54 protein-coding genes, 1 tRNA gene, 1 pseudogene and 1 other annotated feature (2 of these 57 cut by a window edge) are annotated in these 57671 nt (G+C 42.4%); of the genes and pseudogenes, 49 read left to right on the top strand and 7 right to left on the bottom strand.

Annotation, left to right across the window (positions count from 1 at the left end; genetic code table 11):
• From LI162_RS00850 to LI162_RS00835, 4 genes are all read left to right on the top strand, one after another.
• Positions 1 to 552 carry the 3' portion of a DNA-directed RNA polymerase subunit alpha gene (locus LI162_RS00850; RefSeq protein WP_054751551.1) on the top strand. Its footprint begins 408 nt before the window's first position, so 552 of the gene's 960 nt are visible here — the last part of the coding sequence; its start codon lies off the left edge, out of view; its stop codon occupies positions 550 to 552.
• Positions 553 to 743: 191 nt separating this feature from the next.
• Positions 744 to 1262 (top strand): bL17 family ribosomal protein, encoded by a 519-nt coding sequence (locus LI162_RS00845; RefSeq protein WP_015528282.1) that lies wholly within the window; start codon positions 744 to 746, stop codon positions 1260 to 1262.
• Between the two features lie 314 nt (positions 1263 to 1576).
• Entirely contained in the window at positions 1577 to 4216 is a 2640-nt protein-coding gene (adhE, locus tag LI162_RS00840) for a bifunctional acetaldehyde-CoA/alcohol dehydrogenase (RefSeq protein ID WP_055161012.1), read from the top strand.
• Between the two features lie 426 nt (positions 4217 to 4642).
• The gene (locus LI162_RS00835) at positions 4643 to 5398 is read left to right on the top strand and encodes an aminoglycoside phosphotransferase family protein (protein ID WP_054751553.1); all 756 of its coding nucleotides are present in this window, start codon (positions 4643 to 4645) and stop codon (positions 5396 to 5398) included.
• 82 nt (positions 5399 to 5480) lie between these two features.
• Here LI162_RS00835 and LI162_RS00830 read toward each other — a convergent pair whose 3' ends face one another.
• Entirely contained in the window at positions 5481 to 6650 is a 1170-nt protein-coding gene (locus LI162_RS00830; RefSeq protein ID WP_117497856.1) for a cell wall hydrolase, read from the bottom strand.
• 180 nt (positions 6651 to 6830) lie between these two features.
• Between LI162_RS00830 and LI162_RS00825 the strand changes: the two genes are divergently transcribed.
• The 11 genes and pseudogenes from LI162_RS00825 (at position 6831) to trpS (ending at position 17132) form a co-directional block, all read left to right on the top strand.
• Positions 6831 to 7682: a Cof-type HAD-IIB family hydrolase gene (locus LI162_RS00825; protein WP_227155478.1), complete on the top strand. Its 852-nt coding sequence runs from the start codon at positions 6831 to 6833 to the stop codon at positions 7680 to 7682.
• The gene (locus LI162_RS00820; RefSeq protein WP_227155476.1) at positions 7676 to 8503 is read left to right on the top strand and encodes an undecaprenyl-diphosphate phosphatase; all 828 of its coding nucleotides are present in this window, start codon (positions 7676 to 7678) and stop codon (positions 8501 to 8503) included. Before LI162_RS00825 ends, LI162_RS00820 begins: the two co-directional genes overlap by 7 nt.
• A gap of 177 nt (positions 8504 to 8680) precedes the next feature.
• Positions 8681 to 9529, top strand: coding sequence for a transporter substrate-binding domain-containing protein (locus LI162_RS00815; protein ID WP_172675347.1), 849 nt, complete (start codon positions 8681 to 8683; stop codon positions 9527 to 9529).
• Between the two features lie 109 nt (positions 9530 to 9638).
• A complete protein-coding gene (locus LI162_RS00810) occupies positions 9639 to 10349 on the top strand; it encodes an amino acid ABC transporter permease (RefSeq protein ID WP_015528275.1) in 711 nt (236 codons plus the stop codon).
• On the top strand, positions 10333 to 11163 hold the full coding sequence (locus tag LI162_RS00805) for an amino acid ABC transporter ATP-binding protein (protein WP_020436489.1): 831 nt from the start codon (positions 10333 to 10335) through the stop codon (positions 11161 to 11163). Before LI162_RS00810 ends, LI162_RS00805 begins: the two co-directional genes overlap by 17 nt.
• A 191-nt stretch (positions 11164 to 11354) precedes the next feature.
• Positions 11355 to 12386 (top strand): annotated as a pseudogene (mutY, locus tag LI162_RS00800) (A/G-specific adenine glycosylase); the annotation flags it as partial.
• A 155-nt stretch (positions 12387 to 12541) separates the two neighbouring features.
• Positions 12542 to 13150: a TetR/AcrR family transcriptional regulator gene (locus LI162_RS00795; RefSeq protein WP_020436491.1), complete on the top strand. Its 609-nt coding sequence runs from the start codon at positions 12542 to 12544 to the stop codon at positions 13148 to 13150.
• Positions 13150 to 14070, top strand: a complete 921-nt coding sequence (locus LI162_RS00790; RefSeq protein ID WP_020436492.1) for a diacylglycerol/lipid kinase family protein — start codon at positions 13150 to 13152, stop codon at positions 14068 to 14070. Before LI162_RS00795 ends, LI162_RS00790 begins: the two co-directional genes overlap by 1 nt.
• Before the next feature lie 89 nt (positions 14071 to 14159).
• Positions 14160 to 14915 (top strand): glycerophosphodiester phosphodiesterase, encoded by a 756-nt coding sequence (locus LI162_RS00785; protein WP_278279390.1) that lies wholly within the window; start codon positions 14160 to 14162, stop codon positions 14913 to 14915.
• Between the two features lie 241 nt (positions 14916 to 15156).
• A complete protein-coding gene (locus LI162_RS00780) occupies positions 15157 to 15837 on the top strand; it encodes a phosphatase PAP2 family protein (protein WP_227155467.1) in 681 nt (226 codons plus the stop codon).
• A gap of 209 nt (positions 15838 to 16046) precedes the next feature.
• Positions 16047 to 17132, top strand: a complete 1086-nt coding sequence (trpS, locus tag LI162_RS00775) for a tryptophan--tRNA ligase (RefSeq protein ID WP_155204127.1) — start codon at positions 16047 to 16049, stop codon at positions 17130 to 17132.
• Positions 17133 to 17338: 206 nt separating this feature from the next.
• Here the strand turns inward: trpS and LI162_RS00770 are convergent.
• Both LI162_RS00770 and LI162_RS00765 read right to left on the bottom strand, forming a co-directional pair.
• Positions 17339 to 17412 (bottom strand) — tRNA-Arg (locus tag LI162_RS00770).
• A 153-nt stretch (positions 17413 to 17565) separates the two neighbouring features.
• A complete protein-coding gene (locus tag LI162_RS00765) occupies positions 17566 to 17829 on the bottom strand; it encodes a hypothetical protein (RefSeq protein WP_227155460.1) in 264 nt (87 codons plus the stop codon).
• Between the two features lie 324 nt (positions 17830 to 18153).
• Here LI162_RS00765 and LI162_RS00760 point away from each other — a divergent pair, with 324 nt between their 5' ends.
• From LI162_RS00760 to hflX, 5 genes are all read left to right on the top strand, one after another.
• On the top strand, positions 18154 to 18585 hold the full coding sequence (locus tag LI162_RS00760) for a hypothetical protein (protein ID WP_015528267.1): 432 nt from the start codon (positions 18154 to 18156) through the stop codon (positions 18583 to 18585).
• Positions 18586 to 18592: 7 nt separating this feature from the next.
• Positions 18593 to 19636 (top strand): PTS transporter subunit IIC, encoded by a 1044-nt coding sequence (locus LI162_RS00755; protein WP_117497871.1) that lies wholly within the window; start codon positions 18593 to 18595, stop codon positions 19634 to 19636.
• A 139-nt stretch (positions 19637 to 19775) separates the two neighbouring features.
• Positions 19776 to 20552, top strand: a complete 777-nt coding sequence (locus LI162_RS00750) for a GTP pyrophosphokinase (protein ID WP_020436499.1) — start codon at positions 19776 to 19778, stop codon at positions 20550 to 20552.
• Between the two features lie 257 nt (positions 20553 to 20809).
• Positions 20810 to 21370 (top strand): tetratricopeptide repeat protein, encoded by a 561-nt coding sequence (locus LI162_RS00745; RefSeq protein WP_227155458.1) that lies wholly within the window; start codon positions 20810 to 20812, stop codon positions 21368 to 21370.
• A gap of 74 nt (positions 21371 to 21444) precedes the next feature.
• Positions 21445 to 22680, top strand: coding sequence for a GTPase HflX (gene hflX, locus LI162_RS00740; RefSeq protein ID WP_055146061.1), 1236 nt, complete (start codon positions 21445 to 21447; stop codon positions 22678 to 22680).
• A gap of 162 nt (positions 22681 to 22842) precedes the next feature.
• Here the strand turns inward: hflX and pduB are convergent, their stop codons facing one another.
• Positions 22843 to 23571: a microcompartment protein PduB gene (pduB, locus tag LI162_RS00735; RefSeq protein ID WP_055161049.1), complete on the bottom strand. Its 729-nt coding sequence runs from the start codon at positions 23569 to 23571 to the stop codon at positions 22843 to 22845.
• On the bottom strand, positions 23568 to 24299 hold the full coding sequence (ymfI, locus tag LI162_RS00730) for an elongation factor P 5-aminopentanone reductase (protein WP_227155456.1): 732 nt from the start codon (positions 24297 to 24299) through the stop codon (positions 23568 to 23570). The genes pduB and ymfI overlap by 4 nt, the downstream gene beginning before the upstream one ends.
• A gap of 220 nt (positions 24300 to 24519) precedes the next feature.
• On the opposite strand from ymfI, the gene LI162_RS00725 reads away from it, so the two are divergent.
• The 7 genes from LI162_RS00725 (at position 24520) to LI162_RS00695 (ending at position 33512) form a co-directional block, all read left to right on the top strand.
• Positions 24520 to 25311: a ParA family protein gene (locus tag LI162_RS00725; RefSeq protein ID WP_117497921.1), complete on the top strand. Its 792-nt coding sequence runs from the start codon at positions 24520 to 24522 to the stop codon at positions 25309 to 25311.
• A 20-nt stretch (positions 25312 to 25331) separates the two neighbouring features.
• Entirely contained in the window at positions 25332 to 26297 is a 966-nt protein-coding gene (locus tag LI162_RS00720) for an AraC family transcriptional regulator (RefSeq protein WP_117835524.1), read from the top strand.
• Between the two features lie 245 nt (positions 26298 to 26542).
• On the top strand, positions 26543 to 27022 hold the full coding sequence (locus LI162_RS00715; protein WP_015528258.1) for a complex I 24 kDa subunit family protein: 480 nt from the start codon (positions 26543 to 26545) through the stop codon (positions 27020 to 27022).
• A complete protein-coding gene (gene nuoF, locus LI162_RS00710) occupies positions 27019 to 28887 on the top strand; it encodes an NADH-quinone oxidoreductase subunit NuoF (protein WP_015528257.1) in 1869 nt (622 codons plus the stop codon). The genes LI162_RS00715 and nuoF overlap by 4 nt, the downstream gene beginning before the upstream one ends.
• 15 nt (positions 28888 to 28902) lie before the next feature.
• Positions 28903 to 30597 (top strand): [FeFe] hydrogenase, group A, encoded by a 1695-nt coding sequence (locus tag LI162_RS00705; protein ID WP_117824840.1) that lies wholly within the window; start codon positions 28903 to 28905, stop codon positions 30595 to 30597.
• Between the two features lie 227 nt (positions 30598 to 30824).
• Entirely contained in the window at positions 30825 to 32228 is a 1404-nt protein-coding gene (gene rhaB / locus LI162_RS00700) for a rhamnulokinase (RefSeq protein ID WP_117568518.1), read from the top strand.
• Positions 32229 to 32258: 30 nt separating this feature from the next.
• Positions 32259 to 33512, top strand: a complete 1254-nt coding sequence (locus LI162_RS00695; RefSeq protein ID WP_020436510.1) for an L-rhamnose isomerase — start codon at positions 32259 to 32261, stop codon at positions 33510 to 33512.
• A gap of 91 nt (positions 33513 to 33603) precedes the next feature.
• On the opposite strand, the gene LI162_RS00690 is transcribed toward LI162_RS00695, so the two are convergent.
• Complete coding sequence (locus LI162_RS00690) at positions 33604 to 34407, bottom strand: Cof-type HAD-IIB family hydrolase (protein WP_118106323.1); 804 nt, start codon at positions 34405 to 34407, stop codon at positions 33604 to 33606.
• Positions 34408 to 34434: 27 nt separating this feature from the next.
• Positions 34435 to 35154: a phosphatase gene (locus tag LI162_RS00685; protein ID WP_227155455.1), complete on the bottom strand. Its 720-nt coding sequence runs from the start codon at positions 35152 to 35154 to the stop codon at positions 34435 to 34437.
• A 282-nt stretch (positions 35155 to 35436) separates the two neighbouring features.
• On the opposite strand from LI162_RS00685, the gene LI162_RS00680 reads away from it, so the two are divergent.
• The 22 genes from LI162_RS00680 to LI162_RS00575 form a co-directional block, all read left to right on the top strand.
• On the top strand, positions 35437 to 37968 hold the full coding sequence (locus tag LI162_RS00680) for a glycyl radical protein (protein ID WP_117824841.1): 2532 nt from the start codon (positions 35437 to 35439) through the stop codon (positions 37966 to 37968).
• An 18-nt stretch (positions 37969 to 37986) separates the two neighbouring features.
• Positions 37987 to 38781 carry a glycyl-radical enzyme activating protein gene (locus LI162_RS00675; protein WP_117540816.1) on the top strand — a complete coding sequence of 265 codons (795 nt, stop codon included), beginning with the start codon at positions 37987 to 37989 and terminating at the stop codon, positions 38779 to 38781.
• A 181-nt stretch (positions 38782 to 38962) separates the two neighbouring features.
• A complete protein-coding gene (locus tag LI162_RS00670; RefSeq protein ID WP_020436524.1) occupies positions 38963 to 39775 on the top strand; it encodes a class II aldolase/adducin family protein in 813 nt (270 codons plus the stop codon).
• Positions 39776 to 39803: 28 nt separating this feature from the next.
• Complete coding sequence (locus tag LI162_RS00665; protein WP_227155453.1) at positions 39804 to 40325, top strand: GlcG/HbpS family heme-binding protein; 522 nt, start codon at positions 39804 to 39806, stop codon at positions 40323 to 40325.
• Positions 40316 to 41704 carry an aldehyde dehydrogenase family protein gene (locus LI162_RS00660; protein ID WP_227155451.1) on the top strand — a complete coding sequence of 463 codons (1389 nt, stop codon included), beginning with the start codon at positions 40316 to 40318 and terminating at the stop codon, positions 41702 to 41704. Before LI162_RS00665 ends, LI162_RS00660 begins: the two co-directional genes overlap by 10 nt.
• A gap of 14 nt (positions 41705 to 41718) precedes the next feature.
• Complete coding sequence (locus tag LI162_RS00655; protein ID WP_015528233.1) at positions 41719 to 42933, top strand: zinc-dependent alcohol dehydrogenase; 1215 nt, start codon at positions 41719 to 41721, stop codon at positions 42931 to 42933.
• 11 nt (positions 42934 to 42944) lie between these two features.
• On the top strand, positions 42945 to 43295 hold the full coding sequence (locus LI162_RS00650; RefSeq protein ID WP_015528232.1) for a BMC domain-containing protein: 351 nt from the start codon (positions 42945 to 42947) through the stop codon (positions 43293 to 43295).
• An 18-nt stretch (positions 43296 to 43313) separates the two neighbouring features.
• A complete protein-coding gene (locus LI162_RS00645) occupies positions 43314 to 43589 on the top strand; it encodes a BMC domain-containing protein (RefSeq protein WP_009003872.1) in 276 nt (91 codons plus the stop codon).
• A 34-nt stretch (positions 43590 to 43623) separates the two neighbouring features.
• Positions 43624 to 43908, top strand: a complete 285-nt coding sequence (locus LI162_RS00640) for a BMC domain-containing protein (RefSeq protein ID WP_020436527.1) — start codon at positions 43624 to 43626, stop codon at positions 43906 to 43908.
• Between the two features lie 145 nt (positions 43909 to 44053).
• Positions 44054 to 44332, top strand: a complete 279-nt coding sequence (locus LI162_RS00635) for a BMC domain-containing protein (RefSeq protein ID WP_054751816.1) — start codon at positions 44054 to 44056, stop codon at positions 44330 to 44332.
• A 113-nt stretch (positions 44333 to 44445) separates the two neighbouring features.
• Entirely contained in the window at positions 44446 to 45099 is a 654-nt protein-coding gene (pduL, locus tag LI162_RS00630; protein ID WP_015528228.1) for a phosphate propanoyltransferase, read from the top strand.
• Entirely contained in the window at positions 45093 to 45359 is a 267-nt protein-coding gene (locus tag LI162_RS00625) for a EutN/CcmL family microcompartment protein (protein WP_015528227.1), read from the top strand. The genes pduL and LI162_RS00625 overlap by 7 nt, the downstream gene beginning before the upstream one ends.
• 7 nt (positions 45360 to 45366) lie before the next feature.
• Positions 45367 to 46713, top strand: a complete 1347-nt coding sequence (locus LI162_RS00620; protein WP_015528226.1) for an SLBB domain-containing protein — start codon at positions 45367 to 45369, stop codon at positions 46711 to 46713.
• Positions 46706 to 47254 carry a BMC domain-containing protein gene (locus LI162_RS00615; protein ID WP_015528225.1) on the top strand — a complete coding sequence of 183 codons (549 nt, stop codon included), beginning with the start codon at positions 46706 to 46708 and terminating at the stop codon, positions 47252 to 47254. Before LI162_RS00620 ends, LI162_RS00615 begins: the two co-directional genes overlap by 8 nt.
• An 80-nt stretch (positions 47255 to 47334) precedes the next feature.
• Complete coding sequence (locus LI162_RS00610) at positions 47335 to 48105, top strand: DeoR/GlpR family DNA-binding transcription regulator (RefSeq protein WP_015528224.1); 771 nt, start codon at positions 47335 to 47337, stop codon at positions 48103 to 48105.
• Between the two features lie 12 nt (positions 48106 to 48117).
• Positions 48118 to 49266 carry a 1-propanol dehydrogenase PduQ gene (locus tag LI162_RS00605; RefSeq protein WP_117579170.1) on the top strand — a complete coding sequence of 383 codons (1149 nt, stop codon included), beginning with the start codon at positions 48118 to 48120 and terminating at the stop codon, positions 49264 to 49266.
• Positions 49267 to 49454: 188 nt separating this feature from the next.
• The gene (locus LI162_RS00600) at positions 49455 to 50249 is read left to right on the top strand and encodes a glucosaminidase domain-containing protein (protein ID WP_227155449.1); all 795 of its coding nucleotides are present in this window, start codon (positions 49455 to 49457) and stop codon (positions 50247 to 50249) included.
• Between the two features lie 132 nt (positions 50250 to 50381).
• Positions 50382 to 50659 (top strand) — a binding site (T-box leader).
• Between the two features lie 136 nt (positions 50660 to 50795).
• Positions 50796 to 53441: a valine--tRNA ligase gene (locus LI162_RS00595; protein WP_226901040.1), complete on the top strand. Its 2646-nt coding sequence runs from the start codon at positions 50796 to 50798 to the stop codon at positions 53439 to 53441.
• A gap of 147 nt (positions 53442 to 53588) precedes the next feature.
• Positions 53589 to 55808: an LTA synthase family protein gene (locus LI162_RS00590; RefSeq protein ID WP_226901041.1), complete on the top strand. Its 2220-nt coding sequence runs from the start codon at positions 53589 to 53591 to the stop codon at positions 55806 to 55808.
• Positions 55805 to 57103, top strand: coding sequence for a bifunctional folylpolyglutamate synthase/dihydrofolate synthase (locus LI162_RS00585; RefSeq protein ID WP_196020170.1), 1299 nt, complete (start codon positions 55805 to 55807; stop codon positions 57101 to 57103). The genes LI162_RS00590 and LI162_RS00585 overlap by 4 nt, the downstream gene beginning before the upstream one ends.
• Positions 57104 to 57109: 6 nt before the next feature.
• The gene (locus LI162_RS00580) at positions 57110 to 57259 is read left to right on the top strand and encodes a hypothetical protein (protein ID WP_167549861.1); all 150 of its coding nucleotides are present in this window, start codon (positions 57110 to 57112) and stop codon (positions 57257 to 57259) included.
• 20 nt (positions 57260 to 57279) lie between these two features.
• Positions 57280 to 57671, top strand: partial view of a tetratricopeptide repeat protein gene (locus LI162_RS00575; RefSeq protein WP_196020171.1) — the 5' end (the start) only. The gene runs 1108 nt beyond the window's last position; the window shows 392 of its 1500 coding nt (coding positions 1-392); it begins with the start codon at positions 57280 to 57282; its stop codon lies off the right edge, out of view.

The following is a 57671-nucleotide window of genomic DNA, read 5'->3' as shown; positions in this document are numbered from 1 at the left end:
GACAGCAAGCTTTATATGGAACTTACAATCACAAAAGGAAGAGGATATGTAAGCTCAGATAAGAATAAGACAGAAGATATGCCAATCGGTGTTCTTCCAATCGATTCTATCTACACACCGATTGATCGTGTCAACCTGACAGTTCAGGATACACGTGTAGGTCAGGTTACAGATTATGACAAACTGACACTTGATGTCTGGACAAAAGGTACAATGGCTCCTGATGAGGCTGTCAGCCTTGCAGCAAAAGTGTTAAGTGAGCATCTGAAACTCTTCATCGACCTGTCAGAGGTAGCTCAGCAGGCAGAAGTTATGATTGAGAAAGAGGATGACGAGAAAGAAAAAGTTCTTGAGATGAGCATTGATGAACTTGAGCTTTCTGTTCGTTCTTACAATTGTCTGAAGAGAGCCGGAATCAACACAGTTGAAGAGCTCACAAACAAGACTCCGGAAGACATGATGAAGGTTCGTAACCTTGGTCGTAAGTCTCTCGAAGAAGTTCTTGCAAAACTGAAAGAACTCAATCTGGAACTGAACCACGGAGAAGAATAATATTCTATATCCGTACTATGATAAATTATCAGGACACTCATGTCCTGCACAGGCTGTGATTACAGTTTTGTGAATTGCAGCCCGCTGAAGATTGAATATCCTGGTGGTAAGCCCGAAGAGCACAGCAGGAGCATTTGATTAGTAAGCCCGAAGATGCATAACCAAATGTTAATTAATGGAGGAAATTTGAAATGGCAAAGTATAGAAAACTTGGCAGAACAGCAAGCCAGAGAAAAGCTTTACTTAGAAACCAGGTAACAGCACTTCTTAACAACGGAAAGATCGTTACAACAGAAGCTAAGGCAAAAGAGATCCGTAAGCAGGCAGAAAGCCTGATTGCTCTTGCTGTAAAAGAGAAAGATAACTTCGAAGAAGTTACAGTAATGGCTAAAGTAGCACGTAAAGATGCTGATGGCAAACGTGTGAAAGAAGTTGTTGACGGTAAGAAAGTTACTGTTTATGACGAAGTTGAGAAGACAATCAAAAAAGATAAGCCAAGCAGACTGCACGCTAGACGTCAGATGCTGAAAGTTCTCTTCCCTGTTAAAGAAGGCGAGAAGAGAAACATGAAAGATGTTGACATGGTTGCAAAACTCTTTGATGAGATCGCTCCAAAATATGCTGATCGTAACGGTGGTTACACAAGAATCGTAAAGATTGGTCAGCGTAAAGGTGACGCAGCTATGGAAGTTCTGATCGAGCTTGTTTAATTTGATAATATAGCTGATTTTTGACTCTCATATAGGACAGAAATGTCCTGTATGGGAGTTTTTTGCATATTAGTAAAGTGTTTTTCATAGTTAAAAATGTCAAGTGAAAATTTGCTTTTGTGAAAACTGCACAAATGATGTTAAAAAAATAACGTTAAAACTTTAACAACTGGTACATTGACAATTAATTAACGAACTAGTATACTAATACCTGTAATCGGGAAACATAAAAATAACCCGATCGGATAAAACTTGCAGGTTACGAAAACAGTGACTATAAAAATGATTTATTCAAGTACAGGAGGAATACTCAGATGGCAAAGAAAGAGGCGGCAAAAACTGTAGAGACAAAGACAGTAAACACCGGATTCATTGATAACGTTGAAGCTCTTGAAGCAAAAATGAAAGAGATGCGCGAGGCACAGAAAATCTTCGCTACATTTACACAGGAGCAGGTTGACAAAATCTTCTATGAAGCAGCTATGGCAGCAAACAAGCAGCGTATCCCGCTTGCAAGACTTGCAGTAGAAGAGACTCAGAGAGGTATTCTCGAGGATAAGGTTATCAAAAACCATTACGCAGCAGAGTATATTTACAACGCATACAAAGATACAAAGACATGTGGTGTTGTAGAAGAAGATAAGGCATTTGGAATCAAAAAGATCGCAGAGCCAATCGGACTTGTTGCAGCAGTTATCCCTACAACAAACCCGACATCAACAGCAATTTTCAAAACACTGATCTGCTTAAAGACAAGAAATGCAATCATCATCAGCCCACATCCGGCTGCTAAAGCATCTACAATCGCAGCAGCTAAAGTTGTTCTTGATGCAGCAGTGAAAGCAGGAGCTCCGGAAGGAATCATCGGTTGGATCGATGCCCCATCACTGGAACTTACAAACACAGTAATGAGAGATGCAGATATCATCCTTGCAACAGGTGGTCCTGGAATGGTTAAAGCAGCTTACTCTTCAGGAAAGCCGGCACTCGGAGTTGGAGCTGGTAACACACCGGTTATCATCGACGATACAGCAGATGTAAGAATGGCAGTTAACTCAATCATCCACTCTAAGACATTTGATAATGGTATGATCTGTGCGTCTGAGCAGTCTGTAACAGTACTTGAAAGCGTATATGAGGAAGTTAAGAAAGAATTCCAGTACAGAGGATGCTACTTCCTGAAACCAGGTGAGGAGCTTGACAAAGTTCGTAAGACAATCATCATCAACGGTGCGCTGAACAGCAAGATCCCAGGAAAATCAGCTTATGAAATCGCTCAGATGGCAGGCGTTGATGTACCGAAGAATACAAAGATCCTGATCGGAGAAGTTGAATCTGTAGATATTTCAGAAGAATTTGCACATGAGAAATTATCACCGGTACTTGGTATGTACAAAGCTAAAACATTTGATGAGGCTCTTGAGAAAGCAGCTCAGCTTGTAGCAGACGGTGGATATGGACATACATCTTCACTCTACGTACATCCGGCAGAGACAGAGAAGATCGCAAAACATGCAGCAGCAATGAAGACTTGCCGTGTACTGATCAACACACCTTCTTCTCACGGTGGAATCGGAGACCTTTATAACTTCAAGATGGCTCCGTCCCTTACACTTGGATGTGGATCATGGGGTGGAAACTCTGTATCAGAGAACGTAGGAGTAAAACATCTGCTTAACATCAAGACAGTTGCAGAGAGGAGAGAAAATATGCTGTGGTTCAGAACACCTGAGAAAGTTTACTTCAAGAAAGGTTCTATGCCGGTTGCACTGGATGAGCTTGGAACAGTAATGCATAAGAAGAAAGCATTTATCGTAACAGACTCCTTCCTTTACAAGAACGGATATGTAAAACCGATCGAAGATAAATTAGATGAAATGGGAATCCAGCATACATGCTTCTTCGAAGTAGCACCAGACCCGACACTTCAGTGTGCACGCAAGGGTGTTGACCAGATGAGACAGTTCGAGCCAGATACAATCATCGCTCTTGGTGGTGGATCTGCAATGGACGCAGGTAAGATCATGTGGATCATGTATGAGCATCCGGAAGCAAACTTCGAAGATATGGCTATGGACTTCATGGACATCCGTAAGAGAGTATTTACATTCCCTAAGATGGGAGAGAAAGCTTACTTCATAGCTATCCCAACATCTTCAGGAACAGGTTCTGAGGTAACACCATTCGCAATCATCACAGACGCTGACACAGGTGTTAAATGGCCAATCGCTGACTACGCTCTGCTTCCAAACATGGCAATCGTAGACGTAGACAACATGATGACACAGCCGAAGGGACTGACAAGTGCTTCAGGTATCGACGTTATGACACATGCAATCGAGGCATATGTATCTATCATGGCAACAGATTACACAGATGGTCTTGCTATGAAGGCTGTTAAGCTTGTATTCGAGAACCTTCCATCTGCATACGAGAACGGAGCAAACGATCCGAAGGCTCGTGAAGAGATGGCAAACGCTTCCTGTATGGCTGGTATGGCATTCGCAAATGCATTCCTTGGTGTTAACCACTCCATGGCTCATAAGCTTGGTGCTTTCCACCACCTGCCACACGGTGTTGCTAACGCAGTAATCCTTACAGAAGTTATGAGATACAATGCAGCAGAAGTTCCGACAAAGATGGGAACATTCTCACAGTATCAGTACCCACATGCACTTGCAAGATACGCAGAACTCGGACGCTTCGCAGGATGCACAGGTAAAGATGATAAAGAAGTATTTGAGAACTTCATCGCTAAACTTGAAGAACTCAAAGAGAAGATCGGAATCAAGAAGACAATCAAAGATTACGGCATTGATGAGAAGTACTTCCTTGACACACTTGATGAAATGTCAGAGCAGGCATTCAACGATCAGTGTACAGGAGCTAACCCAAGATACCCACTCATCCAGGAGATCAAAGATCTGTACCTGAAATGCTACTACGGAAAATAAATCGCATTGCATAAGCAGGCATATGACCGTTAGAATCTAAAATATACGAAGAGAGACAGAATGATGTTGAAAAGCATTGTTCTGTCTTTTTTTTACGTGAGCAACGAGCCAAAGTCTGTGCTTGCACAAGACCTTGGCGACTGCCGCGATAACTTGGAAAATACAGTTTTTGAGTTTTCCAAGTATACGTGAGCAACGAGCTAAAGCTCATGATTGTTAATAAATAGACAATGTATAAGAGGTAAAAAATCTTGTTAAAAACTGCACAAACTTGCTCTAAAGGGGTTTTATTTCTAAAAATTGTGAGATATAATGACATCATCAAAACAAAGTAAGAGCCGTAAGGCAAAAGGAACAGCCCTGCAGAGCTGAGATAAAATAAGAGCAGACAAGAAGGGGCGTTCAAGATATAAGGAGGTCTATATTATGAAGTTAGAAGAAAAAAATCTCATCGTGAAACGTGCTTACAAATCAGTCTATAAATGTGATGATTGTATCGTGAAAGTTTTTAATGAAGGACATCCGAAGTCAGATGTATTTAATGAGGCTCTGAATACTGCAAGAGTAGAAGAGACAGGTCTGGACATTCCGAAGGTAAAAGAAGTAACTCAGATTGATGGAAAGTGGGCAATTGCTATTGAGTACAAAGCAGGTAAGACACTTGAGGACATGATGGAATCTGATATGAAGAATCTGGAAAAATATATGGAAGACTTTGTTGATCTCCAGTTACAGGTTCAGAGTAAGAAATCACCGCTTCTGAAAGGAATGAAAGATAAATTAGCTCGTCAGATCAATGGATTGAAAGATCTTGATGCGACTACACGTTATGAACTTCTGACAAGACTTGAGAGTATGCCAAAGCATAATAAAGTATGTCACGGAGACTTTAATCCGAGTAATGTGATCGTAGGAAAGAATGGAAAGATGACTGTAGTTGACTGGGCTCATGCAACACAGGGAAATGCAAGTGCAGATGCAGCGATGACATATTTGCTTTTCGCACTGAAAGATCAGAAAGTAGCAGATCTCTATCTGAAATTGTTCTGCAAGAAGAGTGATACAGCAATGCAGTATGTACAGCAGTGGCTTCCGATTGTGGCAGCAGCACAGTTATCTAAAGAAAATGAACTTGAAAAAGATTTTCTGATGAGATGGATTGATGTTGTTGATTATCAGTAGAAAATAGAGTTGTTTCTAAAAAAGAAGCGCTGGAAGATGAAAATGAAATCTTCCGGCGCTTCTTAATCTTCTTTTTATTATTTTACCAACTTGTAAAGAAAACGTTATCGCCAATTACAACACCGGTTCTGCTTGTCGATGGTGCGTACAGGAAGTAATAACAGTCGGCTACGGCAGCAAGACGAGCTCCGTTGATCGCATCCTGTGCAACCTGGATAGAAAGACTTCGTGGACCTTGCTTTAATACACGGTCTAAGGAACCTGTCCATACAGGAGCAAACTGTCCTTGGGCATAGATGACATCATGAATAGAATTCGGAAAGCGACTGCTATATACACGATTCATAATGACTGTAGCAACTGCAAGCATAGAGTCGTAATCATAGTGGGCCTCACATTGCAGGATTGCTGCAAGAAGTGTAAGGTCATCAGACGCAATGGCAGATCCGGAACTATTGGAGCCACCAGAAGAACTTGAACTTCCGGAGGATGAGGAACCTGAATTGCCGGAGTTCCCAGAGGAACTGGAAGTATTCGCTTTGTTCGCACTGGCAGCAGCCTCAGCTTTTGCAGCTGCTTCGGCTTTTGCAGCGGCTTCCGCCTGTTTCCTGGCTTCTTCTGCCTGACGAGCTGCCTCTTCTTCTTTGGCTTTCTGCAGTTTTGCATTCACTTCATTCAAATTAGTAGAAGTTGCAGCAGCTTTTGCCTGTAATTGTGTCTGCTGTGTCTGCAATTGGTTCTGTAAATCTTTCATGGAAGCCTGCTGTGCTTCCAGGTCTGCTTTCTGATCGGCAATCTGCTGGTGAACATCTTTCAGATCGTTCAGAGCTTTGCGGTCGTAGTTACTTAAATTTTCAATAAAATCAGCTTTGTTTAGAAAATCTGACATATTTTCTGCTGAGAAAAGCATCTCAAGCATTGTAGCACTTCCGTGCTCATACATATATTTGATACGGCTTTTCATATCTTCATACTGCTGATCTTCGTTTTTCTGCGCTTTCTCAAGATCATCCTGTGTTTTGTCTATATCACTGTTGAGGATCTCAACCTGCATCTCAGTATCAGATATCTTCTCACTCAGGGTGAGGATATCCTGGTTGATGCCTTTTAATTCGTTCTCAAGGGCAGAGGTCTGGTTTTGCAGATTGTCTATCGTGTCTGTAGCATAGACAGGAAGTGCAGAAAATACAATTGCAAGGGAACAAATGAGCGCGGTGCCCGTATGTAGCTTGCTTTTTTTGTAAAATGCCATAATCTCAATATCCTTTCTTTAAATGACATTGCATAGTTGTCGAAAACCTATTATACTATAAAACAGAGAATTAATCAAATTTGCGCGAAACATTTTATGATTGTTTTACAAAATAATTAAAAAGATATTGCTTTTTGTAACAATTGACGGATAGAAAATACAGAAGATAAGGAAAAAAGTATGGAAAAAAAGGAAATTAAGATTGTTGGATTAGATCTCGATGGAACACTTCTTACAGATAAGAAGGAACTTCTTCCTTATACGAAGAATGTGATCGGAGAGGCACTGCAGAATGGTACAGTTGTTCTTGTTGCAACCGGAAGACCATGGACAGGAGTTCCGGAAGAATTACGTGAGCTTCCGGGGATGGATTATGCACTGACTGCGAATGGGGCAAGGATTATCGAGACGAGAACCGGAAAGATACTGGAAGAACATCTGTTATCCAAAGAAGCAGCAAAAAAAGCAATTGCAATCGGAAGAAAATATGACACTCTGTTGGAAGTTTATTTTGATGGGCAGGGATATGCTCAGAAAGATGAGATCGCGCAGGTGAGAAAGTATCATAAGAATCCGAACATGTGGGATTATTTTCTGAGAACACGAATAGCGGTAGACAGACTGGAAGATCTGCTGGATGAAAAAGAAGGAAATCTTGATAAAGTACAGATGTTGTTTGCAGATATGGAAGAGAGAGAAGAGGCATGGAAAGAGTTGGAGCGAGAAGGCGTCTTTGAACTGGTTGGCTCTCTTCAATATAATATAGAAATCAATGCAGTTGGTGTAAATAAAGGAACCGGACTTGTGAATCTTGGCAAGATGCTTGGAATCAGGCGGGAAGAGATCATGGCGTGTGGGGATGGCGATAATGATATCGCAATGCTCAAGGAAGTTGGATTTGGGGTTGCCATGGCGAATGCCGAAGAAAAGGTCAAAGCTGTAGCTGATTATATTACGGAGAGCAATAATGATGAGGGGGCTGCAAAGGCCATCGAGAAGTTTGTTCTGAAACGAGGAGGGGAATCATGTTAGAAGTATTAAAGGTTATCATTTTAGGAATTGTGCAGGGAATCACAGAGTGGCTTCCAATCAGTAGTACAGGTCATCTGATTCTGGTAGAGCAGCTGATCCAACTGAAGCAGAGCGAGGCATTTACGAATATGTTCAATGTGGTGATTCAGTTTGGATCGATCCTGGCAGTTGTAGTAATTTATTTTCATAAGTTAAATCCGTTCTCACCGACGAAGACGGAAAAGCAGAAGAAGATGACAATTCAGTTATGGATTAAAGTAGTGATCGGAACAATTCCGGCACTGATCGGAGGAGTGTTGCTGAACGATCTGATTGAATCAAAACTGAGTAATGCATATGTTGTTGCATTGATGTTGATCGTTTATGGTATTTTATTCATTGTAATTGAAAAACGTAATGAGACAAGAGAACCGAAAGTAAAAAGACTCTCTCAGCTTTCTGTGAAGACAGTTCTTCTGATCGGAGTTTTCCAGATGATGGCGATGATTCCTGGGACGTCCAGATCCGGCGCAACGATTGTCGGAGCACTGGCACTTGGGGTTTCAAGAAGTGTTGCAGCAGAGTTTACATTTTTCCTTGCAATTCCGGTTATGTTTGGAGCAAGTGCACTGAAGTTGTTTAAGTTCGGTCTGGCATTTACCCCAATGCAGGTATTTCTGCTTCTTCTTGGAATGATCATATCCTTTGCAGTATCTGTTATAGCAATCAAGTTCCTGATGAAATATATCAAGAACCATGACTTTAAGGCATTTGGATATTACAGAATCGTACTTGGAATCGTTGTATTTTTATTCTTCGGTATCCAGGCTTTATTCAAATAAGGTATGTATTATTGAATAGAGTGCAGTGTGTTTTACTGTTCACAGTTATTGTGAACAGTAAAATTTTGTATTTCCAAAAGAAATCGTGCATAATTACGTCTTGCATTTCATGAAAAGCATGTTATAATTATTAACATGTTTTGAATTTTTATGCAGAGAAAAGAGGAGGAGCTTAAGATGAAGAAGTTTTTATCAGTATTTCTTACTGCAGCATTAGCAGTCAGCATGCTGGCAGGTTGTGGTAGTAAGAACGAAACAGTAACAGCAAAGGTAATCGATATTGATCTTACAAATGAAGAATATGCATTTGGTGTGGACAAGAATCAGCCGGAACTTCTTGAGAAGACAAATGAGTTTATTGCAAAGATCAAATCAGATGGAACACTTGATGAGATCTGCAAAAAGTATTTCTCAGACGGAGAGCCGGAAGCAGTAAAATCAGCAACACTTGATACATCTAAGGATCAGTTGGTTGTAGCTACAAATGCAGCATTCGAGCCATTTGAGTATACAAAGGGTGAAGATTATTATGGAATCGACATGGAGATTGCAAAGCTTCTTGCTGATGAACTTGGAAAAGAGCTTGTAATTGAGAACATGGATTTTGATGCAGTTTGTCTGTCTGTAAGCCAGCAGAAATGTGATATTGCTATGGCAGGACTTACAATCAATGAAGAGAGAGAAGAATATGTTACATTTACAGATTCTTACTATTCAGCATCCCAGCGTTTGATCGTTCCAAGCAATGTTACAACATTCGATGATTGTAAGACAGCAGATGACGTTGCAGCTAAGCTTGCTGAGACAAAATCATCTGACCAGATCGGTGTTCAGCAGGGAACAACAGGTCAGTACTATGTTGAAGGAAGCGAAGATTGGGACTTCCCGGGACTTCCGGCAAAATGTGTGACATACAAGAGCGGATCACTTGCAGTACAGGATATGCTCAATGGAAATATTCAGTATGTGATCATTGATGCAGCACCGGCGTCAGCAATCACAGAAGCAATCAACGCAGTTCAGTAAGAGTATTTACTAAGAATTTACAGGCAGTAAAATAACAGAATTTATTAACGAGGGAAATACAGGCAGAAGACGATGCATGCATTTTCCTCTTTTTGGAGAAAGGAAACAAATGGGGAATTTTAGTCAGAAAGTAGACAAATTTATTGATATATTTCTGAATCAGAATGGCTATGTGAAAGTAGTTCAGGGACTGCACAATACTTTGCTGATCGCAATCTGCGGTCTGATTATCGGTATTGTGATCGGTACTTTGATCGCTACAGTCCGTGTGATTCCGAAATATAAAACTCTTCCGAGAGTATTGAATCATATTTGCAGCTTTTACGTTGCATTATTCAGAGGAACTCCTATGGTAGTTCAGCTCCTTATCTTTTATTATGTACTCCTTCCGATTTTTGGGGTGAAGATTACCGGAGTACAGGTTTCTATGGTTGTATTTGGTCTGAATAGTGGTGCATATATTTCAGAGATCATGCGAAGCGGAATCCAGTCTGTCGATCCGGGACAGATGGAAGCCGGAAGAGCAGTCGGACTCAGTTTTGGAACAAGTATGATGAAGATTGTGATTCCGCAGGCTGTAAAGAATATTCTTCCGACACTTGGAAATGAGTTCATTTCTCTTATTAAAGAGACATCTGTAGTAAGTTTTGTCGGTGCAGCTGACCTTTATGTTGCATTTAACTATATCGGAAGTAACAGCTACGAATTCATGGTACCGTACCTTGTAATGGCGTTAATCTACATTGCACTTGTGCTTGTGATCACATTACTTGTTAAATTATTAGAAAGGAGCCTGAAGAAGAGTGATAGACGTAATTAATCTGCAAAAAAGCTTTGGGGACAAAGAGATTCTGAAGGGAATCAATGTTACGATCAATAAAGGCGATATCGTTGCGGTGCTCGGACCATCCGGCTCCGGTAAAAGTACATTTTTACGATGCCTGAACTGTATGGAAGACCCGACAGGCGGAAGTATTATCTTCAATGGTGTTGATATCGCAGACATGAAGGTTGATATTAATCAGCATCGCCGCCATATGGGAATGGTTTTCCAGCATTTCAATCTTTATAATAATAAGACAGTTCTTCAGAATGTCATGATGGCACCTGCATATCTAAGATGTAAGGACATTGATAAGGCAAAGAAAAAGAATCGTATGATCAAATTTAAAAATATGTTCCGTGGAAGTGACAAGAAGGAAGAACTGATTCCGATCACTGAGACAAAGGAGCAGATCAAGAAAGAAGTAAAGGAGCAGGCAATGGCTCTTTTGAAGAGAATCGGATTGGAAGATAAAGCGGATGTGTATCCGTCTACACTTTCCGGTGGACAGAAACAGCGTGTCGCGATTATCCGTTCCATGGCTATGAATCCTGACGTGATTCTTTTTGATGAGCCGACTTCAGCACTTGACCCGGAAATGGTAGGAGAAGTACTTGAACTGATGAAAGATCTGGCAAAAGAGGGAATGACAATGGTTGTTGTTACTCATGAGATGGGATTTGCCCGTGAGGTTGCTTCAAGAGTTCTTTTCATTGATGACGGTCAGATTAAGGAAGAAGCTGCCCCGGCAGAATTCTTTGAACATCCGAAAGATCCAAGACTTCAGGAGTTCCTTTCAAAGATCCTGTAAAAGAAAATGCGTAGCATTTTGGAGGTTGGCTCTGAACAGTTACGAAAAAATATTTAATTTTTAATCTATAGAATATCTGTTTGGTATTGTGTTACAATATTGAACAGATATTTTTATATATAAGGAAATGGTATTGAATGAAATGTAATAGAAAGAAAAAATACGAAGCAGATGCTTTGGCATGTGAGAGGCTGCAAGAGACAGTAGAACCACTTGTTGAATGGTTTCGGGAGAATCAGAGAGATCTTCCGTGGCGGAAGCATGTGAATGCGTATCGGGTCTGGATTTCAGAGATTATGCTGCAGCAGACGAGAGTGGAAGCAGTTAAATCTTATTACACACGATTCCTGGAAGAACTGCCGGATATCAAAGCGCTGGCTGAAGTGCCGGAAGACAGACTGCTTAAGCTGTGGGAAGGACTTGGCTACTACAACAGGGCGAGGAATTTAAAGGCAGCAGCACAACAGGTAATGGAAGAATATAATGGTGTATTCCCGGATACATTTGAAGAGATAAAAAAGTTGAAGGGAATTGGCAGTTATACAGCCGGTGCGATCAGCTCTTTTGTTTATCATCAGCAGAAACCAGCGGTAGATGGCAATGTTTTTCGGGTGGTTACAAGAATTCTGGAAGATAGTGATGACATTATGAAAGCAAGTACAAGGACAAAGATAGAACGTATGCTTGAACAGGTGATTCCGGCAGAGGCACCGGGAGATTTTAATCAAGGATTGATCGAACTTGGGGCAATCGTCTGTCTGCCAAATGGAGAACCAAGGTGTGAGAGCTGTCCGATAAGGGAATTTTGTCTTGCATACCAGGATGAATGTCAGATGGACTATCCGGTCAAGAAAAAGGCGAAAGAGCGAAGAATCGAGAAAAGAACGATTCTAAGATTCTGTGATAATGAGGAAATTGCGATTCGCAAAAGGCCGGGAAAAGGACTCCTTGCAGGATTGTATGAATTTCCTAATGTAGAGGGACATTTAACACAAAAAGAAGTTATAGAATATGCAAAAGAGTCAGGTCTTACGCCGGTGCGCGTGAAGAAGCTGCCAAAGGCGAAGCACATTTTCAGTCATGTGGAATGGCATATGACCGGATATGAGATTTTGGTGGATGAGTTGGAAAAAGAATTTCAGAATCCTGAGATCATATTTGCAGGAAAGAAGGACCTGGAGAAAAATTATGCAATTCCGAGTGCATTTTCTGCATATCTATAAATGAAGAGGATGAGAATACTGTGGTAGCTGAAAAATCTGGAAAATAAAAATAGAGCGCTTAAAATAGAGTCCACTCTGTTTTATTGAAAAAAAGGGCGAAATATGTTATAATATCTCTTATAGTTTAAAATGCATACGGGAGAGTTTTAGCAGAAATGAGTACAAAAACAGAATTATCGAAGCAGCAGAAAAAATCACAGGAAACAAAGGAAAAAATCTTTCAGGCAGCGAAGAAGATTCTTCAGAAGAGCGGATATGAAAAATTGTCAATCAAGAATATCTGTGAAGAAGCAGGAGTGTCGAACGGAAGTTTCTATCATCACTTTAAGACAAAAGATGATTTGCTGTCTTATTATATAGAAGACCAGCCTACGATGGGACCGGATCTGCTGGAGACACCGAAAAGTCTGGAAGATGTAAAGGACGGAATTGTCCGTGTTTATTTGAATTATGTAGCTTATTGCCGTGAGCTTGGTGTAGAATTTATGGCAGGGTATTATGATACAAAGAATCAGGCATTGAATCCGGCGATAAGAACAGAACGTCCATATCCGATCGTGACAGTGCAGGCTTATGTAGAGCAGGCTGCGAAGGATGGGATTATTAACATTAGAGAGAGTATTGACGAATTTACAACAGATATCCGGATGATCGTGATCGGAAATGTATTTGAATGGTGTCTGAGAGAGGGAAATGCTGATTTCGAGGGCAACATGAGTCGTTCTTTAAGGCGGTATCTGGACAGTACACTGGAGGAAGGTTGATGATTTATCACTTTATTGTGAATCCGCGGGCTCGTTCAGGGCTTGGCGAGATGCTGTGGAAACAGCTGGAACCTGAGTTGTGCAGAAAAAGAATCGATTATCAGATTCATCTGACAACAAAGAAAAAGGATGCAGGAAAGATTGCATCAGAGATTACGGAAGATGGCCAGGAGCACATGCTTGTTGTTCTTGGAGGCGACGGTACACTCAATGAAGTACTAAGCGGAATTAAATCACTGGAGAAAGTGACGTTGGGATATATTCCGATTGGATCAAGCAATGATTTTGCAAGAGGAACAGGAATCCCGGGAGATCCTTTTGAAGCATTGGACACAATTCTTTCACCCAAAAGGGTTGAAAAGATGGATATAGGTGTGCTAAAAAGGGAAGGGAAAGGAAGAAGATTTGCAGTGAGTGCCGGCATTGGATTTGATGCTGCAGTTTGTCATGAAGTATGTGTTTCAAAATGGAAACGTGTATTGAACCTTCTGAAAATCGGTAAGCTGAGTTATGCGGTTGTGGCAATGGATCGTATTATAAAGGATCGGCCGGTGAAACTTGAACTGACACTGGATGATGGAAGCATGAAAGTGTTTGAGAGGACTTATTTTGCAGCATTTATGAATCTTCCTTATGAAGGAGGAGGCTTTAAGTTTTGTCCGGACGCTTCCGGAAGTGATGGATTTCTTGATATTATGGTTGTGTCGGATCTGTCGAAGCTCAAGATTCTGTGTCTGCTTCCGACCGCTTTTTCAGGAAAGCATACAAGATTTAAAGGGGTGACGATATTAAAATGTCGTAGTGTAAAGGTAGTGACAGATCGTGCACTGCCGTTACATACAGATGGAGAACCTTCCTTTTTATCAAAAGAGATAGAAGTCTCACTGGAAAAAGAAAAACTTAATGTGATCGTTGAATAGAAGAAAGGTGATGAAACAGGATGCATATAGGGATTGTTTTAGCGATTGGGTTATGTATTGTAATAGGAATACCAGCTTTCTTAATTTTTTTGCTGGCTCCAAGACTGTCGGGCAGAAAAAGAGTGCATCCGTTTCTTGGCGTAAAGTGGGCGCATAGAGGACTTCATGATAAGAAGCGTGGGATTCCGGAAAATTCATTTCCGGCATTTCGTGCGGCAATCGAAGCAGGAGATGGAATAGAACTGGATGTTCATCTGACAAAGGATGGACAGTTGGTGGTTTTTCATGATGATACATTTGAAAGAATCTGTGGAAGACGGGGCAGAGTGGAAGATACTTCATATGAAGAGATGCAGAAGTATAGACTTGCGGAGACAAAAGAGCGGATTCCACTATTGTCAGAAGTACTGCAGTTGGTAGATGGAAAGGTACCACTTCTGATCGAGGTGAAACTTCCTAACACAGATACAAAGATTTGCAGAAAATTGGATGAAGAACTGCGAAAATATCATGGCGAATACATGATCCAATCCTTTAACAGCCTGGTACTTCGCTGGATGAAGAAACATCGGAATGAAATCCCAAGAGGACAATTATCTGAGAATCTGACGAAAAACGACAGAACAACGCATTATCTCTTGAGATTTTGTGTAAAATATCTTTTGAGTAACTGTATGTGCAGACCGGATTTTATTTCTTACCGGTGGTCGGACAGAAAGAATCCGGGATTATGGCTGAACAGGGTTCTTTTTAAAACGCCGGCAGCGGCATGGACACTGCATGGAGAAAAAGATGTTAAGGCGGCAAGAAGAAGCTTTGATATGTATATTTTTGAGATGAGTTAAAGAAGAGTAAATCTGATTTCTATTGAAAGTGCTGATTCAAAAAGTAAAGGTGAACAAAAGAAGAGACAGATGTTGATAATTCATAAGAAAAAGAAAAGAAATGTTAAAAACTTATGAAGTCGGTTGAGATTGTGTTTTAAAAGTGCTATAATCGAGCCTATCAAAAAAGAGCGTTAAATGAAAATAGCGCAGAAGTAGCAAGTGCTGTATCGGTTTGATGAAAAGCGGAGGAGTGTCAGATATGAAATGGAAGACAAAGTTCATAGAGACAATAAAAAGATATAAGCATGCATGGGTGTTTTTATACGCGTTAATCTATATGCCGTGGTTTTGGTTTCTTGAGAAACATGTGACGATGAATTATCATGTGGTGCAGACAGCATTAGATGAAGAGATTCCTTTTATTGAATATTTTATTGTACCGTATATGTTATGGTTTGTATTTATCGCAGCTACATTTTTGTACTTTTTCGTTACAGATGTACAGGGATTTTACAAACTGGCGAAGATTTCGTTTGCAGGAATGACAATTTTCCTTATTATTTGTTCCGTATTTCCGAATGGTCAGGATTTACGACCGGTTGTGTTTGAGCGGGATAATATTTTTGTAGATGCAGTTCGGATGCTGTATCGGACAGATACTTGTACGAATGTATTTCCAAGTCTTCATGTGTTTAATACTCTATGCGCATGTATTGCAATCCATAAGAGTCAGGCACTTAAGAAACACAAAGCTGTTTGTATTGGAGCATATGTGCTTGGAGCGTTGATTATAATGGCGACCATGTTCTTGAAGCAGCATTCCGTACTTGATGTGACAGGAGCATTTATTATGGCTTATCTGTTGTATCAGTGGGTATATGCAGAAGAGACGAAGAAAGTTCCGGGATATTCAAAGCGTCCGGTATTTCAGAATAAGTAAGAGTTAGAAAAAGAATTACAGGAAGTGCTTTTGGCTGATGAGGTCAAGGGCACTTTTTTGTATATTAGGAAAGTCCTTTCCTAATATACAGAAGTTTCTATAGAAAAGCATCTGGGGAAATGTTATAATAAAAGCCAGTGAATTACTGTGGGCAGATTAGCCTGACAGTTACGAATAAAGTATTACATGAGATTTAGGAGGACTAGAGCATGAAGAAGGTTATGCTTACTGGTGACAGACCGACAGGAAGATTACACGTAGGACATTATGTGGGTTCCCTGCGTCGTCGTGTTGAATTACAGAATACAGGAGATTTTGATGACATTTTTATTATGATCGCAGATGCACAGGCATTGACTGATAATGCTGATAACCCGGAAAAGGTACGTCAGAATATTATCGAAGTAGCATTGGACTACATGGCTTGTGGATTGAATCCGGAGAAGTCTACGCTGTTTATCCAGTCACAGGTACCGGAACTGACAGAGTTATCATTCTATTACATGAATCTTGTGACAGTCTCAAGACTGCAGAGAAATCCTACTGTAAAGAATGAGATCAAGATGAGAAATTTTGAGGCAAGTATCCCGGTTGGATTCTTCACATATCCGATCAGCCAGGCAGCAGATATTACAGCATTCAAGGCTACTGTTGTACCGGTAGGAGAAGATCAGCTCCCGATGCTTGAGCAGACAAAGGAGATTGTACATAAATTTAATTCCGTTTATGGAGATACACTGATCGATCCGAAGATTCTTCTTCCGGAGAATGAAGCATGCCTTCGTCTCCCGGGAATTGATGGTAAGGCGAAGATGAGTAAGTCTCTGGGTAACTGTATTTATCTGTCAGAGGAACCTGAAGATATTAAGAAGAAAGTATTCAGCATGTTTACTGATCCGAATCATATCCGTGTGGAAGATCCGGGAAGTCTGGAAGGAAATACTGTATTCACATATCTGGATGCATTTTGTAAACCAGAGTATTTTGCGGAATTCCTGCCAGAATATCAGAATCTGGATGAGCTGAAAGCACATTACCAGAGAGGCGGACTTGGAGATATGAAAGTGAAGAGATTCCTGAACAATGTTCTTCAGGCAGAACTGGAGCCAATCCGCAACAGAAGAAAAGAACTTCAGAAAGACATTCCTGCAATCTACGAGATTCTTAAAAAGGGAAGCGAGAAGGCAGAGGCTGTTGCAGCACAGACATTGAAAGAAGTAAAAGATGCTATGAAGATCAATTATTTTGATGACAAGGCACTGATTGAGGCGCAGGCAGAGAGATTTTCAAAATAGAGTGTTGTTGGAATAGTTATAATGTAGTTTTGAATCAGGCTAGGCGGTGCAAATTTGAGTTTGCTTATATGTGAACTTGAATCTGGCACCGCCTTTGCTTGGTTTTGGGTAAATTTTTGGGTGTCTGTTCGGAGAGGATCCTTTGAAGTGAGATTTTCCAAAGATACAAAAAAGACTGTAAGGAAATTTCCTTACAGTCTCTATAGCGTGCGATAGAAGATTCGAACTCCCGGCCTTCTGATCCGTAGTCAGACGCTCTATCCAGCTGAGCTAATCGCACATTTTGTTGTTTGCTCTTTTGTATCGCTCACAACAAAGAAGATTATATAACGGATATTGAAAAATGTCAACACTAATTTTGAAATTTTTTCAAAAAAATTTGAAGCGGATTTTAGAAGCTATTTTCAATCTATCTTTTGTACGCTACCGAGTGTTATTCTTCAATAATTTGAATCTCCAGATAGTCAAAGTCAATCTCATCGACAAAATTGTCCTGATAGAAACGCGCTTTGGCGTGGCGCTTGAACTCATTGATTGTTGAGTCGAGCCAGATCGGCTTGCTCAGATCAAATTCATAGCAGATTTTATCGAGTGCATGAAAGATCTTATGTGTACGTGTATCATCCGTCTTGTCGCAGATGACAGTGTCACGAAGCATCCGGTTGTCCTTGAATTCTTTTCCCCATAAACGAAACATAATAGACTCCTTTCCGGCAGCAGAAGAAACTATCTGATCTTCTGAAAATACCTGTCTCTTGTATCCTAACATAAGAAAAACAAAAAGTCATTTCTTTTTTAGAGACTTTTTGGTATAGTGGAACGGTAATGTTACTGTTCACTCCCGTGTCAATCACTCCGCTGATTGACACGGAGGATGCGTGTTTTGACTTGAATGCATCTCGCCCCATCGCCAAAGGCGATTTAAAATGGCGAGATGCGTTGCTGGTCGCACATCGTGTGAACAGTAACACGGTAATGATAACAGCAATATAGTAATTGATAGAATGATTGGAGAGCAGTTATGATTAGAGAATGTACAGAGACAGACAGAGAAATACTGGGAAGTTATCTGGAAGAAGACAGTTATGGACAGGCAATCTTTCATCTGATTGATGAATTTGGATTTGAACAGAAATTCCAGTCCGTTTATATGGATATTGAAGAAGAACAGTGCAAAGGTGTTTATCTTATGATTTACAAAAATGTACTGCTTTATTCGAAAGAGAACCAGGTGGAAATTGATTTCCTGGAGCAGATGCTCTCTGTGCTTGTGCCGGAGATGGTGATTGGACGAAAGGATAATGTGAATATTGTAAGCTGGCTTCTGACAGACTACCGGATGGATACCGTAGATCAGATCCCGGAGCTTTGTGATGAGGAAGGCAATGCGTTGAAGAGGGACACCCGGAAGAAGGAAGGACAGGAATGGGGCGTCCTGTATAAGGAGGACTAGAAGAGCGATGAAGAGAATATTTATTGACGGACTCAGCGGAATGGCGCAGGGCTTGTTTGCAACATTGATCATAGGAACAATCATCCAGCAGATAGGAATGTTTGTTGGAGGAAATTATGGAGATTTAATTTATTTGATCGGGAAAGTTGCTGCAGCGCTTACAGGAGCAGGTATTGGTGTCGGAGTAGCAAGGAAGCTGGAGGCTCAGCAGCTTGTTACAGTTTGTGCAGCTGTTGCCGGTATGATCGGAGCATTCGCGGGGAAAATTCTGGCAGGTCAGGTACTTGTAGATGGGAATATTGTATTAGCCGGACCGGGGGAACCACTGGGAGCTTTCGTGGCAGCTTATGTGGCAATTGAGATTGGAATTTTAGTTACAGGAAGAACAAAACTAGATATTATCCTGACACCATTGATCTGCATTGGAGTTGGTGGAGTTGTTGGATTGTTTGTCGGACCACCGATTTCTTCCTTTATGAACTGGCTGGGTTCTTTGATTAACTGGGGAACAGAACAGCAGCCGTTCCTTATGGGAATTGTAGTTTCGGTCTTGATGGGAATGATCCTGACATTGCCGATCAGCTCCGCGGCTTTGGGGGTAATCCTGAATCTGTCAGGTCTTGCAGCTGGAGCAGCTACGGTTGGATGTTGTTGCAATATGATTGGATTTGCAGTTGCAAGCTACAGAGAGAATAAGATTGGTGGATTTTTGGCACAGGGAATTGGTACTTCTATGCTTCAGGTACCGAATATTATGAGACATCCATTGATTTGGATCCCATCCATTTTGTCAAGCGCAATTTTAGGACCGGTAAGTACAATGTTACTCCATATGACGAATAATGCAACCGGATCTGGAATGGGAACAGCCGGGCTGGTTGGTCCGTTGATGACGTGGCAGGTGATGATCCAGACAGAAGATCCGATGATTGTTCTGGTGAAGATCATTGTGATCCAGTTTGTACTTCCGGCAGTGATCACACTTGGGATTTCAGAATTTATGAGAAAGAAGGGCTGGATTCGCCAGGGAGACATGAAACTGGAGCTGTAGGCAGAAAATGGATTACAGAGATTGGAAAGATACTATTACAGTAACACTAAAATATCTCTAAAAAAGAAGTGAATTCTGTGACAGAAAAATGGGAGTATGTTATACTTAATATATATAAACAGACCGGGGGAAGACTGTTATGAGAAGTGAACAACAGGTAGAAGCTGCGCTAAAGAGTTATGAAGATGTTGACAGCTGGAAGACAATCATTTTCCTGTATAATGCAGCGTTGAAAGAAGTTGGTACAAAGCTGGAGATTCTTAATGATGAATTTCAGCATGTACATCAGTATAATCCAATTGAACATATTAAGACAAGAATCAAGACACCGGACAGTATTGTGAAAAAGCTGAAGAGGTATGGACATGAGACGTCCATAGAGAACATGGTTCGCTATGTGAATGATATTGCAGGAGTAAGATTGATCTGTTCATTTACATCAGACATATATCGTCTGGCAGAGATGATAGGGAATCAAAGCGATTTGAAAGTTCTTTCAATTAAGGATTATATTAAGAATCCCAAAGAAAGTGGATATAAAAGTTATCATATGTTAGTTTCTGTGCCGATATTCCTTTCGGATAGTGTAGTAGACACGAAGGTTGAGATTCAGATCCGAACCATTGCAATGGACTTCTGGGCAAGCCTTGAACATAAGATCTACTACAAATTTGAAGGGAATGCACCGGAGTATATCAGCAAGGATTTGCAGGAATGCGCAAAGATGGTATCAGAGCTGGATGATAAGATGCTTTCATTGAATGAGGCAATTCAGGAATGCATTGCCCAACAGGATAAGGATCAGATTCGGATGAATGAAGAACTGATGAATGATGTGTGCAGAGATGTTCTTGGAAATAACAAAGAATATAAAGATTCGAAAGTACAGGAAAAAGTGACAGAGATTGTAACATAAGACAGTAATCTGTAGAAAATATAAAACTGTAATAAACGAAGTGAGCTGTGGGAAATGAGAGATTCATATTTTCACAGCTCTTGTTGTTAAAAGTGATTGTGTTACTGTTTACACGATGTGCGACCAGAAACGCATCTCGTTATTTCAAATCGCCTTTGGCGATGGGGCTTGATGATTTTCTATAGGTTCGGTATACTATAGCAATAGAAGAATGGAAAATATGAAAGATGTTTAGCATAGAAAGATGAGGAAAATAGATGATGATAAGAAAAAAACTGGCAGTTTTGATGTTGGCTGGTGTGACTTGTTTAGCATCCGGCTGTGGAAATGTGGTCAAGGACGGAACAGAGGCGCTTGGTGAAGGAAGATATGATGCGGCAGAGACGGCATTTGAAGAGGCAACTAAGAATGAGAATAAAGAAGTTGCGGCAGATGGATATCAGGGACTTGGGATGACTTATTACGAGCAGAAAGAGTATGACAAGGCATTGGAAGCATTTCAGACCGCATTGGATCAGGGAGCAGAGCAGACGCAGGAACTTCATAATCTGACCGCAGTTTGCGCAATGAAGACGGAAGATTATGCGAAGGCACTCGAATGTTTCCAGGCTGGAATCGCACTTGCAGAAAGCAAGACAGGAGATGACAAAACGAAAGCAGATACAGCACTTCTTCAAGAAATGGAATATAATGTGATTGTCTGCTACGAACAACAGGCAGACTGGGAAAATGCAAAGAGTGCGATGAAACAGTATCAGGAAGATTTCCCGGAAGATGATTCTGTGAGTAAGGAAGCAGAGTTCCTTCAGACAAGATAAAAAGGTTACTGCGGTCAGTAGCAAGGCAGGTTGCATATTAGCAGATCATGATAAGTAGATAAGGAAAAGAAAATATGATATCAATGGATGAAATAAAAGAGAGGGTAATTCTCGTTGCGGTAGATACGGATGGATCTGATCAGGCAGAACGATCCCTGGATGAGCTTGGAGAGCTTGCGAAGACAGCAGGTGCAGAAGTTGTCGGCCGTATGATCCAGCCAAGAGAAAATATCCATCCGGGAACTTATATAGGAAAAGGAAAAATTCTGGAATTAAAGGAATTATTGTGGGAGACGCACGGAACAGGAATTATCTGTGATGACGAGTTGACAAGTGTGCAGATGGGGAATCTGGAAGCAGAACTGGATTGTAAAATCATGGACAGAACACTTCTGATTCTTGATATATTTGCGGCCAGAGCAGTGTCAGGAGAAGGTAAGATCCAGGTAGAATTAGCACAGTTAAAGTACCGTGCTTCAAGACTGGCCGGACTTGGAAAATCACTTTCCAGACTTGGAGGAGGAATCGGAACAAGAGGACCGGGAGAGAAAAAACTGGAGATGGACCGCCGTCTGATCAGAGAACGTATCAGCAGACTGAAGAAAGAATTGAAAGATGTAGAGCGCCACAGAGAATTGATTCGTGGACAGAGAAAGCAGTCCGGACTGAAAGTAGCAGCATTAGTAGGTTATACTTCAGCAGGGAAGAGCAGTATTGAGAATGCACTGACACAGGCAGGAGTATTGGAGGATGCGATGCTTTTCTCAACATTGGATACAACAACGAGAGCTTTGACACTGGATAACACACAGGAAATTCTTTTGACAGATACGGTTGGATTTATCAACAAGCTGCCGCATCATTTGGTAGAGGCATTTAAGAGCACACTGGAAGAAGCAAAGTATGCGGATATTATCGTGCACGTAGTTGATGCTTCGAATCCACAGATGGATGCACAGATGCATGTAGTTTATGAGACACTCAGACAGCTTGGAGCCGAAGGAAAACCGGTCATTACACTGTTTAACAAGCAAGATAAGGTTGAGAATCCGGTTAATCACAAAGATCTTCAGGCAGATTATTCCATTGCGACATCTGCGAAGACCGGGCAGGGGCTGGAAGAGTTTAAACAGGCGTTATTGGAGATTATCCGTAAAGAGCAGATTTATATTGAACGCTTATATGATTTCAGTGAAGCGGGCAAGATTCAGCTGATCCGCAGTAAGGGGCAGCTGTTATCCGAAGAATATGTGCCGGAAGGAATTGAGGTTAAGGCATATGTGCCGCAGGATATTTATGGGAGATTATAAATGCGCCCTAAATTTTAATGTTATGGAATAAGAAAATAGATAACAAAACCGTAAGAGAAGCAGGAAATGAGCTTCATCTTACGGTTTTTCTTATAAGAACAGCGGAAAGACTGTTCTTGGAATTGTGTGTGATATTATATGGTGTTTCTGTAAAGTTATATCCTACTGTAGATACGGTGTTGCCGGGCTCTCTGGGTAACTTCCCATGGAGACAAGCAGCTGAAGCCCTACATCTCTTGCGGTGAGGACTGCATTCTTAACAGCATCCGCATCACCGGTTACCGCTACGATCACTTCGTTCGAATGGCTTGTTCCCTGGTCCGGGGTCATATACTTGATGACTTCAACCGGGGAAGACTTCACCGCAAGGTCAGCCATGACAAGTCCAATAGCAGCAGGGGAACCACAGAAGAATCCAAATGGTTTTCCAATCGGGGCGTTGAATGCCATATGAAGTGCTTTGTCTGCACAGGCAGAGAAAGTGAACTCCAGATGTCCGGCCTGGCTTATGTAGAGTTCACCGGCATATTTGCCGATATATTCAAGTGCAATGTCAACCGCACGGCGCACGTCAGAGACATTGTCTCCGCCAATCACGATGAAACATCCGTGTCCGCCCCAGCCTTTTGTATCACGAGGAAGCTCAATAGAGACAATCTCCGTGTTCGTTGACTTGACAGCTTCGTCTGCTGCATTGATCTGTCCGGCTGCACCTGTTCTTGAACTGATCAGGCCGAGACTTTTATATGCCTTCTTCAGATTCATCTTCTCAAGAAGAGAAGGGTCAATTCCTGGAATTACAAGTCCGATTGTATCCAAAACGGTTGTTCCAACGAATTCAGTAAGGGAACAATCCTGTGAAATCTGTTCAATGTGATGTACGTCTATCATATGAATCCTCCATCTATTCCAATAATCTGTCCGGTCATATAAGCCGGCGTATCTGTGAGCTTCAGTGCAAGCTCGGCAACTTCCGCCGGATCGGCAAAACGTCCGGAAGGAATCTCATCCATAAGGTCTTGGCGTTCCTCTTCGTTCAAACGACCATTCATTTCTGTGTCAATCACACCGCAGGCGATTGCATTCACCTGAATATTACTCGGTGCAAGTTCCTTGGCAAGTGCTCGTGTCAATCCGTGTATTCCGGATTTTGTTGCGGAATAAGCAACTTCACAGGAAGCACCGACAGTTCCCCACATAGAAGAAATATTCAGAATCTTTCCACATTTTTTAGATACCATGTATGGAATGGCTGCGCGGCTGCAGTAGAAGACGGAAGAAAGATTCGTGGCAAGAATCTTATCCCAGTCATTGTCAGTCATGTCAGTCAGAAGTCCGAACCAGGCGATCCCGGCATTGTTGATCAGAATATCAACGCCACCACACTCTTTTTCAATAATCTGAAAAATCTTCCGGACTTCGTCGGGGTTACTGACATCTCCGGGAACTGCTGTACAGGAACCACCGTCTGAGAGAATCTCATGTGCGAGTTCTTCTAAGCGTTCTACCTGGTGGACACAGTTGAGAAATACGTGATAACCGGCCTTGGCGTATGCTTTCGCACAGGCACGCCCGATGCCGCGGGAAGAACCGGTGATCAGTATGGATTTTTTATTCATAAAAGAAAACCTCAGTCTTTCTGAGCCCTTAAATAAGCGGCTGATTTGGAGAGTAATCATGATAAAATTCTAATGATTACTCAGATACAATAACTATAACATAAAATGGATTGGATTTCATTGTCTTTCGTAAATGGATATGCTAAAATTTTAGAAAAGGGCGTTACTGGATACAGTAATTAGGATAGATTTGATGATTTCGGAAGAAGGAGAGAACACAATGGCAAAGACAAAGGTAATCTGTTTTACGAATAATAAGGGAGGAAGCGGAAAGACCACAACTTGTTCAAATGTTGGATTTGGTTTGAGAGAGCTTGGGAAAAAAGTTCTGATGATCGACGGAGATATGCAGCTGAATCTCTCCCTTTCTTTGTTTGACGAAGATACAGTGCTTGCATATGCACAGAGTGAAAAAAATTTGTATGAAGCAATCAAGCGACAGGATGATCTGACAGATTATATCGTGAATACAAAATACGAAGGACTTGATCTGATTCCGTCTTCTACATTGATGAGTTCGATTGAATACGAACTTTTTACAAAATGGCAGAGAGAGTATATTTTGAAAAAAGGATTGAAGAAGATCCGCGAGTCAGAGGTTTATGATTATATTCTGATCGATGCACCGCCGACACTTGGGGGATGGGTGATGAATATTCTGTGTGCGTCCGATTATGTGATTCTTCCGGTAGAGGCATCTCCATGGGGACTGTTTGGTCTTGGAAATATGTTCGAATTCCTGGACAGTGTAGAAGAAATTGCACCGGATCTCAAGCTTGGTGGAATTGTGATCACAAAGGTTGATACAAGAAAGAATTATTTCAAACAGACATTAGAGACTCTGCAAGAGTTAGATGATGTGAAAGTATTTGATACTTACATCCGTGTGGACAGTGGAATTGAGTGGTCGCAGGATAATAATGCACCGGTGATCGCATATAAGAAGAGCAGTAGAAGTGCGAAAGAGTACATGGAATTAACGAGAGAGATTGCAGCTACATTAAAAGGATAAACCAGAAAGGCAGGCAATAGATGCATCAGGAACTGATCCGGGAACTGGCGATGATCACAGATGAGGAACGCCGGATCCTTGAAGGGAAACAGGAGATCGATCCACAGCTTTATACAGAAAAGAAGGAAATGGTTGTGGACAGTGCGAAACTTCTGAAGAAGGGGAAGTTGATCCAGGTCAGACCGCATACTCGCTTTGTACATTTCCCGGCGCATACACACAATTATATAGAAGTAATTTATATGTGCCAGGGAACAACGACACATATCGTGAACGGCAATCAGGTTGTGCTCGAACAGGGTGACCTTCTGTTTCTGAATCAGAATGCAGTGCAGGAGATCCTTCCGGCCGGAGAGTATGATATTGCAGTGAACTTTATTGTCCTGCCGGAGTTTTTTAACACAGCATTCTCTATGATCGGGGCAGAAGAAAATCAGCTGAAAGATTTCCTTGTCGGGGCGTTGTGCGGAAGAGATGAAGAGACGTCTTATCTGTATTTTCATGTGGCTGATATTCTCCCGGTGCAGAATCTGATCGAGAATATGGTCTGGACGATCTTCTATGATATTTCCAATAAACGAAGCAGCAATCAGATCACAATGGGACTTTTGTTTCTTCAGTTGTTGAATTATATGGATAAGATGGAAGCCGGCGGACGCAAATTTGACACAGAGATTATGGCGAATGTGTATCGCTATATTGAGGATCATTTTAAAGAAGGCACGCTGTCAGAACTGGCGGTAGAGATGAAAGTGGATGTCTATTGGCTGAGTCGTGAGATTAAGAAGAAATCAGGGAAAACATATAAAGAACTTCTTCAGGAAAAGAGGATGCAGCAGGCAGTGTATCTTCTGATAAACAGCAGGATTGCGGTGTCGGACATTATAGAAGCAGTTGGATACGACAATACAAGCTATTTTTATAGAAAATTTAAAGAACGCTACGGAATCAGTCCGAAAGAATATCGGATTGAAAACATGAGTTAAGGATAAAGTATAGAGAGGATGCTATTTTTCACAGATGGCATCTTCTTTTTTTACGCGAATAGTAAACCGAAGACTATACTGAAGTGAGAGTTGGCAATTTGCATCAGTAACAACGTATGGAAACAGATAAAAATAAAAAAACGACGAAATAAAATTGCAAAAATAATATCAAAATAGCACTATGCACAAAAGAAGATAGGATGTATAATGAAACATATGTGAAAAATACAAAAAGGAGGGGCACGATGTTAGATATATCCTATTACGAAAAAACAGATGAGATTATTGCACAGTATACATGTGAAGAAAAGTCTTTGATCCCGATTATACAGGGGATTCAGGAAGAATATCGCTATCTTCCACCGGAGCTTTTAACTTATGTTGCGGAGAAACTGGGAATCTCCGAGGCGAAAGCTTACAGTGTAGCAAGCTTTTATGAAAATTTTTCTTTTGAGGCAAAAGGAAAATATGTGATAAAAGTATGTGATGGAACAGCCTGTCATGTGCGCAAATCTATTCCGATTCTGGAAGGACTTTACAAGGAACTGGGGCTTGGGAAAAAGAAACACACAACAGATGACCAGTTGTTTACAGTAGAGACGGTTTCATGCTTAGGCGCATGCGGACTGGCACCGGCCGTAATGGTCAATGATGAAGTACATCCGAAAATGACACCTGAGAAAATGAGCGAGCTGATCAAGAAGCTGCGGGAGGAAGAGGAATGAGGATAGAAAACAGAATGCAGCTCCAGTTATGGAGAGAAGAGTGTAAGGAAAAGCGGCAGAAAGAAAACTGCTGTATTCTGGTCTGTGGAGGAACAGGATGTCTGGCAGGTGGTTCAGATAAAATATATGCCCGTTTGAAAGAACTAACTTCCAATATGGATCATGTAACAGTCAAAATCGGTGAAGAAATCGCTCATGTGGGACTTAAGATGAGCGGATGCCATGGATTCTGTGAGATGGGTCCGCTGGTTCGTATTGAACCTTATAACTATCTGTATCTGAAAGTAAAACTGGAAGACTGCGAAGAAATTTTTGAAAAGACGATTCTTCATGGAGAACCGGTTACAAGATTGATGTATGAAGATAATGGTCATGTATATCAGACACAGGAAGAAATTCCATTCTATGCCAAGCAGACCCGTCTAGTGTTGAGAAACTGCGGTCATATTGATGCAGAGCATATTGAAGATGCAATGGCGGTAGGAGCATATGAGTCTTTCGAAAAAGCTGTGTTTGAAATGACTCCGGAAGCAGTGATTAAGACGGTTACAGATGCAGGTCTTCGTGGAAGAGGCGGAGCAGGATTTCCGGCGGGAAGAAAATGGTCACAGGTAGCGAGTCAGCCGGAAAAGATCCGTTATGTAGTCTGCAATGGTGATGAAGGAGATCCGGGTGCATTTATGGATCGAAGCGTTATGGAAGGTGATCCTCACCGAATGATCGAAGGTATGATGCTGGCAGCTTATGCAGTACAGGCCCAGGAAGGATATATTTACGTTCGTGCAGAGTATCCGCTGGCAGTACGAAGACTGCAGATCGCTATCGCTCAGGCGGAAGAGAAAGGACTTTTGGGAGATAATATCCTTGGAACAGGATTCAGCTTCAAATTACATATCAATCGCGGAGCAGGTGCTTTTGTATGTGGGGAAGGTTCCGCACTTACAGCTTCGATCGAAGGCAAGCGAGGCATGCCGAGAGTAAAACCACCGAGAACAGTAGAACAGGGATTATGGGAGAAGCCAACCGTATTGAATAACGTAGAGACTTATGCAAATATCCCGATGATCATTAAAAACGGAGCAGACTGGTACAGCCGTATCGGTACACCGCAAAGCCCAGGAACGAAAGCGTTTGCCCTTACCGGAAATGTAAAAAATACCGGATTGATCGAAGTGCCTATGGGAATAAGTTTACGTGAAATCATCTTTGATATCGGAGGCGGCATCAAGGACGATAAAGGGTTCAAGGCAGTTCAGATCGGTGGTCCATCCGGTGGATGTCTGGTAGAATCCCAGCTTGACAGTAAGATGGATTTTGACTCACTGTCAAAGATCGGCGCCATGATCGGTTCCGGTGGACTTGTTGTTATGGATGAAGACACCTGTATGGTAGAGGTTGCAAGATTCTTTATGAACTTCACACAGAGAGAAAGTTGTGGAAAATGCGTTCCGTGCAGAGAAGGAACTAAGCGTATGCTGGAGATTCTGGAACGTATAGTTGCCGGAAACGGAGAAATGAGCGACCTTGATGAACTGGAAGAACTGGCAGACATGATTGAAAATACTGCCTTATGTGGTCTTGGAAAGAGTGCACCAAAGCCGGTTGTAAGTACGATTCATGCATTCCGAAAAGAATATGAAGAGCACATAATAGATAAGAAATGTCGTGCGGGAGTCTGTTCTAATCTTCGTGTGTTTAAGATTGATCCGGAGAAATGCAAAGGATGTTCGAAATGTGCGAAGAACTGTCCGGTAAATGCAATCACAGGAAAAATAAAATCACCATTTACAATTGATAATTCAAAGTGCATCAAGTGTGGAAGTTGTATCGATAACTGCCCATTTGGAGCTGTTTATACAGAGTAGGGAGGATAGAGATTTATGGGAATTATGACAATTGACGGACAGGCCATTGAGTTCACGGATGAACCTAATGTATTGTCTGTAATAAGAAAAGCCGGGATTGATATCCCTACCTTGTGTTATCATTCGGAATTATCTATCTATGGTGCCTGCCGATTATGCACGGTAGAAGATGACAGAGGGAAAACATTTGCCTCATGTTCAGAAAAGCCGAGAGACGGAATGATTATTTATACAAATACACCAAGGCTGATGCGCTACCGGAAACTGATACTGGAACTGCTTCTGGCTGCTCACTGCAGAGATTGTACGACGTGTATCAAGAGCGGCGAGTGTCATCTGCAGGAACTGGCGCACCGTATGGGAGTTCATGAGATCCGCTTTGAAAATGTAAGAGAGATACAGCCAATTGATACAAGTTCACACGCAATTATCAGAGATCCGAATAAATGTATCCTGTGTGGTGACTGTGTCAGAATGTGTGATAATGTACAGAATATCAATGCAATCGACTTCGCGTATCGTGGAACTGATGCACAGGTAATACCGGCATTTAATAAGAAGATTGCAGAAACAGACTGCGTAGGTTGTGGACAGTGTCGTGTTGTCTGTCCGACCGGTGCAATCAGTATTCATACCAATATTGATGAAGTGTGGGAAGCTTTGGCAGACAAGAATATAAAGGTGATCGCTCAGATCGCTCCGGCTGTACGTGTTGCAATCGGTGATAATTTTGGTTATGCCAAAGGCGAAAATGTAATGGGTAAGTTAGTAGGAGTACTGCATCGTCTGGGATTTGATGAAGTATATGACACATCCTATGGCGCAGACCTGACAGTTGTGGAGGAATCCAAAGAGTTTATTGAGAGATTTACTTCCGGTGAGAAGATGCCACTCTTTACATCCTGTTGTCCGGCATGGGTAAAATATTGTGAGAATAAATATCCCGAATTCGTGCCGAATCTTTCAACATGCAGATCACCGCAGCAGATGTTTGGAGCAGTTGTAAGAGAGTATTATAAAGATCCTGAGAAAAATGAAGGAAAGAAGATCGTATCTGTATCTATCATGCCTTGTACGGCGAAGAAGGAAGAAATCTTACGTCCGGAATCTTATACAAATGGCAAGCAGGATGTTGATTACGTGCTTACAACAACAGAAATCGTAAGAATGATCCGCAAATCAGGAATTGTATTTGACAAAGTTGAGATCGAAGCAGCTGATGTACCGTTTGGTATCGGCTCCGGAAGTGGTGTGATCTTCGGTGTTACCGGTGGTGTTACAGAGGCAGTGCTCCGTAGGCTGCAGCAGGGACACAACAGAGTAGACATGGAGTCTATTAAAAAGAGTGGTGTGCGTGGGGACGACGGTATTAAAGTGCTGACTTATAATTATAATGGAAGAGAGATTAAGGCAGCAGTTGTAAATGGCCTTGCAAATGCAGATAAAGTATTGCAGCAGATTAAAAATCACGAAGCAGAGTATGATTTTGTGGAAGTGATGGCTTGCCGCAGAGGATGTATCATGGGTGGAGGTCAGCCGGTGAATGCAGGACCGAGAACCAGAAAAGCAAGAATGAAGGGCTTATATGATACAGATGTAAACACTCAGATCAAGAAATCAAATGAGAACCCAATGATTCTTTCCTTGTACGATACTTTGTTGAAGGGAAAAGAGCATGAGCTTCTTCATAGAAATTTCTCCGGTAAATAAAGTATCTGGTTGTGGAGAATTACATTTGAAATGAAGATATACATTTTCAACAAAAATAGTAATTGAAAATTGTACAAGGTGCAAAAGAGAACCCTAAAAGCAAAATATAATGCAAATAAGGACGCTGTTTTTCGTAAATAGCGTCCTTTTTTTACATAAAAAGCGTGGGTATAATAAAGTCATAAGAAATGAACAGTAATAGAAAAATAACAAGGAGGCACCAAACAATGGGCAATTATTATCTGGCAGTTGATATCGGAGCATCCAGTGGACGTCATATGCTGGCATCCATGGAAGATGGAAAGATGAAACTGGAAGAGGTTTACCGTTTTCCAAATGGAATGGATAACAAAAACGGTACTTTATGCTGGGATGTAGATCGTCTTTTTACAGAAATCAAGAACGGATTGAAGAAATGTAAAGAGCTTGGAAAGATACCGGCAACAATGGGAATTGATACTTGGGGAGTTGACTATGTGCTTCTTGATGAGAAGGATCAGATCCTCGGAGATACAGTAGGCTATCGTGACAGTCGTACGAATGGAATGGATGAGAAAGTGTATGAAAAGATTTCCCTTTCCGCATTGTATGAGAGAACAGGTATCCAGAAGCAGATATTCAATACAATCTATCAGCTGATGGCTGTAAAAGAGACTCATCCGGAGTACCTTGAACAGGCAAAAGCAATCCTGATGATTCCGGATTACTTCCATTTTCTGCTGACAGGTGTGAAGAAAAATGAATATACAAATGCGACAACAGGACAGCTTGTGAATCCGACGACAAATGACTGGGATTATGAACTGATCGATATGCTCGGATACAACAAAGAGATGTTCCAGCCGGTATCTATGCCGGGAACAGTAGTAGGCGAATTTACACAGGACATTCAGAACGAGGTTGGATTCAACTGCAAGGTTGTTCTTCCAGCCACTCATGATACAGGCTCAGCGGTACTTGCGGTACCAACCAACGATGACAATGCCATTTATATCAGCTCCGGCACATGGTCTTTGATGGGAATTGAGAGAAAAGAAGCAGACTGCTCACTGAGAAGTATGCAGGCAAACTTCACAAACGAAGGTGGATACGATCACCGTTTCCGTTACCTGAAAAATATCATGGGACTCTGGATGATCCAGTCTGTAAAGAAAGAATTCACAGAGGATCTTTCTTTTGCAGAGATTTGTGAGAGAGCTTCCAAAGAGACGATCACATCTTTAGTAGACTGTAATGATGACTGCTTCCTTGCTCCGAAGAGCATGATTGAAGCTGTGAAGAAGTTCTGCCGTGATTCCAAGCAGCAGGTGCCTGAAACAGTGGGCGAGATTGCAGCAGTTATCTACAACAGTCTTGCAAAATGTTATGGCGATACGATCGAAGAGATTGAAGCATTAACAGGAAAAAAATACACTACAATCTATGTTGTCGGTGGCGGTGCCAATGCAGGATATCTTAACGAACTGACAGCAAAATATACAGGAAAAAAAGTTTCCGCAGGGCCTTCTGAAGCAACAGCAATCGGAAATATTGTTGTCCAGATGCTACATGATGGAGTGTTTAAAGACCTGCCGGAAGCAAGAACATGTGTTGGAAAATCGTTTGATGTAAAAATATACGAAAATGTGTAATTCAAATTCACAAAAATGGAGGAAGAAAAGATGACAAGATATGAATCAGCCAAAGAAATCTATGCAAAATTAGGAGTGGACACAGACGCAGCAATCGCGAAATGTAAAGAAATTCCGGTTTCTCTTCACTGCTGGCAGGGAGATGATGTAACAGGATTTGACCACGACGGCCCTCTGACAGGAGGAATCCAGACAACAGGAAACTATCCGGGAAAAGCAAGAACTCCGGAAGAACTGTTAGCTGATATGGATAAGGCAATGAGCCTGATGCCGGGTAAAAAGAAAATCAATGTTCATGCATGCTACGCAATCTTTGAAGATGGTGAATTCGTAGATCGTGATAAATTAGAGCCAAAACATTTCCAGAAATGGGTTGATTTTGCAAAAGAAAGAGGAATGGGACTTGATTTTAATCCAACATTCTTCTCACATCCAATGGTAAAAGACGGACTTACACTTTCAAGCCCGGATGAGGAAGTAAGAAACTTCTGGATCGAGCATGGAAAAGCCTGCATCCGCATTTCACAGTATTTTGCGGAGCAGACAGGAGTTCCTTGTGTAATGAATATCTGGACAGGTGACGGATTCAAAGATATTCCGGCTGACCGTATGGGACCTCGTGTACGCTACAAAGAGTCTATCGATGCAATCCTTTCCGAGCCATTTGACACAAACCTTGTAAAACCTTGTGTAGAGTCTAAAGTATTCGGTATCGGTGTTGAGGCTTATACAGTAGGGTCAGCTGAATTCTCACTGAGCTACGCTGCAATGAACAAAGACAAATGTCTGCCACTGATGGACAACGGACATTATCATCCAACAGAAGTAGTATCCGATAAGATTCCGGCACTGCTTACATTCTTCCCGGAGATTGCTCTGCATGTTACACGTCCGATCCGTTGGGATTCAGACCATGTAGTTCTCTTTGATGATGAGACAAAAGAGATCGCAAAAGAGATCGTTCGCTGCGAGAACGGAATTGACCGTACATATATTGCACTGGATTACTTTGATGCTTCCATCAACCGTATCTCCGCATGGGTAACAGGATTCCGCAGCTTCCAGAAAGCACTGCTTGATGCACTTTGCCAGCCAAGTGAGATGCTCAAAGAGCTTCAGGATACAAACCAGATGAGTAAGAAGATGGTTGTTATGGAACAGTGCAAGACACTTCCAATCGGTGATGTATGGGAAGAGTACTGCCGTCAGTGTGGTGTAGAAGCTGAAGGATGGTTTGACGAGATTCAGAAATATGAGGATGAAGTGCTGTCTAAGAGAGCATAATAAAGAGTGAAAAAATGGGGGATATCAGGAAATTGATATGCCCCATTTTTGTTCGAAAATGCGAAGTTGGTCAAGGAATTGAGTATCCTTTTTAAATCAAATTCAGATATTCCAGCGCCTGGCGGATTCCGCCGTCTTCCAAGGCGCCGGTCACATAATCAGCCTGTGATTTCAAGTCTTTAGATCCATTTCCCATAGCAACCTTAAATCCGGCAGCTTGGAACATTGGCAAGTCATTATTGCTATCGCCGAAAGCAATAACATCCCTCTTTTCGTATCCAAGTACATTACTCATAACACTGATCGCAAGTCCTTTGGAACAGCCTTTCATGACAAATTCAATCGTTCTTCCAACAAAAGATCCACTGTGAATAATATAATCATACCATAGGGATAATTCCTGGCATAATTTCTCTGGATTACATCCGGGTGTGCGTTTGGCACTTATTTTGTTAAAGTGAAGATTATGTTCATTTCCACGAATAGGAAGCAGTTTGTCACCGAGTTCCTGAGTGATCAGATCAGCAAACCAGTCTATGTCACTTGTATATTCATCCAGATTATAGTACATATAATCATTGCCTTCCAGTACAGGGATAAAACCGTTTGCCTTAATGATCTCTACGGTATTCCATGCCAGGTCGGTTGGCATCTCACGCTCAAATACCCGCGTTCCATTATATTCGATATATGCTCCAAGATTAGCGATAAGTCCGTCAAATCCAATCTCCTTCATAAGATATTCAGGAACAAAAGCGTTTGAACGACCGGTACAGATGAAAGTCTTATGTCCGTTTTTTCTCAACTGTTGAAGTGCAAGTTTTGTATCTTCTGGTGTTCCTTTTACAATATCTAAAATTGTTCCATCTGCATCAAAGAAAAGACATTTTCCCATTGTAAGTATTCCTTCTATATTATAGTATTATCTCTCACCTAAAAATCCCATAAACTTACGTACAGAGTAATTCAGGATAAGATCCTCCGGAATGTCAGCTTTTCGAGCCAAAGCTTCGGCATACTGGAAGTCACCGATATGTTCGGTGCCGTGGCTGTCACTGGAGAACAGAACCGGATAATTAAAGTGCTTGGACAGATTCAATATTAAGAGATCAGCGTAGGTCGTATCCCCACGATATCCATTCGGACTTAAAGAACTGTTGTTGATCTCAAGCAGAACATGGTTCTCCATTGCAGCACGGAAAAGCGCAAAATAATCTACAGGGAATTTTTCGTCATCGCAATGACCGATGATATTAACATTAGGATTCTCCATAGTCTTGATATAAGCACGGGTGTTCTCATCTGCTGTTCCGGATTTAAAAATTGGACGGTGCATACTTGCTATAACATAATCCAGAGACTCTAAAATCTCATCATCAAGATCCAGTTTTCCTTCCTGATCCAGAATATTTACCTCTGCACCGTAAAGCATTCTAACACCGAGACGCTTTGGTTGTGCAAATGCAAGGCTGCGGAAATAAGAAATGCGTCCGCCACCAAGCGTTTTCGGACCATGATCGGAAATTCCAAGCATCTTAAGCCCAGCTGCATTGGCAGCTTTTGCCATATCAGTCATGGTCGCACAGGTTCCGTGCCCGCTGGCGATGGAATGTGTGTGGACATCAAATTCATAAGAAGCCATATAATCCAACCCTTCTTTCTAATCGTTCGCGCGAGAGACACAGTGTCGATTAACGTGTCATGGTCGCATATATACCTTAATTATGCGGTATTTCGAGTGAAATGTCAATTAATTCGAGGCAAAATACAGAGAAAAAACAAATAAAACACAACACAAACCATGTTGGGATTTGTTGTAACTTTAGAGAAATATAATGTGGGATGTATTGTGTTTTAATTGACTTTGGGGGATAAATAAAGTATAATAAATGTTAATATTGGAAGAAAGGAGTTTAAGAGTAAAATGGGACTTTATACTTATGACAGTACTCCCATCCCGAAGTCGGACAGAATTCCAAAACTGGTAGAAAACCTGTATGCGAAGATGCCTGAGATTGAGTCGGCGAGAGCAGTACTGATTACGGAGTCGTACAAACAGACTGAGAATGAACCAATGATCATCCGTAGAGCAAAAGCATTCCAGCACATTTTGGAGAATATTCCGATTACGATCCGTGACCTGGAACTTGTTGTTGGAAGCAGCACACTTGCCCCAAGAGGATGCCAGACATTTCCGGAGTTCTCTTACGAGTGGTTGGAGGCAGAGTTTGATACAGTTGAAACAAGAAGTGCTGACCCGTTCTACATCTCTGAGCAGACGAAGAAGGAACTGAAAGAGGCGAATGCTTACTGGAAAGGCCGTACAACAAGTGACCTGGCTACAGCATACATGGAGCCGGAGACATTACTTGACATTGAACACAATATCTTTACACCTGGAAACTATTTCTATAATGGTGTAGGACATGTGACAGTTAAGTACGGTGAAGTTCTCGAGATCGGATTTTCTGGAATTCGCAAGAAAGCAGAAGATGAGCTTGCTTCTATGAAGGTTAGTGATGGTAACTACCAGACAAAATCACGTTTCCTTGAGGCAGTGATGATCAGCTGTGATGCTGCAATTACATATGCCCGTCGTTATGCAAAGCTTGCACTTGAGATGGCGGAGAAATGTTCTGATCCGGTAAGAAAGAAAGAACTTCTTATCATTGCACAGAATTGTGCGAATGTACCGGAGAAGGGGGCGACAGGATTCTACGAAGCATGTCAGTCCTTCTGGTTTGTACAGCAGCTGTTACAGATTGAGTCCAGTGGACATTCAATCTCCCCTGGAAGATTTGATCAGTATATGTATCCTTATTATAAGAAGGATCTCGACAGCGGCAAGATCACAAGAGAGTTTGCACAGGAACTGCTGGATTGTATCTGGGTTAAATTAAATGACCTGAACAAGTGCCGTGATGCGGCTTCAGCAGAAGGATTCGCAGGTTACAGTCTGTTCCAGAACCTGATTGCAGGAGGACAGAATGAAGATGGTATAGATGTTACGAATGATCTTTCATTTATGTGTATTACATCATCTATGCATGTATTCCTTCCAATGCCTTCTCTTTCTGTAAGAGTTTGGAATGGATCACCACATGAATTCCTGATTTATGCAGCAGAACTTACAAGAACAGGAATCGGACTCCCGGCTTATTATAATGATGAGGTTATTATCCCGTCACTTGAGAGCCGTGGACTGACTTTACAGGATGCGAGAGACTACAACATCATCGGATGTGTAGAACCACAGAAGTCTGGTAAGACAAATGGATGGCATGATGCAGCATTCTTCAATATGTGTCGTCCGCTGGAACTGGTATTTTCAAATGGTGTGGACAAGGGTGTACAGATTGGTCCAAAGACAGGTAATGTTGAGGATATGAAGACATTTGATGAATTCTATGATGCTTATAAAGCACAGATGGATTACGCGATCGCACTGCTTGTTAATGCTGACAATGCCATTGATATGGCACATGCGGAGAGAGCACCGTTGCCGTTTCTTGCATGTATGGTTGATGACTGTATCAAGAGAGGAAAGACACTGGAACAGGGAGGCGCTGTATATAACTTTACAGGTCCGCAGGGATTCGGTGTTGCCAATATGGCAGATGCACTTTACGCAGTAAAGAAACTCGTTTATGACGAGAATAAGATCACGATGCATGATCTGAAGATGGCTCTTAGCACAAACTATGGAAAGGGCCTGAGCAACGAGGATGTTGCAGAGATGGTATCAGAGGTTGCTTCTGCAATGAAATCTGCCGGACAGCCGGTAGGTGAGAAAGAAGTTGCAGCAATCCTGAAAACTGTTGTTGCAGCAACAGAATCAGAACAGGTGAAGGCAAACGGCGAGAGAATCCTCAAGCTGATCGATGCAGTGCCGAAGTTCGGAAATGATATTCCGGAAGTTGACGCATTTGCAAGAGATGTTGCCTATACTTATACAAAACCACTGGAGAAATATAAAAACCCGCGTGGAGGTATGTTCCAGGCAGGATTGTATCCGGTATCAGCAAATGTACCGCTTGGCGGACAGACAGGAGCTACACCGGATGGACGTCTGGCACACATGCCTGTAGCCGATGGAGTATCTCCATCAGCAGGTAAGGATGTAAGCGGACCGACAGCAGCTGCAAACTCCGTTTCTAGATTAGACCACTATATTGCTTCAAACGGAACACTGTTCAATCAGAAGTTCCATCCGTCAGCACTGAGTGGAAGAGAAGGACTTGAGAAGTTTGTAGGACTGATCCAGTCATACTTCGATCAGAAGGGAAGCCACATGCAGTTTAACGTTGTCAGCCGTGAGACACTTCTGGATGCACAGAAGCATCCGGAGCAGTACAAACATCTGGTTGTACGTGTAGCTGGATACAGCGCACTGTTTACGACATTGTCCAAGTCACTGCAGGATGATATCATCCGCAGAACGGAGCAGGGATTTTAAGAATAAGAAGGAGACAGCATGGAAGAATATCTGAAGACCAAAGGAAGAATCTTCGATATCCAGCGGTATTCCATCCATGATGGGAATGGAATTCGAACCATTGTGTTCCTAAAGGGCTGCGTGCTCAGATGCCGCTGGTGCTGTAATCCGGAATCACAGCACTACGAGATCGAGACAATGATGGTACAGGGAGAACCGAAAGTGATCGGTGAGGACACTACGGTTGCAGAAGTAATGAAGACGGTAGAAAAAGATCGTACTTATTATAGAAGAACCGGAGGCGGACTTACACTTTCCGGAGGCGAAAGCCTTTGCCAGCCGAAGTTCGCGAGAGACCTTCTGCGAGCAGCGAAAGAGTCAGGAATCACAACTGCGATGGAAAGTATGGGATGCGCACCATACAGTACAATCGAAGAGATTCTTCCATATTTAGACCAGTATCTGTTGGATATCAAACATATGAATCCGGAGAAACATAAAGAATTTACAGGACGCTCGAATGAACTGATGTTAGAGAACGCAAAGAAGATTGCAGATTCTCATATGACAGAGTTGAGTATCCGTGTTCCAGTTATTCCGGGATTCAATGATACAGAGCTGGAGATTCGTGATATTGCCGCATATGTCCGTAAGCTTGGCAATGTGAGAAGAATGCATCTTCTTCCTTACCACAGACTGGGACAGGACAAATATGACGGACTGAACCGCCCATACCTGATGGGGGATGTAAAACCACCGACAAATGAAAAGATGGAACGACTTCTGAAAGTAGCAGAAGAAGTTTCCGGTGTAGAGTGCCGGATCGGTGGTTAAAAATAAAAAACACAATCAGATAATCTGCACGAAGTCGAAAACAGAGAAAATAGTGAAAATAATCACAAGAAACAACAAAAACAACGGCTGTTCAAATTGACTAATGTGGGATTGTGTGGTAAAATAAGTTAAGAAACAACACAAAACAAAAGTTTTGACACGATTCCAAGGAGGAGAAAAAATGCAAAACGAATACGAAATCAAAAAAGAAATGTGTGAAATCGGAAGAAGAGTTTACAACCGTGGAATGGTTGCAGCTAATGACGGAAACTTTTCTGTAAAACTGAACGACCATGAGTTCCTGTGTACACCAACAGGTGTCAGCAAAGGATTCATGACACCAGAGTACATCTGTAAAGTAGATGAGAATGGTAATGTTCTTCAGGCAAATAAAGGATTCAGACCATCTTCAGAAATTAAGATGCACATGCGTGTGTACAGAGAGAGACCAGACGTTCAGTCTGTAGTACATGCTCATCCACTGTACGCTACAACATTCGCTATCGCTGGTATTCCGCTTACACAGCCAATCATGCCAGAAGCAGTTATCGCTCTTGGATGTGTTCCGATCGCTAAATACGGTACACCTTCTACAATGGAGATTCCGGACGCTATCGAGCCATACCTTCAGCACTTTGATGCAGTTCTTCTTGAGAACCACGGAGCACTTGCTTACTCAGACAGCCTTCTGAGCGCATACCACAAGATGGAGTCTCTTGAGTTCTACGCACGTCTGTTATGGCAGTCCATGCAGGTTGGCGGACCTCAGGAACTGAACGATGAGCAGGTTCAGAGACTGTACGAACTGAGAAGACAGATGGGACTTCCAGGAAAACACCCGGCAAACCTTTGCCCGAACGCTAAAGCTGGTAAGCCAAGCTGCCATTCATGCGGTGGAAACTGTGGCGGATCTTCAGCAGCAGCTCCAGAAGGAACAGATGCTGATCTTGTAGCTTCTATCACAAAGAAAGTTATGGAACAGCTGGGAATGTAATCTGACAGATTAGTAAAGGAGCAATGCTATGAATGAGCAGGAAATTACCAGTGCAGTTCAGGCTGTGCTGGATCAGATGAAGGAAGCAGCTCCACAACATACACACAAACATGTCTGTAAATGCAAAAAGCATCAGATGACATTGAAGCTTGCCAATACCTTGATTGAAAAAGTTAAGGCAGAAGCGGCACGTGTGGGCGTGAATGCGGTTGTAGCAGTTTCCGACAAGGCAGGCAGACCTGTAGCCGTCCAGTGTATGGATGACGCCTACATAGCGAGCTTTGACATTGCGTTAAATAAGACATATACTTCCGCGAGCCTTAAGATGTCCACAGCAGAGTTAAGTCAGTTGAGTCAGCCGGGACAGCCGTTATACGGAATTCAGTTTACGAATGACGGTAAGATCGTGATCTTCGGGGGTGGAGAGGTACTCGAAGCTGATGGCAAGATCGTCGGTGCACTCGGAGTCAGCGGTGGAACTGCTGAGCAGGACACAGCAATCGCAGCTTACGGAAAACAAGTCTTCAAGGAGGTATTAGAGTGTCTATAAATGAACAGATGGTTCAGGACATCGTACAGGACGTTCTTGCAAAGATGCAGATCGCTTCTGATGTACAGGGAGACCGTGGAGTATTCAAGGACATGAACGAGGCCATTGAGGCAGCGAAAGAGTCCCAGAAGATCGTTTCCAGGATGTCACTGGATCACAGAGAGAAAGTTATCTCCAACATCCGTAAAAAGATCAAGGAGAACGCAGAAATCCTGGCCCGTATGGGAGTTCAGGAGACTGGCATGGGAAATGTCGGACATAAAATTTTAAAACACCAGCTGGTAGCTGAGAAGACTCCGGGAACAGAGGATATCACTACACAGGCATGGTCAGGAGACAGAGGTCTTACATTGATCGAGATGGGACCGTTCGGGGTAATCGGAGCGATCACACCTTGTACAAACCCAAGTGAGACAGTTCTCTGTAACACAATCGGAATGTTCGCAGGTGGAAATACAGTAGTATTCAACCCACATCCGGCAGCAATCAAAACATCAATCTACGCAGTTAATCTTCTGAACGAAGCATCTGTTGAGGCTGGTGGACCGGACAACATTGCTTGTACAGTAGAGCATCCGACACTTGAGACAAGTAACATCATGATGAAACATCCTGCAATTCAGCTGATCGCTGCAACAGGAGGTCCGGGAGTTGTTACAGCAGTTCTTTCTTCAGGAAGAAGAGGAATCGGAGCTGGAGCAGGTAACCCACCGGCACTCGTTGATGAGACAGCAGATATCCGTAAGGCAGCTGAGGACATTGTAAACGGATGTACATTTGATAACAACCTTCCGTGTATCGCAGAAAAAGAGATTGTTGCAGTTGATTCTATCGCTGATGAACTGATGCACTACATGGTAAATGAGCAGGGATGCTACCTGGCTTCCAAGGAAGAGCAGGATGCACTGACAAATGTAGTTCTTGCAGGCGGAAAGCTGAACAGAAAATGTGTTGGACGTGATGCAAAGACACTGCTTGGAATGATCGGAGTTACAGTTCCGGACAATATCAGATGTATTACATTTGAAGGACCAAAGGAACATCCGCTGATCGCAACAGAGCTTATGATGCCAATTCTTGGTGTAGTAAGAGCGAAAGATTTCGACGATGCTGTAGAGCAGGCTGTATGGCTTGAGCATGGCAACAGACATTCCGCTCACATTCACTCCAAGAATGTAGATCGTATTACAAAATATGCAAAAGCAATTGACACAGCAATTCTTGTTAAGAACGGACCATCCTATGCGGCACTTGGATTCGGAGGCGAAGGCTTCTGTACATTTACAATTGCCAGCAGAACTGGTGAAGGACTTACAAGCGCAAGCAGCTTCACAAAGAGAAGACGTTGCGTAATGACAGACAGCTTATGTATAAGATAACGGAGGTATAGACAATGGAAATGAATTCTGCTAATGTAGAAGCTGTTGTAAAACAGGTACTTGAGAGCATGCTGGAAAAGAAAGTTCCAGAAGCAGCTCCGGCACAGAAAGCAGCAGGAAATGAAATTCCAAAGACAGCTCATGTAGCTATGCTTACAGCACTTGAGCATTTTGAGATCAAAGAGTATCCGATGCCGGAAGTTGGTGACGGAGATATTCTTGTTAAAGTTGAAGGATGTGGTGTTTGTGGAACAGACGCTCACGAATTCAAGAGAGACCCATTCAGTCTTATTCCTGTAGTACTCGGACATGAGGGAACAGGTGAGATCGTTAAGATGGGTAAAAACGTTAAAGTTGACAGCGCTGGAAAAGCTCTGAATCTTGGAGATAAAGTTGTTACATGTATGATCTTCAAGGATGATCCGGAGATCACAATGTACGACCTCAACAAACAGAACGTAGGCGGAGCTGATGTATACGGACTTCTTCCGGACGATGATGTTCATCTGAATGGATGGTTCTCAGATTACATCCTGATCCGTGAGGGATCTACAGTATTCAACGTAAGTGATCTGGATCTGAAATCCCGTGTACTGATCGAGCCATGTGCAGTACTTGTACATGCAGTAGAAAGAGCTAAGACAACAGGAATCTTAAGATTCAACAGCAGAGTTGTTGTTCAGGGATGTGGACCGATCGGACTGATCTGTATCGCAGTTCTTCGTACAATGGGTATTGAGAATATCGTAGCTGTAGACGGAGAGCAGAAGAGACTTGACTTTGCTAAGAGAATGGGAGCTGAGAAGTCAGTTAACTTCAAAGATTTCCAGGGAATCGATGCACTTGCACAGGGAGTAAAAGATGCATTCGGCGGACATGCTGCTGACTTCGCATTCCAGTGTACAGGATCACCGATCGCTCATGCAAACATTTACAAATTCATCCGCAATGGTGGTGGACTTTGTGAGCTTGGATTCTTTATCAATGGTGGAGATGCAACAATCAACCCACACTTCGATCTTTGCTCAAAAGAGATCACACTGGTTGGCTCATGGGTATACACTCTGAGAGATTATGCAACTACATTTGATTTCCTTAAGAGAGCAAAAGCAATCGGACTTCCGATGGATGATCTGATCACACACGAGTTCCCACTCGAGCAGATCAATGAGGCTCACCAGACAAACCTGGCTATGAAAGGTCTTAAGATTGCAATCATCAACAAATAAGGTGAGAGAGTATGGAAGCAGTAGGTATGCTGGAAGTATTTGGACTTGCAACAGCATTTGCAGCGGCTGACGCCGGATGTAAAGCAGGAAATGTAAGACTGGAGAACTTCGATAAAAATAAACCTGCGAATGCAGACGAATTGCCTGTACCGTTGATCGTAATGGTCAAGTTCCGCGGACAGGTTGCAGATGTGGAGGCAGCACTTGAGGCTGCTACAGCGAAAGCAGAGTCAATGACAGGAATTGTCACAAAGTATAAGATCTCAAGACCGACTGAGGATACTGAGAAGATGCTTAAGCTTAACGCATTTGATAAAGGAACACCACACAAAGTAACAGACGAAGAAGTCGAAGAAATTTAGGAGGATATTACAATGGCAATGGCACAGCTTGCATTAGGAATGGTAGAAACAAGAGGACTTACAGCAGCAATCGAGGCTGCAGATGCAATGACAAAAGCAGCAGAGGTTACACTCGTAGGAACAGAGAAGATCGGATCCGGACTTGTAACAGTTATGGTTCGTGGAGATGTTGGAGCTGTTAAAGCAGCAGTTGAGACAGGTGCTGACGCAGCTGGAAGACTTGGAGAGCTTGTAGCTACACACGTAATCCCAAGACCACACAACGACGTTGAGAAGATCCTTCCTACAGTATAGTTTGAAGTCAAACAGCTAGAAAAGGAGCAGTCTCATGGGAAAAGCGTATGGATTCTTTGAAATCCCAAGTGTTACGGCAGCAGTGGTAGCCGTGGATATCATGTGCAAGACTGCTGATGTGCAGTTCGTTACATGGGAGAAAAAACTGGGTGGAAGACTTGTCACGATCATAATTCGTGGTGATGTATCCGCAGTTGCGCAGGCCATTGAAGCTGCCGAGCAGAATGGAATCAAAAAACCAGTGAGCACAGTAGTGATCCCAAGTCCTCATGAGGAGATCTTGAGAATCATTAACACAAGTGTAAACAAGGTTGTATAGGAGGCAGCTACAGATGGCAGACGAAAAAGAAAAGAAAACAACAACAGCCAAAGCGCCAGCCAAAACTGTACGCAGAGTAAGAAAGACGGCGCAAAAGGCAGAAACGGTTCAGAAGAAACCGGAAGTTCAGAAGGAGGAACGCAGAATGTCACAGGAAGCATTAGGAATGGTTGAAACAAGAGGACTTGTAGCATCTATCGAGGCAGCAGATTCAATGTTAAAGGCTGCTAACGTAGCACTCGTTGGAACAGAGAAGATCGGATCTGGTCTTGTAACAGTTATGGTTCGTGGAGACGTTGGAGCAGTTAAATCAGCAGTTGAGTCTGGAGCAGAGTCAGCAGGAAGACTTGGAGAGCTTGTAGCTACACATGTAATCCCAAGACCACATACAGATGTTGAGAAGATTCTTCCACAGATCAAATAATAGTCAAAGGTAAATAAAACCGGTACTTTTAGGGGATTAAGCGCCGGGCGCTGATCCCCTGAGAGTGCTTAAATAAGTAAGTGGAGCAATCCACTTTGCGAGGAGACACAAATATGGATAACAGTAATGTGGAATTAATTACAAAAATGGTTCTCGAAGCAGTAGAGAAAAAGAATGCTGCTCAGTCTGGAGAAGGTTTTCTCGTTCCAATCGGAGTGTCCGCAAGACATATCCATCTCACACAGGAGCATGTCGAGATTCTGTTTGGAGAAGGCTACCATCTTACAAAGTTCAAAGAACTTATGGGTGGACAGTTTGCATCAAACGAAAAGGTTACAATTGTTGGTCTTAAATTAAGAGCAATCGAGAATGTAAGAGTTCTTGGACCAGTCAGAAAGAATACTCAGGTAGAGATTTCTGCAACAGATGCAATCAGCCTCGGTGTAAAAGCACCAATCAGAGAATCAGGAAATATTGCAGGAAGCGCACCAATCGCGATCATCGGACCAAAAGGTGCGGTGTATCTGAACGAGGGATGCATTGTTGCGAAGAGACATATTCACATGGCTCCGAAAGATGCGATGGCAGCAGGAGTTCATGATGGTGATATCGTATCTGTAAAAGCAGATAATGAGAGAGGAACCATCTTTAACAACGTACAGATCCGTGTAGATGACAGCTTTACACTTGAGATGCACATCGATACAGATGAAGCAAATGCAGCGCAGATTAAGAGCGGGGATACCGTGAGGATTGTATCATGTTAATGGGAAAAGTTGTTGGCAGTGTTGTATCAACACGCAAGAATGAAAACTTAGTCGGAAATAAATTCATGATTGTAGAAGTGGCAGATCATATGCGTCAGGGAGCAAAACAGATCATTGCAATCGATAAGATCGGCGCAGGAATCGGCGAATACGTTCTGGTTGTACAGGGAAGTGCTGCGAGAATCGGAAGTGGTATGCCGGAAGCACCAATCGATGCTGCAATCGTTGGAATTATTGACGAAGGATTAGGACTGGAGTAGTGAAATTATGGATATGAAAGAATTAAGCAGCATATTGCAGCAGAACGGTATCGTTGGTGCTGGTGGTGCAGGCTTTCCTACATATGCTAAATTAGATGAACGTGCAGAGACAATCATTCTGAACTGTGCAGAGTGTGAGCCACTGCTTCGACTTCACAGACAGCTCCTTGAGAAATATGCAAAGGAGATCATTGATACATTTCATATGATCGGCGAGACAGTCGGTGCGAAAGAAGTCATCATTGGTATTAAGAAAGCTTACACAGCAACGATCGAAGCTGTAAAGGCCGTTATGGGACAGTATCCGGAAGTAAGACTTGGACTGTTGGATGAAGTATATCCGGCAGGTGATGAGGTTGTTCTTATTTATGAGACAACAGGTAAAGTTGTAAGACCGGGCGGACTTCCAATCGAAAGCGGCGTAGCTGTATTCAACGTAGAGACAGTTTACAATGTATACAGAGCACTGAATGAGAAGACACCCGTTGAGGACAAGCTTGTATCAGTAGTAGCTGAGGTAGAGCACCCGATCACAGTACGTGTTCCGATCGGAACACCACTGGAAGAAGTAGTAGCTCTTGCCGGCGGTGTGACTACAAAAGATGCAGTTTACTTCGTTGGTGGACCTATGATGGGTAATATCGGAACAGGAGCGCAGCCTGTTACAAAGACAACAAATGCAATCCTTGTTCTTCCGAAAGACCATCACATCATTCAGAAGAAATTAAAGAAAAACTCAATTGATATGAAGAGAGCAGCAGCTTGCTGTTGCCAGTGTACAATGTGTACAGACTTATGTCCAAGACATCTGTTAGGACATCCGATTGAGCCAAATAAATTTATGCTTGCAGCAACATGCAAGGATGTACAGGAGCCGAACATCTTCATCAATACGTTGTTCTGCTCATCCTGCGGACTTTGTGAGATGTATTCCTGTTTCCAGGGACTTTCACCAAGAAGTCTTATGGCAGAGTACAAGGGAGGTCTTCGTGCAAACGGAATCCGTCCTCCGAAAGTAGAAGCAAAACCTGTAGGACCGGAAAGAGAATACAGAAAAGTTCCGATGGAGAGACTTATGGCGCGTCTTGATCTTACGAGATATAACCGTGAAGCACCGCTTGATGAATCAGCAGTGCCGGTTAAGACAGTACGTATTCTGTTAAGTCAGCATATTGGAGCACCTGCTTCTGCAATTGTGAAAGCAGGCGACATGGTAACTAAAGGACAGATGATTGCTGAACCAGGAAAGGGATTAAGCGTTGGAATCCACGCATCCGTGAATGGTTTAGTTACAGAAGTAAATGAGAAATATATTGTCATAGAATCTCAGGAAGGACGTGCAGGCAATGAGTAAGGCTATTGGAATGGTAGAATATAAGACTGTTTCAGCAGGTATTACCGCAGCTGATGCTATGGTAAAGACTTCTGAAGTCAGCATAATCGAAGCACAGACAGTATGTCCGGGCAAATATATCGCGATCATTACAGGTGACTTAAGTGCCGTTAAAGCAGCAGTGGATAATGCAAAAGAGATGCATGGTCTTCACCTGATCGACAGTTTTGTGCTCGGTAATCCGCACGAGTCCATCTTCCCGGCAATCTACGGTGCTGCACATATTGAAGACGTATCCGCTCTTGGTATTATGGAGACATACGATGCATCTTCAATTATTGTAGCTGCTGATGAGGCTGCGAAGACGGCTATCGTTGATTTGATCGAGCTTCGTATCGCACGTGGTATGTGCGGAAAATCCTACATGCTGCTCACTGGTGAAGTGGCTGCTGTAGAAGCTGCAATCGAAAAAGCTAAGGAAGCAATCAAAGATAGAGGAATGTTCCTTGACTCTTCCGTTATTGCTCATCCGGATGCTCAGATTCGCGACGCAATCTTATAATGAACTCTGCTTTAATGTCTGAGGGAATTATAGTTCAATACCAGTAACATTCTATTGGACTTAGGACAGGAGGCAGTTAGATGCTTGCGATAGAGAGAAGAAATGAAATATTAGAAAAACTGCAGAACGACAGAAGAGTCGTAGTAAGCGAACTGAGTCAGATTTACGAGGTTTCCGAGGAGACAATCCGAAGAGACCTCGATAAACTGGTTCAGGACGGTTTCGCCATAAAAAGCTATGGCGGTGCCGTGATCAATGAAAATGTGAATATCGAGCTTCCGTTCAACATCAGAAAGAATCGCAATATTGTTGGTAAACAGCATATTGCGGAACTGGTGAGTGAACAGATCAAAGATGGGGATAGCATCATGCTTGATGCAAGTTCTACAGCAGTGTATGTTGCAAAGACGCTTCTCGAACAGGGAAAGAAGAATCTTACCGTACTTACAAACTCTGTGGAGATTATCATAGAGCTTTTTGGGGCGCAGGATTGGAAGGTTCTCTCTACCGGAGGAGAGTCAAGAGAAGGATCCTTTGCACTGGTAGGTTATCAGACAGACCGGATGCTTCGATCTTATCATGTAGATAAGGCAATTATCTCTGCAAAGGGAATCGATATGAACGCTGGACTTACAGATTCAGATGATCTGCATGCGAATAATAAGCGAACAATGCTGACAAGAGCAAAAGAAAAAATTCTTGCTGTAGACAGCAGTAAGTTCGATCAAGTAGCATTTGCTGAGATAGGTTCATTAGATCAGATCACAACTATAGTTACGGATGCAAAGCCGGAAACAAGATGGCTTCAGCATTTTGATAAGATTGGTGTAAAATGTATCTATCCAAAGTAAGGAAGGGCAGTTATGAAAAGCTTTCAGATTAAAACTAGAGTAAATTTTGGAGATAATGCGCTGGATCGACTGGCAGAAGTGCCATATAAGAAGATCCTGATTGTTACAGACCCATTTATGGCGAAAAGCAAAAATCTGAACCTGATTCTCGATCCAATCAAAAAAGCAGGTAAGGAATATGATATCTTTCAGGATATTGTTCCGGATCCACCGATTGAGAAGATCAGTCTCGGTGTTAAGAAAATGCTTGAATATAAGCCGGATGCAATTGTTGCAGTTGGTGGCGGATCAGCAATTGACTCCTCCAAGTCAATCCGTGAATTTGCACTTCGCGTAGATCATTACGCAGAGGTAGGGCTGATTGCAATTCCAACAACAAGCGGTACAGGATCAGAGGTAACTTCATTTGCCGTTGTATCAGACCCGGCAGAACAGAGAAAATATCCACTTGTATCCTGGGAATTGACACCGGACGAGGCAATCCTCGATGCAGAACTTGTAAAGAGTGTGCCACCGGCGATTACAGCAGATACAGGAATGGACGTATTTACACACGCACTTGAAGCATGTGTAAGTACAGCTAGAAGCGATTTCTCAACAGCACTTGCAGAGAAATCGATCGAGTTGGTTGGAGTATTCCTTCTCAGAGCATATCTGGATGGAAATGATACTCATGCACGTCAGAAGATGCATTCCGCATCCTGTCTGGCAGGACTGGCATTCAACTCAGCATCTCTCGGACTGAACCATGGTATGGCTCATCAGTTAGGTGCAAAGTTCCACATCCCACACGGACGTGCGAACGCAATGCTTCTTCCACATATCATTGAATTCAACAGTGATATCAATAAACATAGTAAGAGTCAGAAAGAATATCTTCCGGCTGTTAAGCGTTATGCAACCGTAGCTCAGATCCTTGGACTGAGCAGCTACAATGAAATTATGACAGTCAGATCCCTTGTAAACTGGGTACAGTTTATGTTAAAAGAGATGGATATTCCGCTGTCAATCTCTCAGATGGGTACAATCTCAGAGGAAGAGTACTTCAATGCAATCGACAGTATGGCAGATGCCGCACTCGAGGATGGATGTACAGCAACAAACCCGAGAGTACCAAATAAGGAAGATGTTATTGAAATCTACAAGAAATTGTGGAAATAATAAGTGTAAAAAGAAGTAAAAAGAAGCTGCGTATTGTAGCTTCTTTTTTTACACTCTCTTTTGCTTCTATTTTTAGGCATGTTTTTAAAGTTCTCGGATAACGGTACCTATTTATTAATTGAGTGTTATCTGAAAGAATTGTTGTATATACTATATCAAATACCTGGGAAATGGACAGGAAGCGTGAAATGAAATTACCTATTTATATAGAAGCAGCAATGGGAGTTTTTCTGGTAGTGATTTTGGCAATGGCAGGAAGAAACGGAATGATTCCTCAGAACCAGAAAAATAATGTTATGAAACAGTCAGAAGTAGAACAGAAATCAGATTCTGACATGCAAAACGAAAAGGAAGCAGTTGCGGAAGAGGCAACAGATTCGATAGAAGAAGTTGCACAGACTGACAGCGTAGCAATAACAGCACAGATGTGTTCTCCGGCCGGACAGTATCCGGTCATGGGGGAGAGTGTTGTTACGGTGGATGAACTTGCAGATTATTTCAATCAATCGGGATACGAATATCCGTCAGAAGAACTGGCAAAAGGTGGAGCAGATACCATAGAAACATTCTGCCAGATCTACTGTGAAGAAGCAGAGGCAGAAGATATCCGGGCAGAGGTTGCATTTACCCAGGCAATGAAAGAGACCGGCTTTCTTCAGTTTGGTGGAGATGTAAGTATTGAACAGTTTAATTTTGCCGGAATAGGAACAACCGGGGGAGGAGTGCCGGGGAATTCTTATCCGGATGTCAGAACAGGAGTGCGGGCACAAATCCAGCATCTGAAGGCCTATGCGACAGATGAACCGCTGAATCAGACTTGCGTGGATAACCGTTATGAATATGTGAAAAAAGCTTCCGCACCTTATGTACAATGGCTGGGACAGAAAGAGAACCCGGAAGGAGCCGGTTGGGCGACAGGAGAGAACTACGGGTATGATATTGCAGGGATGTTGCAACATTTACTTTTAAAAGAGCAAGGTTAAGAAGATATGGCTGGACTTCCGGCAGTGGTTATGATGTTTTAAGATTTCTTAAAGAAAGGGAAATCCCTTGACAAATCAGCCTTTGACAGCTATAGTAGTAACAGTTAAAAAGTATTTAACAACTATGTAAAGATACAGGTGTTGAAGAAGAGGAGTACGTCATTACTTCCCACAGAGAGAACCGTTCAGATTGCTAAGAGGATCTGGCTGTGAGACGGTTTGGAAAAAGGATGATGGAAGGTAGCTTCGGAGCCGGAATTCTGAAAGGTCGAAGAGGTTGGATAGGAGTTCCCGGAGTCGTTCACGTTACAGAACGAAGAGATGTATATGTAAAGAACAAGGTTAATACAAACAGTAACAAGTTCTTACAGATATAAATAAGGTGGTACCGCGAGATTTTCGCCCTTTACGTGAAGTAGAGGGCGTTTTCTAGTTATAGAAGAAAGAGATATCCACTTTAAAAACAGAGATATCCACTTTTAAAACAATGAGATTGTGGAAAACAATTACAAAATTAACATAATATGTGGAAAAAGGAGAACAATCATGAGCAAAGAACTCGCAAAGACTTACGATCCGAAACAGATCGAAGAGAAACTCTATGAGAGATGGTGTGAGAACAAGTATTTTCATGCTGAAGTAGACAGAAGTAAGAAACCATTTACAACAGTAATGCCGCCTCCGAATATTACAGGAAAGCTGCATATGGGACATGCACTTGACAATACACTGCAGGATATCCTGATCCGTTACAAGAGAATGGAAGGATATAACGCACTGTGGATTCCGGGAACAGACCATGCAGCAATCTCTACAGAGGTTAAGGTTACAAATCAGCTCAAAGAAGAGGGAATCGACAAGAAAGAACTCGGACGTGAGGGATTCCTTGAGAGAACATGGCAGTGGAAAGAAGAATATGCAGGAACAATCGAGAACCAGTTGAAGAAGCTTGGTATTTCCTGTGACTGGGACAGAGAGCGTTTCACAATGGACGAGGGATGTTCTAAGGCTGTAGAAGAAGTATTCATCAATTTATACAACAAGGGATATATTTACAAAGGTTCCAGAATCATCAACTGGTGTCCAAAATGTAAGACATCTCTGTCAGACGCAGAGGTAGAGCATGAGGATCAGGACGGAAACTTCTGGCACATTAAGTACCCGATCGCCGGAACAGACCGTTTCCTTGAGATTGCAACAACACGTCCGGAGACACTGCTTGGAGATACAGCGATCGCCGTTCACCCGGATGATGAGAGATACAAAGATATCGTAGGAAAGATGGCAATCCTTCCGCTTGTAAATCGTGAGATTCCGATCGTTGCAGATTATTATGTAGACAAAGAATTCGGAACAGGTGCTGTTAAGATCACACCGGCACATGACCCGAACGATTTCGAAGTAGGAAAGCGTCATAACCTTCCGGAGATCAACATCATGAACGATGATGCAACAATTAACGAGAAGGGTGGAAAATATGCAGGAATGGATCGTTACGAGGCGAGAAAAGCAATCGTAGCTGATCTTGATGAGCAGGGATACCTTGTAAAGGTTGTTCCTCACATGCATGCAGTAGGAACACATGACCGTTGTGGTACAACCGTTGAGCCGCTGATCAAACAGCAGTGGTTTGTAAAGATGGATGAGCTTGCAAAACCGGCGATCAACGCACTGAAGACCGGTGAACTTCGTTTCGTACCGGAGCGTTTTGACAAGATTTACCTTCACTGGCTTGAGAACATCAAAGACTGGTGTATCTCCCGTCAGATCTGGTGGGGACACAGAATTCCGGCTTATTACTGTGATGAGTGCGGTGAATTCGTAGTTGCGAAAGAAGCGCCGGAGAAATGCCCACACTGTGGATGTACACATTTCACACAGGATGAGGATACACTGGATACATGGTTCTCTTCCGCACTGTGGCCGTTCTCCACACTTGGATGGCCGGAGAAGACAGAAGACCTTGATTACTTCTATCCGACAGATGTTCTTGTAACAGGATATGACATTATCTTCTTCTGGGTAATCCGTATGGTATTCTCAGGATATGAGCATACAGGAAAAGCTCCGTTTAACACAGTACTGATTCACGGTCTTGTAAGAGACTCTCAGGGACGTAAGATGAGTAAGTCTCTTGGAAATGGTATCGATCCGCTTGAGATCATCGACAAGTACGGTGCAGATGCCCTGAGACTGACACTGATCACAGGAAATGCACCTGGTAACGATATGCGTTTTTACAACGAGCGTGTTGAGGCAAGCCGTAATTTTGCAAACAAAGTATGGAATGCATCAAGATTTATCATGATGAACATGGAGAAGAACGTTGTAGAAGAACCGGAAGACTTCATGCTGAAACCAGCAGACAGATGGATCCTTTCCAAGGTAAACAGTCTGACAAAAGAAATGACAGAGAACATGGATAAGTTCGAACTCGGTATCGCAGTTCAGAAAGTTCATGACTTTATCTGGGATGAGTTCTGTGACTGGTATGTAGAGATCGCAAAATATCGTATCTACCATGCGGAGGAAGATTCACAGTCCGCAAACTGTGCTCTGTGGGTACTTAAGACAGTACTTGGACAGGCACTTAAGCTCCTTCATCCATTTATGCCATTTATTACAGAAGAGATCTACGGAGCACTTGTACCGGAGGAAGAGTCACTGATGATGTCAAGCTGGCCGGTATACAGAGAAGATTGGGAATTCCCATATGCTACAGAAGTTATTGAGCATGTAAAAGCAATCACACGCGGAATCAGAAATATGCGTGCTGAGATGAATGTTCCGAATAACAAACGTACAAAGGTTTATATTATCAGCAGTGATTCAAAACTGCTTACAGCACTTGAAGTACTCAAGGAATCTGTAAAACCGTTGATGCTGGCAAACGATATTATTCTTCACTATGAGAAGAAAGATGTTGCTGATGATGCAGTATCTATCGTTGTTCCGGGAGCAACAGTTTACCTGCCGCTGGAAGACCTTGTAGACTTCGAGCAGGAGAGAGAAAGACTGAAGAAAGAGGAAGAGAGACTCAACAGCGAGATAAAGAGAGCACAGGGAATGCTTGCAAATGAAAGATTCACAAGCAAAGCACCTGCAGATAAAGTTCAGGCTGAGCGTGATAAACTTGAGAAATATACAAAGATGCTTGAGCAGGTAAAAGAGAGAATCGATAGTCTCAGATAACTGTGGGGGGAGAAAAGCTGCGAAAAAGCAGGAAACTGCAAACAGCAGTTTAGACACAGTATCAGGTATTAGACGGCAAAAAGTCGCACGGCAGAAAGGAGCTAAGATCCCATGCCGTGCATTTTGCCTATAAGAAAGAGGTTATAGATGAAGCGGATTCATATTAAAAAACCAGATATCAAAGGATTTTTTACAAAGGTCAAAAATCTGAAACCGGAAGATATCAAGAGACACTATCAGGAGAAAAAAGCAAGACGCCAGAGAATCCTGGAACAGAGAAGAAACAGTAAATTTGCGAAAAAGATGCAGCCGGTTTATAAGTGGATGAACAGATTTTCACTCGTCCTTCATTATCTGCTGGCCTGTGCTTTAAATTTTTTGATTGAGGTGATCTCAAGGCATTCCTTTTTTGAAGCATGGAGCTACATGACAGGAACACCGCTCGTGTTTCTGTTTAACGCATTTTTAATTTTTGCAACATTTATGATTGTTTATCTGTTCCGCAGACGTGTATTTGTCAGAATTCTTCTCAGTGTATTCTGGCTGTTTCTGGGAGCATGTAACGGATATCTGCTCCTGAAGCGAGTGACACCGTTCAATGCACAGGACTTGAAAGTTCTGTCAGATGCTTTGGAACTGACAAGCAATTACTTTAATGGTTTTGAGATCGTGATGCTAACCATTGGAATCGTTGCTGTTGTTTTGTGGGTGATTTCCATGTGGCGCCGCGGTGGGCAGTATACTGGAAAGATGCACCGCATTATTGCAGTGATCGCTGTTGTGGCATCCGGATTTGCCTATGTAGGACTTACTGATGTTGCAATCGACAAGCGAGTGATCTCAAATTATTTTGGAAATATCGCATTTGCTTACGAAGACTATGGATTCCCATATTGCTTCGCAGCAAGCTTATTTAATACAGGAATCAATCAGCCGGCCGGTTACAGTGAAGAGACGATGGCAGAGATCAACAAGGATGGATGTCTTAACGTGAGTGAGACAAGCCGTTCAAAAGAGGAACTGCCGAATATCATGTTTGTCCAGCTGGAATCTTATTTTGATCCGACAGAGGTAGAATGGCTGAGATTTTCCGAGGATCCGATCCCAAATCTCAGAAAGCTTTATGCTGACTATTCTTCCGGATATTTTAAAGTTCCATCTGTCGGAGCAGGTACAGCGAATACAGAGTTCGAGGTGCTTACCGGAATGAATATGCGTTTCTTCGGACCGGGAGAGTATCCATACAAGACTTATGTGAAGACGACACCTCTTGAGAGTGCGGCAAGTGCGCTTTCATCCCTTGGATATGGTGCAGAGGCGCTTCACAACAACGGCGGTAATTTCTACAGTCGTGCCAAAGTATACAACAACATGGGATTCGACCATTATACAAGTAAGGAATTCATGAATATCTTAAAGACGACTCCGAAGGGATGGGCGACAGACGATATTCTTGTTCCAAACATCATGGAGTCTTTGGACACAACAGACGGAACAGATTTTGTATGTACAATCAGTGTGCAGGGACATGGAGATTATCCGACAGAGCCGACCTTGGAAAATCCGGAGATCAATGTAACCGGAGTGGAAGATGAAGGCAAGAGAAATGCATGGGAGTACTATGTAAATGAAGTCCATGAGATGGACAAATTCGTTGGACAGCTGATCGATGCAATCGAGCAGAGAGGGGAACCGACAGTGCTCGTATTCTACGGAGACCATCTCCCGACACTTGGTCTGGAAGCAAAAGACCTGAAAGGAAAATATCTGTACAATACGAATTATGTTATCTGGGACAATATTGGACTGGAAAAGAAAGATGGGAATATCGCTGCTTACCAGATTATGGCAGAAGTCTTTGATCGTTTGGATATTCATACAGGAACTATTTTCAATTACCATCAGCAGAGAAGACAGACAAAGAATTATCTTGCTGATCTGGAATTACTCCAGTATGATATCATGTACGGAAAACAGTATGTATACAAGGACAGTGGAGCTCCAATCACAGAAGGACATATGGTCATGGGGGTAAAGGATGCGACGATCACCAGTGTTGTGGAGCAGCTGAAAGGAACTTATAGCATTTACGGAGAGAACTTTACAAAACAAAGTAAGGTCTATATCAACGGAGAGAAGCAGACAACAAAATTCCTGAACAATACAAGACTGGATCTGAAGGAGTCAGAAATCAAAGATGGCGATCAGATCATGGTTGCGCAGTGCGGTTCAAGCAATACAATCTTCCGTACATCGAAGACTTATGAATATACAGGAGGCCAGCTTGTAGAAGTGACAGACCAGGATACGGATGTTGAGAATGGAAGACAGGCCTTTGTAGAACAAAAGGAAGAAAAGAAAAAATGACCTATAAGGAAATCGTAACCTATATAGAAGAAATTCCGAGATTTACAAGAAAGCACTCTCTGGCTCATACCAGAGAGATGCTTCTGTTTTTGGGAAATCCGCAGAATGGAAAGAAGATCATTCATGTAGCGGGAACGAATGGAAAAGGTTCTGTATGCGCTTATCTGGATGCGATGCTCAGGGCAGAAGGAAAAAGCACCGGATTGTTTACTTCACCGCATCTGGTGAAAATGAATGAACGGATTGTTCTGAACGGAAAGCAGATCAGTGATGAGGGTTTCTGCGAAGTATTTGAGGAGACCATGCAGGCTGTCCGCAGGATGCAGGATGCAGGATTGGAGCATCCGACATTTTTCGAATTCTTATTTGCAATGGCGATGAAAGCTTATGACAGAGCAGGAATGGAATACATTGTCCTTGAGACAGGACTTGGAGGTCGGTTGGATGCAACAAGTTCTGTAGAACCGGTTGCCTGCGTGATCACATCGATCGGTCTGGATCATATGGAATATCTTGGTGATACAGTGGAACAGATTGCGGGAGAGAAAGCAGGAATCATCCGGCCGGAAGTTCCGGTGTTCTTTGCACAGACAGCACCGGGAAGTGATTCTGTAATTGAAAAAACAGCAGAAAAAGAAGGCTGTTTCTGTAAAAAAATAGGGAAAGATGCGTACGAAATTCTTGGAATTGAAGATAAACATATTGCATTTTCCTGCGCAAGTGCTTATTATGGAACTACCACGTGGAAATTAAATAATATTGGAACCTATCAGCCGGGGAATGCACTGCTTGCGATGGAAGTGATGCGTTATCTTTTCAAAGAAAACGGTCATCTACAAGAGTGGAGAACAGCACTTGCCAGGGTGAAATGGGCAGGAAGAATGGAAGAGATTCTTCCAAAAGTATACGTTGACGGAGCACATAATGTAAGTGCCATTCAGGCATTTGCAAGAAGTGTTCCGAAGAATCCAGATGGAAATATTATTTTATTTTCGGCGGTAAAAGATAAAGAATATGAAGAAATGATTTCGTATCTATGTAAACATGCTGATGCGGAAGAATATGTAGTAACATTGATCGACGGAGATCGTGCGACAGACGCACACATTCTGGGTGAACTGTTCCGGAAATATACAGAACAGCCGGTGACTGTGATTGAATCTGTCAAAGAGGCAATGCAGTATGTATTGCGGATTCAGGGGAGAAGAACGGTATATTGTCTCGGGTCTCTTTACCTGACAGGAATGATCAAAGAGATTATACAGGAATCTTTAAGCGGATGTGGGGAGGTTTGATTGCAGATGCTTAATTATGAAGAAGAACTCAAAAAATTCAAGCCAAGTCTCGAGGTGGACCAGATTGAGGAAGCTGTTTACAAGGAAGATCTGACAGATATGCAGGATATCGTAAAAGAGGTTATGGCAAAGAAAGAAAAAACGGTGAGAAGATAGAAAGATAGTGGTGGGTATAAATGGATTACACAAAGAAGATCATGTATCAGTCAAATTCCTGGTACAATGATGGACTGCGCAAAGCCCAGGTGAGAGATATGTCCGGGGCAATTGTTTCCTTGCAGCAGAGCCTGCAGTATAACAGGGAGAATATTGCGGCGCGGAATCTTTTAGGTCTTGTGTATTATGGCATAGGGGAAGTTTCAGAAGCTCTTGTGGAGTGGATCATCAGTAAGAATCTGTGCCCAAGAGACAATATTGCAGATTATTATATTAAAAATGTACAGAATTCAGCGAATGAATTAGAATCACTGAATCAGGCAATTAAGAAGTTTAACCAGTGTCTGGTTTACTGTCAGCAGAACGGGGAAGATCTTGCGATCATCCAGTTGAAACAGGTGATCGCGTCTCA

It is taken from the genome of Mediterraneibacter sp. 210702-DFI.3.120, assembly GCF_020561005.1.
Classification (GTDB): Bacteria; Bacillota; Clostridia; order Lachnospirales; family Lachnospiraceae; genus Mediterraneibacter; species Mediterraneibacter faecis.
Note: the sequence above shows the minus strand (reverse complement) of the source record. Positions and strands in the feature narration are given on the sequence as shown.

Coding starts and splice junctions, on each gene's coding strand:
- LI162_RS00845 (WP_015528282.1), top strand. CDS start 744: ATGGCAAAGTATAGAAAACTTGGCAGAACAGCAAGCCAGAGAAAAGCT.
- adhE (WP_055161012.1), top strand. CDS start 1,577: ATGGCAAAGAAAGAGGCGGCAAAAACTGTAGAGACAAAGACAGTAAAC.
- LI162_RS00835 (WP_054751553.1), top strand. CDS start 4,643: ATGAAGTTAGAAGAAAAAAATCTCATCGTGAAACGTGCTTACAAATCA.
- LI162_RS00830 (WP_117497856.1), bottom strand. CDS start 6,650: ATGGCATTTTACAAAAAAAGCAAGCTACATACGGGCACCGCGCTCATT.
- LI162_RS00825 (WP_227155478.1), top strand. CDS start 6,831: ATGGAAAAAAAGGAAATTAAGATTGTTGGATTAGATCTCGATGGAACA.
- LI162_RS00820 (WP_227155476.1), top strand. CDS start 7,676: ATGTTAGAAGTATTAAAGGTTATCATTTTAGGAATTGTGCAGGGAATC.
- LI162_RS00815 (WP_172675347.1), top strand. CDS start 8,681: ATGAAGAAGTTTTTATCAGTATTTCTTACTGCAGCATTAGCAGTCAGC.
- LI162_RS00810 (WP_015528275.1), top strand. CDS start 9,639: ATGGGGAATTTTAGTCAGAAAGTAGACAAATTTATTGATATATTTCTG.
- LI162_RS00795 (WP_020436491.1), top strand. CDS start 12,542: ATGAGTACAAAAACAGAATTATCGAAGCAGCAGAAAAAATCACAGGAA.
- LI162_RS00790 (WP_020436492.1), top strand. CDS start 13,150: ATGATTTATCACTTTATTGTGAATCCGCGGGCTCGTTCAGGGCTTGGC.
- LI162_RS00780 (WP_227155467.1), top strand. CDS start 15,157: ATGAAATGGAAGACAAAGTTCATAGAGACAATAAAAAGATATAAGCAT.
- trpS (WP_155204127.1), top strand. CDS start 16,047: ATGAAGAAGGTTATGCTTACTGGTGACAGACCGACAGGAAGATTACAC.
- LI162_RS00765 (WP_227155460.1), bottom strand. CDS start 17,829: ATGTTTCGTTTATGGGGAAAAGAATTCAAGGACAACCGGATGCTTCGT.
- LI162_RS00760 (WP_015528267.1), top strand. CDS start 18,154: ATGATTAGAGAATGTACAGAGACAGACAGAGAAATACTGGGAAGTTAT.
- LI162_RS00755 (WP_117497871.1), top strand. CDS start 18,593: ATGAAGAGAATATTTATTGACGGACTCAGCGGAATGGCGCAGGGCTTG.
- LI162_RS00750 (WP_020436499.1), top strand. CDS start 19,776: ATGAGAAGTGAACAACAGGTAGAAGCTGCGCTAAAGAGTTATGAAGAT.
- LI162_RS00745 (WP_227155458.1), top strand. CDS start 20,810: ATGATGATAAGAAAAAAACTGGCAGTTTTGATGTTGGCTGGTGTGACT.
- hflX (WP_055146061.1), top strand. CDS start 21,445: ATGATATCAATGGATGAAATAAAAGAGAGGGTAATTCTCGTTGCGGTA.
- pduB (WP_055161049.1), bottom strand. CDS start 23,571: ATGATAGACGTACATCACATTGAACAGATTTCACAGGATTGTTCCCTT.
- ymfI (WP_227155456.1), bottom strand. CDS start 24,299: ATGAATAAAAAATCCATACTGATCACCGGTTCTTCCCGCGGCATCGGG.
- LI162_RS00725 (WP_117497921.1), top strand. CDS start 24,520: ATGGCAAAGACAAAGGTAATCTGTTTTACGAATAATAAGGGAGGAAGC.
- LI162_RS00720 (WP_117835524.1), top strand. CDS start 25,332: ATGCATCAGGAACTGATCCGGGAACTGGCGATGATCACAGATGAGGAA.
- LI162_RS00715 (WP_015528258.1), top strand. CDS start 26,543: ATGTTAGATATATCCTATTACGAAAAAACAGATGAGATTATTGCACAG.
- nuoF (WP_015528257.1), top strand. CDS start 27,019: ATGAGGATAGAAAACAGAATGCAGCTCCAGTTATGGAGAGAAGAGTGT.
- LI162_RS00705 (WP_117824840.1), top strand. CDS start 28,903: ATGGGAATTATGACAATTGACGGACAGGCCATTGAGTTCACGGATGAA.
- rhaB (WP_117568518.1), top strand. CDS start 30,825: ATGGGCAATTATTATCTGGCAGTTGATATCGGAGCATCCAGTGGACGT.
- LI162_RS00695 (WP_020436510.1), top strand. CDS start 32,259: ATGACAAGATATGAATCAGCCAAAGAAATCTATGCAAAATTAGGAGTG.
- LI162_RS00690 (WP_118106323.1), bottom strand. CDS start 34,407: ATGGGAAAATGTCTTTTCTTTGATGCAGATGGAACAATTTTAGATATT.
- LI162_RS00685 (WP_227155455.1), bottom strand. CDS start 35,154: ATGGCTTCTTATGAATTTGATGTCCACACACATTCCATCGCCAGCGGG.
- LI162_RS00680 (WP_117824841.1), top strand. CDS start 35,437: ATGGGACTTTATACTTATGACAGTACTCCCATCCCGAAGTCGGACAGA.
- LI162_RS00675 (WP_117540816.1), top strand. CDS start 37,987: ATGGAAGAATATCTGAAGACCAAAGGAAGAATCTTCGATATCCAGCGG.
- LI162_RS00670 (WP_020436524.1), top strand. CDS start 38,963: ATGCAAAACGAATACGAAATCAAAAAAGAAATGTGTGAAATCGGAAGA.
- LI162_RS00665 (WP_227155453.1), top strand. CDS start 39,804: ATGAATGAGCAGGAAATTACCAGTGCAGTTCAGGCTGTGCTGGATCAG.
- LI162_RS00655 (WP_015528233.1), top strand. CDS start 41,719: ATGGAAATGAATTCTGCTAATGTAGAAGCTGTTGTAAAACAGGTACTT.
- LI162_RS00650 (WP_015528232.1), top strand. CDS start 42,945: ATGGAAGCAGTAGGTATGCTGGAAGTATTTGGACTTGCAACAGCATTT.
- LI162_RS00645 (WP_009003872.1), top strand. CDS start 43,314: ATGGCACAGCTTGCATTAGGAATGGTAGAAACAAGAGGACTTACAGCA.
- LI162_RS00640 (WP_020436527.1), top strand. CDS start 43,624: ATGGGAAAAGCGTATGGATTCTTTGAAATCCCAAGTGTTACGGCAGCA.
- LI162_RS00635 (WP_054751816.1), top strand. CDS start 44,054: ATGTCACAGGAAGCATTAGGAATGGTTGAAACAAGAGGACTTGTAGCA.
- pduL (WP_015528228.1), top strand. CDS start 44,446: ATGGATAACAGTAATGTGGAATTAATTACAAAAATGGTTCTCGAAGCA.
- LI162_RS00625 (WP_015528227.1), top strand. CDS start 45,093: ATGTTAATGGGAAAAGTTGTTGGCAGTGTTGTATCAACACGCAAGAAT.
- LI162_RS00620 (WP_015528226.1), top strand. CDS start 45,367: ATGGATATGAAAGAATTAAGCAGCATATTGCAGCAGAACGGTATCGTT.
- LI162_RS00615 (WP_015528225.1), top strand. CDS start 46,706: ATGAGTAAGGCTATTGGAATGGTAGAATATAAGACTGTTTCAGCAGGT.
- LI162_RS00610 (WP_015528224.1), top strand. CDS start 47,335: ATGCTTGCGATAGAGAGAAGAAATGAAATATTAGAAAAACTGCAGAAC.
- LI162_RS00605 (WP_117579170.1), top strand. CDS start 48,118: ATGAAAAGCTTTCAGATTAAAACTAGAGTAAATTTTGGAGATAATGCG.
- LI162_RS00600 (WP_227155449.1), top strand. CDS start 49,455: ATGAAATTACCTATTTATATAGAAGCAGCAATGGGAGTTTTTCTGGTA.
- LI162_RS00595 (WP_226901040.1), top strand. CDS start 50,796: ATGAGCAAAGAACTCGCAAAGACTTACGATCCGAAACAGATCGAAGAG.
- LI162_RS00590 (WP_226901041.1), top strand. CDS start 53,589: ATGAAGCGGATTCATATTAAAAAACCAGATATCAAAGGATTTTTTACA.
- LI162_RS00585 (WP_196020170.1), top strand. CDS start 55,805: ATGACCTATAAGGAAATCGTAACCTATATAGAAGAAATTCCGAGATTT.
- LI162_RS00580 (WP_167549861.1), top strand. CDS start 57,110: ATGCTTAATTATGAAGAAGAACTCAAAAAATTCAAGCCAAGTCTCGAG.